The 57,671-nt window shown below is 58.0% G+C and carries 41 protein-coding genes, 16 pseudogenes and 1 other annotated feature (1 of these 58 running past the window's edge); of the genes and pseudogenes, 31 read left to right on the top strand and 26 right to left on the bottom strand.

Annotated elements, in window-relative coordinates; translation table 11 throughout:
- Window positions 1-280 carry the beginning of an IS21 family transposase gene (istA, locus tag QEN71_RS44340; protein WP_201662907.1) on the bottom strand. Its footprint begins 1,172 nt before the window's first position, so the window shows 280 of its 1,452 coding nt (coding positions 1-280); its start codon is at window positions 278-280; its stop codon lies beyond the left edge, outside the window.
- A gap of 258 nt (window positions 281-538) precedes the next feature.
- Between istA (QEN71_RS44340) and QEN71_RS44335 the strand changes: the two genes are divergently transcribed.
- A complete protein-coding gene (locus QEN71_RS44335; RefSeq protein WP_201663004.1) occupies window positions 539-1,870 on the top strand; it encodes an IS110 family RNA-guided transposase in 1,332 nt (443 codons plus the stop codon).
- 500 nt (window positions 1,871-2,370) lie between these two features.
- On the opposite strand, the pseudogene QEN71_RS44330 reads toward QEN71_RS44335, so the two are convergent.
- The 3 genes and pseudogenes from QEN71_RS44330 to QEN71_RS44320 all read right to left on the bottom strand — a co-directional run.
- A pseudogene (locus tag QEN71_RS44330) lies at window positions 2,371-2,634 on the bottom strand (IS110 family transposase); the annotation flags it as partial.
- Window positions 2,635-2,672: 38 nt separating this feature from the next.
- Window positions 2,673-3,913, bottom strand: a protein-coding gene (locus QEN71_RS44325; protein WP_233472253.1) for an IS3 family transposase whose coding sequence is annotated in 2 segments (ribosomal slippage) — window positions 2,673-3,598 and window positions 3,598-3,913 — 1,242 coding nt in all. Because the reading frame shifts where the segments join, the coding sequence is not laid out codon by codon here.
- Window positions 3,495-3,611 (bottom strand) — a sequence feature (AL1L pseudoknot). Its footprint overlaps the gene before it by 117 nt.
- A 25-nt stretch (window positions 3,914-3,938) precedes the next feature.
- Window positions 3,939-4,733 (bottom strand): annotated as a pseudogene (locus QEN71_RS44320) (IS110 family RNA-guided transposase); the annotation flags it as partial.
- A gap of 137 nt (window positions 4,734-4,870) precedes the next feature.
- Between QEN71_RS44320 and QEN71_RS44315 the strand changes: the two are divergent.
- A pseudogene (locus QEN71_RS44315) lies at window positions 4,871-5,392 on the top strand (IS3 family transposase); the annotation flags it as partial.
- Window positions 5,393-5,425: 33 nt separating this feature from the next.
- On the opposite strand, the pseudogene QEN71_RS44310 reads toward QEN71_RS44315, so the two are convergent.
- Window positions 5,426-5,554: pseudogene (locus QEN71_RS44310) on the bottom strand (IS5/IS1182 family transposase); the annotation flags it as partial.
- An 874-nt stretch (window positions 5,555-6,428) separates the two neighbouring features.
- On the opposite strand from QEN71_RS44310, the pseudogene QEN71_RS44305 reads away from it, so the two are divergent.
- Window positions 6,429-7,190, top strand: a pseudogene (locus tag QEN71_RS44305) (IS5 family transposase).
- A gap of 138 nt (window positions 7,191-7,328) precedes the next feature.
- Here the strand turns inward: QEN71_RS44305 and QEN71_RS44300 are convergent.
- Window positions 7,329-7,530 (bottom strand): annotated as a pseudogene (locus QEN71_RS44300) (transposase); the annotation flags it as partial.
- A 48-nt stretch (window positions 7,531-7,578) separates the two neighbouring features.
- A pseudogene (locus QEN71_RS44295) lies at window positions 7,579-7,788 on the bottom strand (integrase core domain-containing protein); the annotation flags it as partial.
- A 114-nt stretch (window positions 7,789-7,902) separates the two neighbouring features.
- Between QEN71_RS44295 and QEN71_RS44290 the strand changes: the two are divergent.
- A pseudogene (locus QEN71_RS44290) lies at window positions 7,903-8,166 on the top strand (IS110 family transposase); the annotation flags it as partial.
- 258 nt (window positions 8,167-8,424) lie between these two features.
- Here the strand turns inward: QEN71_RS44290 and QEN71_RS44285 are convergent.
- A pseudogene (locus tag QEN71_RS44285) lies at window positions 8,425-9,446 on the bottom strand (IS110 family RNA-guided transposase).
- 70 nt (window positions 9,447-9,516) lie between these two features.
- On the opposite strand from QEN71_RS44285, the pseudogene QEN71_RS44280 reads away from it, so the two are divergent.
- Window positions 9,517-10,056, top strand: a pseudogene (locus QEN71_RS44280) (IS110 family RNA-guided transposase); the annotation flags it as partial.
- Here QEN71_RS44280 and QEN71_RS44275 read toward each other — a convergent pair.
- Window positions 10,056-10,358: pseudogene (locus tag QEN71_RS44275) on the bottom strand (transposase); the annotation flags it as partial. The pseudogenes QEN71_RS44280 and QEN71_RS44275 overlap by 1 nt on opposite strands.
- Before the next feature lie 1,096 nt (window positions 10,359-11,454).
- On the opposite strand from QEN71_RS44275, the gene QEN71_RS44270 reads away from it, so the two are divergent.
- The 5 genes and pseudogenes from QEN71_RS44270 to QEN71_RS44250 all read left to right on the top strand — a co-directional run.
- Window positions 11,455-12,462 carry a caspase family protein gene (locus tag QEN71_RS44270; RefSeq protein WP_201662496.1) on the top strand — a complete coding sequence of 336 codons (1,008 nt, stop codon included), beginning with the start codon at window positions 11,455-11,457 and terminating at the stop codon, window positions 12,460-12,462.
- 82 nt (window positions 12,463-12,544) lie between these two features.
- Entirely contained in the window at window positions 12,545-13,282 is a 738-nt protein-coding gene (locus QEN71_RS44265) for a hypothetical protein (RefSeq protein WP_201662499.1), read from the top strand.
- 90 nt (window positions 13,283-13,372) lie between these two features.
- A protein-coding gene (locus tag QEN71_RS44260; protein ID WP_201662501.1) for an IS3 family transposase occupies window positions 13,373-14,538 on the top strand; the annotation gives its coding sequence in 2 pieces (ribosomal slippage) (window positions 13,373-13,625 and window positions 13,625-14,538; 1,167 coding nt in all).
- Window positions 14,539-14,674: 136 nt separating this feature from the next.
- Complete coding sequence (locus QEN71_RS44255; RefSeq protein WP_201662504.1) at window positions 14,675-15,466, top strand: N-acetylmuramidase domain-containing protein; 792 nt, start codon at window positions 14,675-14,677, stop codon at window positions 15,464-15,466.
- A gap of 106 nt (window positions 15,467-15,572) precedes the next feature.
- Window positions 15,573-15,683, top strand: a pseudogene (locus QEN71_RS44250) (transposase); the annotation flags it as partial.
- Between the two features lie 163 nt (window positions 15,684-15,846).
- On the opposite strand, the gene QEN71_RS44245 reads toward QEN71_RS44250, so the two are convergent.
- On the bottom strand, window positions 15,847-17,169 hold the full coding sequence (locus QEN71_RS44245) for an IS5 family transposase (protein ID WP_201662510.1): 1,323 nt from the start codon (window positions 17,167-17,169) through the stop codon (window positions 15,847-15,849).
- Between the two features lie 148 nt (window positions 17,170-17,317).
- On the opposite strand from QEN71_RS44245, the pseudogene QEN71_RS44240 reads away from it, so the two are divergent.
- Window positions 17,318-17,719: pseudogene (locus tag QEN71_RS44240) on the top strand (IS110 family transposase); the annotation flags it as partial.
- A 139-nt stretch (window positions 17,720-17,858) separates the two neighbouring features.
- Window positions 17,859-18,974, top strand: coding sequence for an IS5 family transposase (locus QEN71_RS44235; protein WP_290468319.1), 1,116 nt, complete (start codon window positions 17,859-17,861; stop codon window positions 18,972-18,974).
- Between the two features lie 307 nt (window positions 18,975-19,281).
- Here QEN71_RS44235 and QEN71_RS44230 read toward each other — a convergent pair whose 3' ends face one another.
- Both QEN71_RS44230 and QEN71_RS44225 read right to left on the bottom strand, forming a co-directional pair.
- Window positions 19,282-20,343: an IS110 family RNA-guided transposase gene (locus QEN71_RS44230; RefSeq protein ID WP_201663007.1), complete on the bottom strand. Its 1,062-nt coding sequence runs from the start codon at window positions 20,341-20,343 to the stop codon at window positions 19,282-19,284.
- A 79-nt stretch (window positions 20,344-20,422) separates the two neighbouring features.
- Window positions 20,423-20,785, bottom strand: a complete 363-nt coding sequence (locus QEN71_RS44225; RefSeq protein ID WP_290468318.1) for a hypothetical protein — start codon at window positions 20,783-20,785, stop codon at window positions 20,423-20,425.
- A 571-nt stretch (window positions 20,786-21,356) separates the two neighbouring features.
- On the opposite strand from QEN71_RS44225, the gene QEN71_RS44220 reads away from it, so the two are divergent.
- Together QEN71_RS44220 and QEN71_RS44945 are read left to right on the top strand one after the other, a co-directional pair.
- Window positions 21,357-22,004 carry a RolB family protein gene (locus QEN71_RS44220; protein WP_201662809.1) on the top strand — a complete coding sequence of 216 codons (648 nt, stop codon included), beginning with the start codon at window positions 21,357-21,359 and terminating at the stop codon, window positions 22,002-22,004.
- 875 nt (window positions 22,005-22,879) lie between these two features.
- Window positions 22,880-23,113, top strand: coding sequence for a transposase (locus tag QEN71_RS44945; protein WP_377792194.1), 234 nt, complete (start codon window positions 22,880-22,882; stop codon window positions 23,111-23,113).
- 120 nt (window positions 23,114-23,233) lie between these two features.
- Here the strand turns inward: QEN71_RS44945 and istB are convergent, their stop codons facing one another.
- The 8 genes and pseudogenes from istB to QEN71_RS44170 form a co-directional block, all read right to left on the bottom strand.
- Window positions 23,234-24,022 carry an IS21-like element helper ATPase IstB gene (gene istB / locus QEN71_RS44205; RefSeq protein WP_201662812.1) on the bottom strand — a complete coding sequence of 263 codons (789 nt, stop codon included), beginning with the start codon at window positions 24,020-24,022 and terminating at the stop codon, window positions 23,234-23,236.
- Between the two features lie 6 nt (window positions 24,023-24,028).
- Window positions 24,029-25,152 (bottom strand): annotated as a pseudogene (gene istA / locus QEN71_RS44200) (IS21 family transposase); the annotation flags it as partial.
- Window positions 25,153-25,259: 107 nt separating this feature from the next.
- Window positions 25,260-26,240, bottom strand: coding sequence for a tyrosine-type recombinase/integrase (locus QEN71_RS44195; RefSeq protein WP_322791197.1), 981 nt, complete (start codon window positions 26,238-26,240; stop codon window positions 25,260-25,262).
- The gene (locus QEN71_RS44190; protein ID WP_201662723.1) at window positions 26,237-26,992 is read right to left on the bottom strand and encodes a tyrosine-type recombinase/integrase; all 756 of its coding nucleotides are present in this window, start codon (window positions 26,990-26,992) and stop codon (window positions 26,237-26,239) included. The genes QEN71_RS44195 and QEN71_RS44190 overlap by 4 nt, the downstream gene beginning before the upstream one ends.
- Window positions 26,926-27,603 (bottom strand): hypothetical protein, encoded by a 678-nt coding sequence (locus QEN71_RS44185; RefSeq protein ID WP_290468317.1) that lies wholly within the window; start codon window positions 27,601-27,603, stop codon window positions 26,926-26,928. Before QEN71_RS44185 ends, QEN71_RS44190 begins: the two co-directional genes overlap by 67 nt.
- Window positions 27,600-27,818: pseudogene (locus tag QEN71_RS44180) on the bottom strand (tyrosine-type recombinase/integrase); the annotation flags it as partial. The pseudogene QEN71_RS44180 and the gene QEN71_RS44185, both read right to left, overlap by 4 nt.
- Window positions 27,746-28,303 carry a hypothetical protein gene (locus QEN71_RS44175; protein ID WP_233472255.1) on the bottom strand — a complete coding sequence of 186 codons (558 nt, stop codon included), beginning with the start codon at window positions 28,301-28,303 and terminating at the stop codon, window positions 27,746-27,748. The gene QEN71_RS44175 and the pseudogene QEN71_RS44180, both read right to left, overlap by 73 nt.
- 151 nt (window positions 28,304-28,454) lie before the next feature.
- A complete protein-coding gene (locus QEN71_RS44170) occupies window positions 28,455-28,886 on the bottom strand; it encodes a hypothetical protein (RefSeq protein WP_377791660.1) in 432 nt (143 codons plus the stop codon).
- 203 nt (window positions 28,887-29,089) lie between these two features.
- Between QEN71_RS44170 and QEN71_RS44165 the strand changes: the two are divergent.
- A pseudogene (locus tag QEN71_RS44165) lies at window positions 29,090-29,272 on the top strand (ATP-binding protein); the annotation flags it as partial.
- A gap of 42 nt (window positions 29,273-29,314) precedes the next feature.
- Here QEN71_RS44165 and QEN71_RS44160 read toward each other — a convergent pair.
- The 3 genes from QEN71_RS44160 to QEN71_RS44150 are packed head-to-tail and all read right to left on the bottom strand — an operon-like array spanning window position 29,315 to window position 32,324.
- A complete protein-coding gene (locus QEN71_RS44160) occupies window positions 29,315-29,845 on the bottom strand; it encodes a TniQ family protein (RefSeq protein ID WP_201657532.1) in 531 nt (176 codons plus the stop codon).
- A complete protein-coding gene (locus QEN71_RS44155) occupies window positions 29,820-30,692 on the bottom strand; it encodes a TniB family NTP-binding protein (RefSeq protein ID WP_201657535.1) in 873 nt (290 codons plus the stop codon). The genes QEN71_RS44160 and QEN71_RS44155 overlap by 26 nt, the downstream gene beginning before the upstream one ends.
- Before the next feature lie 6 nt (window positions 30,693-30,698).
- Complete coding sequence (locus QEN71_RS44150) at window positions 30,699-32,324, bottom strand: Mu transposase C-terminal domain-containing protein (protein WP_201657538.1); 1,626 nt, start codon at window positions 32,322-32,324, stop codon at window positions 30,699-30,701.
- Window positions 32,325-33,767: 1,443 nt separating this feature from the next.
- Here QEN71_RS44150 and QEN71_RS44145 point away from each other — a divergent pair.
- Window positions 33,768-33,998 (top strand): hypothetical protein, encoded by a 231-nt coding sequence (locus QEN71_RS44145; RefSeq protein WP_201657541.1) that lies wholly within the window; start codon window positions 33,768-33,770, stop codon window positions 33,996-33,998.
- 1,807 nt (window positions 33,999-35,805) lie between these two features.
- Here QEN71_RS44145 and QEN71_RS44140 read toward each other — a convergent pair.
- The 3 genes from QEN71_RS44140 to QEN71_RS44130 all read right to left on the bottom strand — a co-directional run bounded on the left by QEN71_RS44140 (window position 35,806) and on the right by QEN71_RS44130 (window position 39,554).
- Window positions 35,806-36,678, bottom strand: a complete 873-nt coding sequence (locus tag QEN71_RS44140; RefSeq protein ID WP_201657543.1) for a hypothetical protein — start codon at window positions 36,676-36,678, stop codon at window positions 35,806-35,808.
- 684 nt (window positions 36,679-37,362) lie between these two features.
- Window positions 37,363-38,352: a ParB/RepB/Spo0J family partition protein gene (locus QEN71_RS44135; RefSeq protein WP_201657546.1), complete on the bottom strand. Its 990-nt coding sequence runs from the start codon at window positions 38,350-38,352 to the stop codon at window positions 37,363-37,365.
- Window positions 38,349-39,554, bottom strand: coding sequence for a ParA family protein (locus QEN71_RS44130; protein ID WP_201657865.1), 1,206 nt, complete (start codon window positions 39,552-39,554; stop codon window positions 38,349-38,351). Before QEN71_RS44130 ends, QEN71_RS44135 begins: the two co-directional genes overlap by 4 nt.
- A gap of 1,058 nt (window positions 39,555-40,612) precedes the next feature.
- On the opposite strand from QEN71_RS44130, the gene QEN71_RS44125 reads away from it, so the two are divergent.
- From QEN71_RS44125 to QEN71_RS44055, 15 genes are all read left to right on the top strand, one after another.
- Complete coding sequence (locus QEN71_RS44125; RefSeq protein ID WP_201657549.1) at window positions 40,613-42,007, top strand: replication initiation protein; 1,395 nt, start codon at window positions 40,613-40,615, stop codon at window positions 42,005-42,007.
- A 622-nt stretch (window positions 42,008-42,629) separates the two neighbouring features.
- Window positions 42,630-43,340 (top strand): type IV secretion system protein, encoded by a 711-nt coding sequence (locus tag QEN71_RS44120; protein ID WP_201657552.1) that lies wholly within the window; start codon window positions 42,630-42,632, stop codon window positions 43,338-43,340.
- A gap of 5 nt (window positions 43,341-43,345) precedes the next feature.
- Window positions 43,346-44,221: a TrbG/VirB9 family P-type conjugative transfer protein gene (locus QEN71_RS44115; protein ID WP_201657555.1), complete on the top strand. Its 876-nt coding sequence runs from the start codon at window positions 43,346-43,348 to the stop codon at window positions 44,219-44,221.
- 2 nt (window positions 44,222-44,223) lie between these two features.
- Complete coding sequence (locus tag QEN71_RS44110) at window positions 44,224-45,486, top strand: TrbI/VirB10 family protein (RefSeq protein ID WP_201657558.1); 1,263 nt, start codon at window positions 44,224-44,226, stop codon at window positions 45,484-45,486.
- Window positions 45,479-46,285 (top strand): transglycosylase SLT domain-containing protein, encoded by an 807-nt coding sequence (locus QEN71_RS44105; protein WP_201657561.1) that lies wholly within the window; start codon window positions 45,479-45,481, stop codon window positions 46,283-46,285. Before QEN71_RS44110 ends, QEN71_RS44105 begins: the two co-directional genes overlap by 8 nt.
- Window positions 46,282-47,559, top strand: a complete 1,278-nt coding sequence (locus QEN71_RS44100; protein ID WP_201657563.1) for a TrbG/VirB9 family P-type conjugative transfer protein — start codon at window positions 46,282-46,284, stop codon at window positions 47,557-47,559. The genes QEN71_RS44105 and QEN71_RS44100 overlap by 4 nt, the downstream gene beginning before the upstream one ends.
- Complete coding sequence (locus QEN71_RS44095; protein WP_201657566.1) at window positions 47,556-47,984, top strand: lytic transglycosylase domain-containing protein; 429 nt, start codon at window positions 47,556-47,558, stop codon at window positions 47,982-47,984. Before QEN71_RS44100 ends, QEN71_RS44095 begins: the two co-directional genes overlap by 4 nt.
- Before the next feature lie 2 nt (window positions 47,985-47,986).
- Complete coding sequence (locus QEN71_RS44090) at window positions 47,987-48,607, top strand: toxin co-regulated pilus biosynthesis Q family protein (protein WP_201657569.1); 621 nt, start codon at window positions 47,987-47,989, stop codon at window positions 48,605-48,607.
- Window positions 48,608-48,611: 4 nt separating this feature from the next.
- Complete coding sequence (locus QEN71_RS44085; protein ID WP_201657572.1) at window positions 48,612-50,243, top strand: type II secretory pathway protein; 1,632 nt, start codon at window positions 48,612-48,614, stop codon at window positions 50,241-50,243.
- A gap of 8 nt (window positions 50,244-50,251) precedes the next feature.
- Window positions 50,252-51,529: a hypothetical protein gene (locus tag QEN71_RS44080; RefSeq protein WP_201657575.1), complete on the top strand. Its 1,278-nt coding sequence runs from the start codon at window positions 50,252-50,254 to the stop codon at window positions 51,527-51,529.
- Window positions 51,516-52,100 carry a hypothetical protein gene (locus tag QEN71_RS44075; protein WP_201657578.1) on the top strand — a complete coding sequence of 195 codons (585 nt, stop codon included), beginning with the start codon at window positions 51,516-51,518 and terminating at the stop codon, window positions 52,098-52,100. Before QEN71_RS44080 ends, QEN71_RS44075 begins: the two co-directional genes overlap by 14 nt.
- A 4-nt stretch (window positions 52,101-52,104) precedes the next feature.
- Window positions 52,105-54,516: an ATPase, T2SS/T4P/T4SS family gene (locus QEN71_RS44070; protein WP_201657581.1), complete on the top strand. Its 2,412-nt coding sequence runs from the start codon at window positions 52,105-52,107 to the stop codon at window positions 54,514-54,516.
- Window positions 54,517-54,524: 8 nt separating this feature from the next.
- Window positions 54,525-55,643 (top strand): type II secretion system F family protein, encoded by a 1,119-nt coding sequence (locus QEN71_RS44065; protein ID WP_201657584.1) that lies wholly within the window; start codon window positions 54,525-54,527, stop codon window positions 55,641-55,643.
- Between the two features lie 56 nt (window positions 55,644-55,699).
- Window positions 55,700-56,293 (top strand): type 4 pilus major pilin, encoded by a 594-nt coding sequence (locus tag QEN71_RS44060; RefSeq protein WP_201657587.1) that lies wholly within the window; start codon window positions 55,700-55,702, stop codon window positions 56,291-56,293.
- 12 nt (window positions 56,294-56,305) lie between these two features.
- Window positions 56,306-57,526 (top strand): hypothetical protein, encoded by a 1,221-nt coding sequence (locus QEN71_RS44055; RefSeq protein WP_201657590.1) that lies wholly within the window; start codon window positions 56,306-56,308, stop codon window positions 57,524-57,526.
- Window positions 57,527-57,671: the final 145 nt, after the last annotated feature.

Here is a 57,671-nt window from a genome sequence, read left to right as displayed (position 1 = left end):
GTCGCTCAAGCGTGCGGCGTGTGCTGTCGGGAAACTCCCCGGGATGATCGTCCTGCAGCTTGCGCAGGATCGTGACCGCCTGAAGTTGCGGCGCGTTCGCGAGCATCTGAACGACTTCAGTATCCCAGACGTCAGCGAAGGGATCGGGACGGGAACGCCAGTAACGACGAGGTTTCTGGGATGGCAGTAAGGCGTCTCGTTCTATGCGACGCGCGCTGCGCACGCTGATGCCGGCCTTGGCGGCGGCGATCTCCTGAGAGTGATGTTTGCGTTTGGACATGTAGAGCGAGGTAATCGGCGCGGTGGCCGCAAGGCGTTTGCAAGAAACATACGGTGAACGCTATTGCGGTAAGGTGGAATCCCGCGCGGGAGAAGACCGATTCGCCAATGGTGCGTTTCTGCCCGCTGTAGAGCGTGGTCCTGGGTCACGTCGGCGACATTGGTGAGACCGTGATGAACGGCCATCCCGTTTGAGAGAGTGAGTACAACGACGTACCCGAACCTGTGCGGCACACCTCGAACCGAAAGGACGATCATCATGGCAACGCGCACAAGAAGAACGCTAGATATAGCCTACCCGAACGCTGCGGGCATCGATATCGGCTCGGCAAGTCATTATGTGGCGGTGCCAGCTGATCGTGACGATGAACCTGTGCGCGAGTTCAAGAGTTTCACGTGTGAGTTGGATAACCTGGTCACTTGGCTCACGGCCTGCAACGTCGATATTGTCGCGATGGAGTCGACGGGCGTCTACTGGATACCCGTATACGAGTTGCTGGAATCGCGGGGTTTCACGGTCCATCTGGTCAATGCCCGGCATGTGAAGAACGTTTCGGGCCGGAAGAGCGATGTGCTCGACTGCCAATGGTTGCAGCAACTGATGAGTTACGGCTTGCTGTCCGGCGCGTTTCGCCCAACAGACGAAATTTGCGCCTTGCGGGCGGTGTCCCGACAACGCGATATGCTGCTGCGCTACCAGGCACGGCACGTCCAGCATATACAGAAAGCCTTATCGCAAATGAACGTTCAACTCGCCAATGTGATCTCTGACATCATGGGCGAGACGGGACAGAAGATCGTGCGCGCCATCATCGCCGGCGAACGCAATGCCACAACCTTGGCCAAGCTGAAGCACGCTCGAATCCGCGCCAGTGAAGAGGAAATCGTCAAGTCGTTGCAGGGCAATTGGCGCAGCGAGCATCTCTTCACACTAAAGCAGGCCATGTCGCTGTATGACGCATACGGCGTGGAATTAATGGCGTGTGACCAACAGCTTGAGGCCATGCTCGCCGTGCTGCAAAAGCACGCTGGAGCTCAGGATAAGCCCCAGCGTCCTTCTCGCGGGAAGAACGCTCCACGCTTCGATTTGCGTACATACCTGATCGGCCTGTGCGGTGTTGATCTGACACGTATCAACGGCATCGACACGGCAACCGCACTGAAGGTCATTTCCGAAACCGGCCCGGACCTCTCCCGCTTCAGGAGCGCCAAGCAATTCGTAGCATGGCTTGGTTTGTGTCCTGGAACGAAGATCTCGGGAGGCAAGATACTATCCAGCGCGAGCAAGCGGACTACCAACCGTGCTGCACAGGCCTTACGTCTCGCTGCGGCAGCACTACGCACGAGCCAGTCCGCACTGGGCGCCTACTACCGGCGTATGTGTGCCAGACTCGACCGGCCCAAAGCAATCACGGCAACCGCGCACAAGCTGGCGCGTCTCATTTATGCGATGTTGACCAAGGGCGGCGAGTATATCGATCAAGGACAAGACTACTACGAAGAACGTTACCGTCAACGTGTCATGCATCATCTTGCCCGTCGAGCAGAAAAACTGGGGTTCAAGCTCACCCCTGTTTCGGAGGCTGCATAAAACCACTCACAAAATCAAGACCTTGGGGTATGTTTCTTGAGAGGCGAACCTGTTGGTCGGTAATACGGGTTCCGGACATGCGGCTGATCGCTTCTTCTTGATTTGATCAGCCATCGTAGAACCCGGCCGACTCGGCGCCGCCGTTGGGGAGAGCTCTCCGGCGGCTACGCCGCCTCCGACCTCTCCCCAACGGCCAAAACCTCTGTCGCTATACCGGCCAAGATGATTTATATGAACGCCCCCGATGCGCCAGGTTTTCTTGCGCTTTGCATCGACAGGATAGGTTGCAGCTTTATATGCGGCCTCATTGCAGCCTCATACGCTGCGGGCCTCGATGAAATCCGCTGACTCGCTCCTCATTTGTCGCACGAGCTACGCGCTCAAATTATCTTTCAGGCTTAGCGAGTTCAGGTCCGACCTGTCTTGTCATCACGCTCGATTGCCAACGCAACCTTTCGACGTCATCCTGCAAGCTTCAATCTTCCATACGGTTCAACTGATCAAGCCGGTTGTGCACTGACGTGCCCCTGGTTGTATGGCGTGCCATGTGCGAGAACCGCCCAGATTGTTCGGGCCATCTTGTTGGCAAGTGCTACAGTCACCACGTTGGATGGTCGCCGTTTCTGCAACTGCTCAGCCCACGACCCGGCGTGCTTGCCATGGAAGAGCACGCTGCGTGCTCCGTGGATCAATAACGTCCGTACATACGTGTCGCCGCGCCGGCTGATACCCAATAGCTGGATCTTCCCGCCAGTGCCGATCTGAACCGCCCCGACTTTGTCGGAGACCGCCGAGTTTGGCGCTACGCCGCTCGAGCGGAGCGCACCAGATTCCGATTGTAGACTTCCTCTGCTTCCGCAGGCGATACGTACCCGAGCGGGCCGAGCAACCGATGGTGGTTATACCAGTGAACCCATTCGAGCGTGGCGAGCTCGACGTCTTGGAGCGTACGCCATGAACGCCGATGCACAACTTCGGCCTTGTACAAGCCGTTGATCGTTTCGGCCAGAGCGTTGTCGTACGAGTCGCCGACGGTTCCGACTGATGGCTCAACGCCAACATCCACCAAACGTTCGGTGTACCGAATGCTGAGATATTGCGACCCGTGATCGCTATGATGAATGAGCCCGGGCGGTGGCTGGCGATCGTGTAACGCCTGGTTCAGCGCATCCAGCACGAAGTCAGTCTTCATCGATGCCGACACTCGCCAGCCGACGATACGGCGCGCAAACACATCGGTCACGAAGGCCACATAGACGAAGCCCGACCATGTCCAGCAATACGTAAAATCCGCAACCCACAGCGCGTTCGGCCGCTCGGCCCGAAACTGACGTTTGACCCGGTCCAGCGGGCACGGCACCGCATCGTCGCGCTGCGTCGTCTTGATCCGGCGCCCACGCCGCACACCTTCGAGGCCCATCACCTTCATCAGGCGCGCAACCGTGCAGCGCGCGACCTTTACGCCATCGCGCAACAACTGGCGCCAGACCTTGCGCACACCATACACGCCGAAGTTCTCCTCCCAGATCGCCCGGATGAGGGCCTTCAGTTCAGCGTCGCGACGCGCTCGTGCTGGCCATTGCTCCGGATCGCTGCGCCGCCCGGCGTGCCGGTAATACGTCGACGGCGCGATCGGCAGCAGGCGGCAGATCGGCTCGATACCGTAGACGTCGCGATGCTCATCGATGAACGCGATCATGGCTTCGATCGGCGGTCGAGCTCCGCCTGCGCGAAATATGCGGAGGCCTTGCGCAGGATCTCGTTGGCCGTCCGCAGCTCACGATTCTCGCGCTCCAGTTCCTTCAGACGCGCCAGCTCCGAAGTTGTCGCGCCCGCTCGTTGGCCACGGTCGCGCTCAGCCTGAATGATCCAGTTGCGAAGCGTCTCGCGCGACATCCCCATCTTCGAGGCGATCGAGCGGATCGCCGCCCCCTGCGTTTGATACTCGTGTTGGTGCTCAAACACCATCCGGATCGCTCGCTCACGGACCTCATCCGAATATCGCGTCCCGGTGGGCTTCCTTGTCTTGCCTTCGCTTTCCATGCTTCAAATCTCCCGTTACAGCCAAGATCCGAAGTCTCCTACATTTCCGGGGCGGTTCAATCTGCTTTGGTACGAGACCGAGCCACGCGGCAAACTCCGGTCCGGACCTGAACGCCTTGGCGTCACCCATCGTGGCGACAGTGGCCGTCGCCGTCAGCAGGCCAACGCCGGGGATCGCGGCAATCGCCTTGCATGCCTTGTCCTCTTTCATCCATGTGTGCAAACGTCGCTCAATGTCAGCGATCTGTTTGTCGAGTCGATCAAGGTCATTCCAAAGTTCGCGTAACGAGTCAATCAGCATCGCCGGTAGACGCTCGGCCAGCCTCGCCAGCACCCCGGGAATCGCTTTATCCAGCGCGGCGCGACTCTTGGCCATCACCTCGCCGTACTCTGTTAGCAAGCCTCGCAGACTGTTCATCTGCATCGTGCGGAACTTGATCTTTTGTTGCCGCAACCGATGCAGCGCCAATACAGCCTGCTGGGCTTCGGTCTTGACAGCGACGGGCTTGCTCGGCATCTGCGTGGCCATCCAGATCGCACGAGCATCTGCAGGATCGTTCTTGTTGCCGATATTGAAAGCCTTGACGAACTTCGCCGGCATCAGCTTGACCTGATGGCCCATCTCCATCAATCGTCGTGCCCAATGCTGGGCACCGCCGCAGGCCTCCATTCCGATGAGGCAAGGCTCGCGATTCGCAAAATGCTCGAGGAATGCGGCGCGCTTCAGTTGCTTGTTCACAATCTCGCCCGTGCCGGCATCCACCCAGTGAAGCTGGAAGACGTTCTTCGCGATGTCCACCCCGACCGTCGTATACTTCATTTCGGACCCTCCGGTTAGCCTGTGAAGACCTCAATGATCTTCCATTTGGGCACTTTGATGCCGTCGGCCCGTGAGGGTCCGCCTCTTCGGCGTCACCCACCTGGTAGGTGGGGGCGTTCATTCCATTTGTCGCTGCGCACCAGCTCTGGGTTTCGGATTTCACCTACGTTTCGACGTGGCAGGGCTGGCTGTACGTGGCCTTCGGGATCGACGTGTTCGCTCGCCGTATTGTCGGCTGGCGCGTCAGTACCTCGATGACCACGGACTTCGTTCTGGATGCACTTGAACAGGCGCTTTACGCGCGACGCCCGGGCGACGACGGGACCTTGATACACCATTCGGACAGAGGGTCCCAATACGTCAGCATTCGTTATAGCGAACGGCTGGCCGAAGCGGGCATCGAACCGTCGGTCGGCAGCCGGGGCGACAGCTATGACAACGCCTTGGCCGAAACGATCAACGGCTTGTATAAGGCTGAACTGATTCATCGCCGCACCTGGAAAACGCGAGAATCCGTTGAACTGGCAACGCTGGAATGGGTGGCCTGGTTCAATCATCATCGACTGATGGAACTCCTCGGCTATATCCCGCCCGCTGAAGCTGAGGCAAACTACTATCGGCAACTTGAAACAGCTGCCGTTGAACCCGCATCAACTTAAACCAACCAGCCTCCACGATTCCCGGGGCGGTTCACCACGCCGGGCGATGCTAGTGGGAATACTGCGTTCCTGAAGAGCGCGTCGGTATTTGTCGTGGTCGTAACCCCGGTCGGCGTAGACACGGCGAGGACCACTCAAAGGCCGCCCGCGCCTGCCGCGTATTTCGGCGAAGGGTCACGCTGACATTCACGAAGCGTTCATCAAGCTCGGCTGTTGCCTGATCTGATGGAACACTCTTCAACGCGTTCAGCAGTCTTTATGAAACCGTCTCTTACGCTCCTGTGTCTAGTACGGATCGGCTCGCGTAGTACAGCCGTCTCGAAGCGAGGAAACAGGTGCGGACAGCAGTTCGCTTCGGCACTGATCATTTCGCTGTACTCCGGGCAAGTCCTGTAACAATGGGGCACCATGTTCTACAACAATCTGGTTATCACCGGCGCTGCATTCTTACAATCGCTGTGGGTTGCCCCCCCACAAAAGCGACATGGATGTGGTCCGATAGTATTTGAACCGTGGGGGCAATGAGAGATAAAGGTGCCGCCTTATAATCAAGACGTCAAGGACCAGATAACAAGCCGAATAATCTCGTCGAATGAAACGTTGGAAACGGTTTCAACGCAAACGGGTGTGCCAGTGCACACACTTGAGATGTGGCGCGCGCAAGCGATGGCCAAGAGCGCGCGTGCGCTGGGATGGACACCGCGGCAAATGCTTGAGGTGGTGTCTGGGGGGATGCTGTACAGCGACATAAAGGAGAGGACCGCGTGGTTGGCGAAACAAAATGCGAGTTTGATGGACTTCGATTGTTGGACTACTGCTGCCAGGGACGGGCTGCGAGCCTTTGGACAGGTCAAACGAGGTGAGGCAAAGGCTACTCGGCTCCGCATCAAGGTGCTCGAGCGTGATCTACGCAAAAAAGATAAAGCCATGGCCGCCGCTGCCGCGCAGTTTTGGAATGGATACGAGAACCCTGATTAGGGTCTATTTACATTTGCTGAAATGTGCTTACATCCTGTCTTTTGTACAGCGAGACAGGATGGCGCGAACGTTACTGAGCGATGAAGTATGGAAGAAGATCCGGGACATCCTGCCTGGCAAGGAAGGCGATCGCGGCCGAACGGCATCCAACAATCGCTGGTTTCTCGAAGCGGTGCTGTGGATAGGCCGCACCGGCAGCCCATGGCGCGACTTGGCTGCAGAGTTCGGTAGATGGCATACGGTGTACATCCGCTTCTCACGCTGGCGAAGCAAGGGCGTATGACAACGGGTGGTGAATGCACTGGCAGGCCACACGGAAATCGAGCACGTCATGGTCGATTCGACGATCGTTCGCGCACACCAGCATTCAGCCGGAGCTACAAAAAAAGTGGGCCGCAAGCTCTCGGTCGTTCCCGAGGTGGACTGGGCACCAAGCTGCATCTGGCGATCGATTCGACGGGGCGTCCGTTGCGCCTGATCGTCACTGAAGGGCAGGTCGCCGACATCTCGTGTGCGCTACAACTGGTTGAGCATTTGCGCACGGGAGCGGTTATCGCAGACAAGGGCTATGACCCGGACGCCTTCGTGCAAGCCATTCGGGCTACCCACGCGAAGGTTGTCATCCCGCCACGTTCGAATCGCAAGACAAAGCGCCGCTACGACTGGGCTGTACCGTACGCGCAATCTGGTCGAGCGTTTCTTCAATCGCATCAAACATTTTCGCCGTGTATCCACTCGATATGACAAGCTCGCCGACAGCTATTTCGTGTTTGCGTCACTTGCCTGCATATTTGGACCGGTCGTAAATGTGAACGTCTAACAGGCTGTTGAAAAACACCTCGCCGGCGTTGAGCACTCTGTTTAATTGAGTCGCTGGCCGGTTTGGTTGATGCCGATTTAATGCTCGAAGCCTCTCATTCAGGTGGACACAATGCCATTTCCTCGCTGCCTGTCGCTCCTATGCCGCTTTCGCGGCGAGCGTGCGCATGCGAGTCAGGTTGTAGGCCGCCTGAGTCAACAGGAAGAGCTGGTCAACTCGTTGCAGGCCCCGAAACATCGCCTGCCGAATGCTGCCAACCGTCTTGCTCCAGCCCAAAGACCTGCTCAATGCATTTGCGCTTGCGCTGACTGACGGCATAGCCGGCCCACAAACTCGCACGTACGGTTCTTCGGGGGCTCCGTGGCCGAAAGAGCACGGAGCTACCCAATTCCAGGAACCAGAAGATGCGCTGCCAGGCCTGTTCGTGGGTCGCAAGGTGTTCTCTGGAGAGTAGCTCCGCTTCAAGCGTGCCGAAGAACGATTCGCACATCGCGTTGTCGTACGCGTCGCCGGCCGTGCCCATCGACGGCTGCACGCCGGTTTCGCGGCAGCGCCGTCCGAATGCAATGGACGTGTATTGACATCCCTGAATGAAATGAACGCGTCCCGCCCGCGGACATGAGAGCAAAGGAAGGTGGATCCTCACGGGCCAACGGCATCGATGTGCCCAGGTGGAAAATGCATGCATTTCACGGCAACCGGTGGATCCACGATGAACAGTATGGCAGTGGGCGTAGACATCGCCAAGTCGGTTTTACAGGTGCATTACGTTGATCCGGAAACTGCAGAGATCGTGAACAAGCCGATCAAACGTGCGAAGTTCCTTGAGCACTTCGCAAACCGTGCGCCGTGCCTCATCGGGATGGAGGCGTGCAGCGGTGCGCATCATTGGGCTAGGCAGCTTGAAAAGATGGGGCACGAGGTAAAACTGATACCAGCGGAATTTGCCAAGGCGTTCAACATTCGCAACAAGAATCTATGGTCCTCCCCGTTTTTGCAACACTGATTTCTGATGCTGTGGTTGGCTTGCGTGAGTCTATTCGGCGTCTCGGTGGGGATTATTCCCCGCGCCACGATGAGAGTCGCGCCCGACGAACCTCAGAACGATGGCGGCTTTGTATAAGCCCATTCTTGTTTCAGGTTCCTCGTCGGGCCACTGTGCCGTTCACGTCATCAGGTGTCAGCGGTCGCAAAACCAGTTGGGATTATTGGGTGCGTCTCTATCGAGACCTCGTTACAGCGGTGTGCCCAGGACTCCAGCGTTGAAGCTGGTTTTGCGCGCGGCAATCGCCCACGCGATCCGCGCGAATTTGTTAGCCAATGCGCAGGCCACCACATTGGAGTGTCGTCGCGTGAGCATTTGTCTTGTCCAGGTGACCAATGGTCCCGAATTTTTATCGAGTCGCTGCATGAACACTCGTGCGCATTGGACCAGCAGCCGGCGAAGATTCTTGTCTCCCCGCTTACTGATGCCCAGGAGGTTTGCCCGCCCCCCTGTGCTGTATTGGCGCGGGACCAGCCCAATCGAAGCGGCAAAATCACGGCTGCGGGCGTATTGTTTGCCATCGCCCATCTCCGCTGTCAAAACGCTGGCAGTAATCGGGCCGACCCCAGGGATCGTCAACAGGCGTCGACCGAGTTCATCGTCGGCGAGTTGCTGTGCGATTTCTTTGTCGAGTTCCGCGATCTGCTGCGCAAGATACTCGTAGTGGGCATGCAAGCGTTCGAGAATGGTAACCAGACGCGGTGGCAATGAGTGTTCAGCAAGCAGGGCCGGCAGCCGCCTGATGACGGCATTGCCAATCGGCAGGGTGATACCGAACTCAAGCAGGAAGGCATGTAACTGGTTCGTTGTGCATACGCGATCGCGAAGCAGTGCATCGCGTACCCGGTGTAGCGCGGACAGCGTCCGTTGCGATTCGGTCTTTGGCGTCACAAATCGCATGGCTGGCCGCGAGGCAGCTTCGCAGGCCTCGGCGTCAACAAAGTCGTTCTTGTTTGATTTTACGAACGGGCGGACGAATGCGGAGAGATGAGCTTGATTTGATGCCCGAAGATTGCAAGCTTGCGTGCCATGAAGTGGGCACCGGCACACGCTTCCATGACTACCGTGCAGGCGTGAAAGTTACTTAGAAACTCGATCAGCTGCTGTCGCGACACCTTCTTGCGAAACACCGCCCTGCCAGATTTGTCCTGGCCGTGCAGATGAAACGAACGCTTGCCGAGATCGATTCCGATGACTGTCACGTCTTGCATGGCATTGCCTCCGGTTGATGGTGCCGATACAGCGTAACCCACTGTTAGGTGGGGAGGACCATCCCATTGAGATGCGGCCGATGCACACGCGATCTGGCTGGCCGTGCAGCAACCAGGCAAGCCGGTAGCGGTGAAGACGGAGACGCAGCAGGCGATGTTGGCGCTGCACTGGATGCGCCGGCAACTCATCAAGTTTCGCACAATGCAGATCAACAACTTGCGTGGACTGCTGACGGAGTACGGCGAAGTTATAGGCAAGAGTCGTGTAGCCCTCGACAAGGCGATTCCGGAAGTGCTGGAACGGGTTGCCGAGCGACTGCCCGCAGTCGTGATCGACACGTTGCGTGAACAATGGACTTTAACGAAACTCGACGAACAGGTAGCGCAGATCGAGCGCCGGATGCGGGAGTGGAAGAAAGAAGACAAAGCGGTTAAGGCCATCGGCGAAATCCCAGGCGTGGGCTTGCTAACAGCAACAGCGGCAGTCGCGATGATGGTGGATCCGAAGGCATTCCGTTCAGGCCGAGAGTTCGCTGCGTGGGCCGGGCTCGTGCCCGCACAGACGGGCTCAGGTGAAAAGATTATTTTGCATGGCATATCGAAGCGCGGCATCGCCAGTCCGACGAACCAGCGAAACAGCATGTTGTAGGAGATTTGCTCCATCAGCATGCGTTCGCTGCCAATCGAATACAGCACTTGCAACAGCAGTGCGCGAATCAGCTTCTCCGGCGCGATACTTGGGCGTCCGCCCTTCGCGTCGCTCTCGTACATGCGCGAAAAGACCGAGTCCATGTGAGTGAGCGCTTCGTTCGACCACAGCCGAATCGGTCGCAACGGGTGATTGGCCGGAACGCAGTCATCGAGCCTGGACATCGTGAACATCGACTCTGTATAGCCGTCCGCTCCGCGCATCGCTTCAGTCTCAGTGTTGTTCGATTCTTCATTTCAACGTTTACCCCTTCCGCGCGGATGACGTGCGCGCGAGGTATTTCAACAGCCTGCTAGAAGTGGGGCATGTCGCTGCCAAATGATGGCACGTCGATATTCGTCAAGCGCAAATTTATTTCGCTGCCCTCTGGGCGAGTCCTGCAGTAGTGAGGCAGCATGTTGTTCAAAGAGCTGGTTGACACTGGGTCTGCACACAGTCGCTGTGACTTGCCCCTCACCAAAGCAGCATAGATGTGTGCTGCTCGTACCGATACAAAGGCTGCCCGGGAGCGCATAAAACGACTTGAGCCCAGCTACACAGAAGAAACGGCCTTGGCTTCAGCCGCTGCGCTATTGATTGATGATGACTAGGACGAGGACGCATGAACGGCCGGGAAGAATGCCAACAATGGACCGCCATATCGAAACTGTTGGCGCGCCGATGCACCGGTGCCCGAGCTCCGCAAGGCAGCAGCGGCAACCATGTGCAGGCTACGATGCTGGAAGGCCCGCGAGAGTGTGACTGTCTGCGGCGTCCAACATGGAGACGAGCGCGCCATGCTGGCGAATCTGTTAGGCATCGCGGAGCGCGAACGCATGCTAGACCATCGCAAACGAGTCGCGTTCCGCTGAGATACCTCGGCCGCGCTTCGTCCCCATCCGGGCCGAGATGTGGGTTACCTGACCAGCGAATCAAGGTTTGTCGCCCGCCCTTCCCAACCATGTGTAACCTCGGCGTCAAGGAAACCGACATTCATCATGAGGCAGATGCCGGGACGTGCCAATCCGGCTGTCGGCGAGTTCGTGTCACCGAAGACGTCACTGAGAAGCTGAACTATACGCCGAGAGTGTTCATGGCCGAACTGCATATCCACAGAGAGTGGGCCTCCAAGGCGCACAAGATGCTTATTCCTGCGCCGCTGCCGCCGCACGTCTCGTCCCACCGCCGACCAGCTGGCCCTTAAGGCAGTTCTCCAAAGATGGAAAGCACCTGCAACGTTGCCGGCCGGACGCAATCTGCAGGCCCCCCTGTCTGGCGATCTCGCGACCGACCCTCCGGGTCTGCGTATCCGCCGTGCGGTTGCAGCCGCTGGTCAATGCGCGGGAGGACATCTCGCGGCACGAAGTGCTGCATGCCGATGCGATCCCGCTACAAATGCTCGATCCCGAAAAGGAAAAGAGATCCTTTCCATTGGAGGTATGCATGGCTAACCGCGCGTTAGTGGTAGGAATAAGTAACTATCCATCTCCCAATCAGTTGCCAAGCTGCGATCGAGATGCAGAAGAGTTCGCTAAGATGCTTGAGAACGGATATGGGTTCACAGAAATTCAAGTATTGAAGGATGACGGAGCCACAAAGAAGAATCTCATCGACAACATCAATGCACTAGTGTCGAGTGTCTCACTTGGCGACCGTCTCGTCTTGTTTTTTTCGGGACATGGATACAGACTGGCAGTCGACAATACTCATAGGGAGGTACTTGTTTCTCATGATGGGGAATTCTTTTTTGACTATGAACTAGCAGAATTGACCAGGGATGTTCCGGCAGGCATGCTTACTATTGTGTTGGACTCGTGCTTCTCGGGTGGAATGTTGAAATCCTGGGTCGACCTAGAAGGCAATATGCAGACACTTCGAACCAAATGTTGGCATCCGCACGACACCGCAATCGTTCCGGCTTCGGTTGCTCACATTCCGTTCGGCAATATTACGCCGCCTCCCATTCAAGTTACCGAGGATACTGTCACAAACGGACTCTGGGGCAACGCGGAAGTTGGTAATTTTGAGAAAGTCACGTTGGAAAGTTCGGATTCGAAAGCCCTCCTTATCTCGGCATGCCTTTCAGATCAACAAGCGGTGTCGTCCCTCCCGTCAACCAATGGTCTGTCAGCTTTCACTTTCTCGTTGCTCGATTCGGTCCGCTTGCTGGGCACCGATTGCACGTCTGCACAGTTGATCGAGGCGACCGGTGAGAAGCTGCGTCAGGCCGGGATCGAACAGACCCCCATCGTCAAGGAGCCGGTGGCCCCGCCTAACCTTGCAGATAGGGGCTTTCTCACTTTCAAAGCGGCAAGCACTGTGCTGTAGCACACGCACGGTGCGTTAAAAGCAATATGGGACCTGTTGAAAAACGGGCTTATCTTGAACAGATCACACACCGGACCGAATCATGTTCCCAACGTCAAAACCATCGATCGAGTTGTCGCCCACCGAAACTGACGCCATATCAGCGGCGGCGATGCCGCATACCGGCTATTGGCAGTCTGCCCCAGGAGTCGGCGGTAGCAGTGCTCCCCTTTCGGGGATGCAGACCACGAACGCAGAGGATAGGTTGTCGCACACCGACATTGGCGCCATAGCGGCGGCGATGCCGCATCCGGGGTATTGGCAATCGGCCCCACAAGTCGGTAACGGCACTCCCCTCTCGGGGATGCAGGCCGTGAACGCGGAAGATCATTGGAGTCGACAGCACTCAGCCGAACCTACGGGGTTACCCATCGACAACGACTGGTTGCGCTTGGGGATGAGCGTGGCCATTCCCACGGTGATATCGTTACTGAACAAGGATAACCAGTTCAACCAGGCGTCGGCCACGTACAGGAAGAACAGTATCAGCGATGCAATCTCTACCGCCGGCGAGGTAGCGCATGCATTCATAGCAAGCAAGGGGTATCAAACTCCCAGCACGATATCGGTCGGCGCCAAGGGCTGGCTTGGCGATGTTTTTCATTTGGCCATTTCCGTTGCATTGAGCTTCCTTCAAGGTAAAGGCTTTCAAGCCAGCCAGATGTCATCTGCGATTGGAAAAAGCTGCCTCAGCGACGCCATCAACATTGCCGCGCAGGTTGGACTGAGCTATCTGCAAAGCAACGGTTATCCGCCGCAGACTATGACTTTCACGCAGTGAGTTCGTGCCGGTATCACTTATGGCCCCTCCTCCGACACGGTGAGTCAGGGCCAGCCGTCGTCCAGTTCAGTTTCGGATAGCATGACGAACATGAAGAAGCACTTTACGGAACAGCAAATCATCGGGTTTCTGAAAAAAGCCCGAGCAGGTAAAAAGGTTAAAGATTTATGCAAACAGCATGGTTTCAGCGACGCATCGTTCTACGCGTGGCGTGCAAAGTTCGGAGGCATGGCGATACCGGCCGCCAGTCGACTCAAGGCGTTGCACGCCGAGAATGCTAGGCTTAATAAGTTGCTAGCCAACGCTACGCTCAAAGTAGAGGCGTTGAAGGTCGCCCTCAATGCAAAGCCCTGAGCCCGCAAGCCAAGCGCGAGGCAGTGTTGTCGATTCGGATAAACGTCGACATCTCGGAGCGACACGCTTGCCGGCTTGTGGGGCTTTCTCGCAGCTCGTTGCATTACAAAGCGACTCCGGACTGCAAGAACAACGAGCTGACGGCGCGCCTCATGGAACTGGCGCATGAGCGCCCCCGATTCGGCTATCGGCGGCTGCATGCACTGATTGAACGCGAAGGCATCCACGTCAACCATAAGCGGGTGTATCGCCTTTATCAGCAGGCTGGCTTGCCTTTGCGTCGGCGTAGGCAGCGCCGCGGCGTCATGGTTGAGCGTAAGAAGCTCGCTTTGCCGAGCGGCCCCAATGAAATCTGGTCGATTGATTTTGTAATGGACACCATCTCAAATGGGCGACGTCTGAAGTGCTTGACCATCGTGGATGTTTTCACCAGAGAGGCTCTTGACATTGTCGTCGACCGCCGGATTTTGGGCTCGCATGTGGCTCGAGCGTTGGACTGCGTAGCTCGTTTTAAGGGCTATCCTGGAGCGCTGAGAACGGACAACGGGCCAGAATTTACGAGCCTGGAGTTGGACCAATGGGCGTACCGAAATGGAGTTGCGTTGAAATTTATTCAGCCTGGCAAGCCAACGCAGAATGCGTACATCGAATCGTTCAACGGAAAATTTCGTGATGAATGCCTTAATTTGCACTGCTTCGTTGATCTCTCTCACGCTCGGTCGATCATCTCGGCGTGGCGTCGGCAATATAATGAGGACCGACCTCACAGCGCTCTTAATTATCTCTCGCCAGCGGAGTTCGCCACTAAGTATCGTGCAAGGGCGGACGTGCCTGCCTGTGTAGAGGAACCGTTTCTTTCAAGCATCCTGAATATTACCGACGGACTCTCGCTTAAAGAATGAAAAGCGCAGGTTGCGCATCCATTTGTGAAGGTGGCTCGCACCGTATTCGCATTAGGCCATAACCAGCCCTCAGACCGGCGTGTGTATTTGCCATGCGCGACAGTGTCAGCGCTGTTTTTTGCTGGGGTAACCATTTATGAAAGCGTATCGTCTCGGCGACTGTGGGTACGACGTCGGCCTGTTGCAACAATGCCTCATGGGCTGCGGCTATCAGCTAGAGCCTACGAGCGTTTACGATGACGCGACAGCCGCGACCATTAAGACCGTGCAGGCGAAGGTTGGCCTTGTCATCGACGGGATCGCGGGCCCGGAGACGCTCGCAGCGATCGCAAACGGCCGGCGAGACCCTAAGCAGTTGCGCGATGCTGATATTGAAATGGCCGCCGAAAGGCTCGCAGTGCCGATCGCCTGTGTACGGGCCGTCAATGAAGTGGAATCGACAGGGTCGGGTTTCCTAATTGATGGCCGGCCGAAAATCCTGTTCGAGCGTCATATCTTCTGGCAACGGCTAGATTCACGCGGCATCCATCCGGCACCGATCGCCGCCACTAATCCGAACATCTGCTCCCAGATGCGCGGCGGTTATCGCGGTGGCGCGGCCGAGTATGAACGCCTAGCCGATGCCGCGCTGGTCGATGCCCGTGCCGCATACGAGTCAGCGAGTTGGGGGGCGTTTCAGGTGATGGGCTATCATTGGAAGCGCTTGGGTTATTCGGGCATCGGCGAGTTCGTCGCACGAATGGAAAGAAGCGAAGCCGATCAGTTCGACGCTTTTGTGCGATTCGTCGCAGCAGATGCCAGCTTGCTAGCTGCGCTGAAACGTGGGAATTGGGCTGCGTTCGCAAAGGGATACAACGGGTCAAATTACACACGCAACTTATATGACGCGAGGCTGACACTGGCATATCGGCGATACGCCGGCCAGTAAAGGTCTTACTGTGCCACAAAGGAGGTCGAACAGCGGGGCTGACCTGCCCCTGCAAACAGGGCCAGCCGGAGTCTAGTAAAGTTCGTTTTCCGCGAGGAGGACGAACATGAAGAAGCGCTTTACGGAACAGCAAATCATCGGGTTTTTGAAGGAAGCCGAGGCCCGGATGCCGGTCACGGAACTGTGCAGGAAGCACTGGTTCAGTGAAGGGTCGTTCGGCTCTGTCAGGTTGACGCTGTAGCGGGGTGGAACGGCCCCCCGAAGCCCCCGACACAGTCTCCTATCATACGACTGTGTTAATGGGATGGTCGCCCCCGCTTCCACGGCAAGAGTACGCTACGAAGTCGGCCCTGAATAAAGCGCTTTGTCCGTCGTCGGGTTCAGACGACGGGCGTTGTCTGATCGACAGGAACGAAGAACGCGACAAGAACGAGGGCGCAAAAAAGCCGCAACTTCCTGAGGATCATCCGCAGATTGTGACCGGCGCCGCACAGCACCGCGTGCATTGCATCGCCGATTGTGCCTTTAAGCCAGTTCCGGTCGAGCTTCCCGTCTGTCTTCATGTGGCCGATAGCTGGCTCGATTGCACTGCGCCGTCTGATCATCGCGCGTAATCCGCGTGTGATGCCTCGTCGCAAGCCGGGGTGGTAGATCTTCACGCCGTCCACCGCAACACCCTTGTAGCCACGGTCGACGACGGCGATTTCCGGCGTGACGTCGCTCAGGATCGCCGCCTGTTCCAGCGCCTCAGCGAGCGTGTGTCCGTCGTAGGGATTGCCCGGCATCGAACGCATGCCAACGATCAGGCCTTCCTTGTGCGTCGTCGTGATCGACACCTTCACCCCAAACTCATACGGCGTGCGTGCCTTGCCTTTGGCCAGGCACTCCACCTCTGGCGCATGGAGTGCGTAGAGCTTGTTTTTGTCCTTTGCCTTTTGCAACAGGATGCGCTTCGTGCGCCCAATCAGTTCCTGCAGGGCCGCGCGGCTACCATCGGCGACTGTGCCAAGCTGCCGCTCCACGTCACGCATCACCCGACCCACCCGCGAGCGCAGCGTACGCAACACTTTCTTCATGCGCTTGTACTGCTTCGCATGTGCGTAACGGCCAATCTGACGCGCCAGGTGGGGCGCCTCGCGGTTGTAGTTCTGCCGCAGTTTCAGGCCGTGCCGAGCCGCAGCCTTCACCAGATGTTCGCGACACCGTTCGAGCAAGCGAGAATCGGTGGGATGCGCGATCGCCTTTTGCATGACGGTCGTGTCAACGATCACGCGCTTCACGCTCGCAGCCTTGATTACGCCGGCACGCCTGGCGGCGTCAATCGTCTCGGCCAGCAGTTCTTCGACGCCGGCTTCGCCCAGCCGCTTGCGCCAGCGTGTCAGGCTCGACGGATCGATCGGTGGCTCGGTCTGCAGGTACGTCTCACCCGTGAAGACTTGCCAGTACGGATTTTCAACCCACTGCCAGACAACTTCCTCGTCCGACAGGTCAAATGTGTGCTGCAGATACAGCAGCCCCGCAATCAGACGCGGCGAACTCGCCGGTCGACCTTTGCCGGACGCGAAGCTCTCGCTCATCGATACGCCTAGCCGATCCCAGTGAATCAGGTCGGCCAACCGTACCAACGGATGCTTCAGATTGATCTGTTCGCGCAGCGGATGTCGGAAGAAATCTTGCTCCGGCATAGGCGTCTTCGGACCCATCTGCACCTCGTCGAAAAATGCAGGATTCTCGCGTTAATGTGCCAGGTTCCTGCAAATCTCACAACACCATTTCGGCCTCAAGGGTCCGTCTCAAGAGGCGCTCCGGGTTTATTCAGAGCGAACTACGAAGGCAATCACCAAGGGAAACCTGGAACAGGTGACGATCGTAGGAATCGATCTTGGCAAGCATTCGTTTCACTTGCACGCTCAGGACCGAAAGGGTGAAGAGGTTTTTCGCCGGAAGGTGACGCGCCGGCAGCTCGTTGAGATGTTCGCAAATTTTCCCGCCTGTACGATTGCAATGGAGGCGTGCGCTGGCGCGCATTTCATGGCGCGCACGCTAGGTGGCTTCGGCCATCGAGTCCGTCTGATTGCCCCACACCTCGTTCGACCGTTCGTCAAAAGCAATAAAAACGACTTTGCTGATGCTGAGGCGATCTGCGAAGCGGCATCGCGCCCGTCCATGCGGTTCGTCACACCTCGGACAGAACCACAGCAGATCCTGTCAGCACTGCATCGAGTTAGCAGGTTGCTGAAGTACCGGCGGCTGACGTCATCGCGGAAGTCCCCTGATGCGTTTGGGCGGCGACAATTAGCTTGGCCGGCCAAAATAGTTGTCGCTGACCGGCCACGCTGCTTGACGCTCTCTATGCGTTGATATTAGGACCCTCACTTGCCCACTGGAGATCATGCGCGGCGCCGACACGTTCACCGGGAGTTTGTTTTCCCTGCGGAAGCTGGACGACTTCGTCCCGAAGTCGCATCCGTTGCGATCGATCCGCGTGATGGCGAACGAAGCGCTGGCGAAGATGGATCGACTGTTCGCCGGGATGTACGAAGCGAACATAAAGGACGGGCGGCCGAGCATCGCGCCAGAGAAGCTGCTGCGAGCCATGCTGATCCAGGTTCTCTACAACATCCGCTCGGAGCGGCAACTGATGGAGCAGGTTCAATATAACCGGCTTTTTCGTTGGTTTATCGGCCTGGCAATGGATGACGAGGTGTGGGTGCCCACGGTCTTCACGAAGAATCGCGAGCGATTGATCAAGCACGATGCGATCATCGAATTCTTCAACGAAGTAGTGGCCATAGCTGAGAAGAAGGATCTGCTCTCGGGCGAACACTTCAGCGTCGACGGCACGCTGATCCAGGCGTGGGCGGGACACAAGAGCTTCGTGCGCAAGGACGGTGACGATCAGGACAACGACGGCGGCAGCGCGGACGACTTCAAAGGTAGCAAGCGCAGCAACGAGACGCATCAGTCGAGGACCGATCCCGATGCGCGGCTCTATCGCAAAGGCAAGACGGCCAGCGAATTGCGGTACATGGGCCATACGTTGACCGATAACCGGCACGGCTTGGTGATCAACGCGCGTGTGACCCACGCCGACGGGCATGCCGAGCGTGAAGCGGCCAAGATCATGATCAACGACGTGCGGCAAGCGGTAAAGGATGCGAGCGCAGAAATCACGCTGGGTGCGGACAAGGGTTACGACGCACAGGAATTCATCGAGGCCTGCCACGAAATGAAGGTGACACCGCACGTAGCGCAAAATACCTCGGGGCGGCGTTCGGCGGTGGCCGACACGATTGCCTCGAGCGTGGGCTACGCCATTTCTCAGCAAAAGCGCAAGCTGATCGAACAAGGCTTCGGCTGGGCGAAGACCGTGGGGCGCATGCGCCAGACGATGGTGCGCGGGTTGAAGAAGGTGGATCAGATGTTCGTGTTAAACATGGTCGCCTATAACCTCGTGCGCCTGCGATCCTTGGCACAAGTCCGTCCTATAAGGAGCCTCGCCTTTTAGCAAGTTGGTCTTGGGAAGTAAGGATCACATATCATGTGGTGTTTCCTGCGTTTGAGAAATCTGTGCGTGAAGCGACGGGAGAGACTGCACACCTATAAACGGCCTTGTTGGGCGCAGTCGTCGCGCGCCGGGGCCCGGATAGTAACCGCGCAGCAGGACTCCATCCATAGTGCGGCGACACGAAGTGGCACGTGCGCCTGACGGACTTCCGAGTTCGCCTGCTGCCGGTCTGACCTGTCGCTATCACTGCCTGTTGCGTCCTGAAGGAAGATGAGCAAAGCGAGTACTGCGTGGGGTTGAACGTCGGTCACGCGTCGCTCGCGGGATTGGGACGGGCGGGCGCGTGAGCGGGGTTGAACTTCTCGCCTTTTGCGAGGATGGCCCAGAGGATGCGAGCGTTCTTATTAGCTACAGCGACCAGTGTCCGGTAATAGCCCACCCGGGTCTGCAGCTGAACGATCCAGCGCGAGACCCGGTCGTCACGCCGGTGCGCGGTGAAGACCGCAGAGCGCGCGCCCTGAAACAGCAGCATGCGCAGATAATCGTTTCCCTGTTTGGTAATGCGGCCAAGGCGCTGCTTGCCGCCGCTGCTGTTCTGGCGGGGCACGAGACCAAGCCAGGCCGCCATCTGGCGGCCGTTCTTGAACTGGTTGGCATTGACGATGGTGGCGACGGCGGCCGATGCGGTAAGCGGGCCGACGCCGCACATGTCCATGCAGCGCTTGGCGGCGCCATCGTGACAAGCGTGGGCAGCGATCTGGCGGTCGTACCAGGCGATTTCCTGATCGAGCGTCTGCCACTGTGTCCAGGCGCGCATTAACGCTTCACGCGCCGTGCCGGGAAGCTCGCTGGCGCCGTCCTCGACTTGTGCGACGAAGTGCCTGCGCAACCGGTCGATGCCTTGCGGGATGAAAATGCCGAATTCGGCAAGGAGTGCGCGCAGCCGGTTGACCAGCGCAGTGCGCTCCTCGACGTAGCCAGTGCGCATGCGGTGGAGCGTTAGCACGCCCTGTTGGGCTGGCGACTTCACGGGGACGAAACGCATCTGGGGACGGCTGTCAGCTTCGCAAACGGCTTCAGCGTCGAGCGCGTCGTTCTTCACGTGGGCGCCGCCCTTGCGGTAGGGTGCGGCGAATTGCGGGGGTATCAGCCGGACCTCGTGCCCAAGTTCGCTCAGCCGGCGTGCCCAGTAGTGGGCGGTGCTGCACGCTTCCATGGCAACGCGGCACCGCGGAAGGTTCGCGAACCAGCTAAGGAACTTCTCGCGGGTAATGGTTTTGCGGAGCACAACGTGACCGGCCTGGTCGACCGCATGAATCTGCATAACGTTCTTGGCGAGATCAATGCCGACTCGGGTAATCGCGTTCATGATGTCCTCCGTGACGGACGGTTGCGGGAGTACAGCAATGGTGGCATGGAGCGTCGCCGACCACCGGCTGCGAGGCTCCTTACCAATTCATCGTGAAAGTCAACACGGAAATGAGGCCATGAATTGACCTCAAATCGCTTAACAGGACGTTGAATTCGCACAATGCGAAAATCTTGCGGCGAGAGCCGCGTAATTGGAGCGAGGCCGCTTTAGCTCGGGTGTATTTCAGCAGTCTGCTAACGCCCTCGACGTACTCGAGGACGAGCGTGCCGCTTAGGTACGGCATGGCGAAGCATTCGGTCCAGGCGGTCGCGATATCGGTCATCACGAAGCTGTGCACGACGTCGCCGTCGATCTCGGTGCCACCGCAATGCTCAGCGAAATCAACCTCAAGATAGCCGGACAGAGGATTGCTCCAGTCAGAGAAGGTCCGGATCGGCACGGCGAATTGCGTTGCCTACTCCGCCCGCGCACCGGCGTTGACCCGCTTCGGGCCGACTCGGTGTGAGTTTGCACGCAACAACTTTGGTCCTGGCGAAGGGGGGCGCTATAGTGGGTTCACGTAACGATTGGAAAGCGATCTCTGAGAGCGGTGCTTCCGGCCTTTGAATAAAAATTATAATAAACCGCCCGCGTTCTGGAGGTTTGAATGCGACGACGCGAATCGCCGTCACATCTATGATCATGTGCCGCTTCCCCAAGGAAAAAAGCCATAATTTTACGTTTCCCGGGTCGCCATCAATCATGGTCGCTTTAACCTTTCGCGATTTTCAAAGATCAGGGCTCACGTTATCTTTTCGTGATTTTCAAAGGATGGATGTTCCTGTCACCAGAGATTCTTAACCTTTTAAATTAAAGAAAAGCGTTAAAGAGATTTCTTATTGATATTTGCATGTGTTTATGGACACGACTCGTACCACTATATATAGGTAGGCAGGTACTTTCCGTTTCCAAAACAGCAAGGTGCTTCTTTCTTATCAGCTCTCGTCACCCTACTCACATATCCTCTCACCATGTCCAGCCCACCTGACTTCGATGATCGCCCAGTTTTCGACTGTGCCGATCTTACCCAGGAGAGAAACAAGGATGAGCTCAGGCGCTCAGTCAGAGCTGCGATTGCGCGCTATGACACTTTTCTCGATGACGCGCTTCTCCCGGCGCAACACGAGTATGCCGATATCCTGGATTCGTTTGAGGGCTGGCAATTGCGGTTTGACTCCGATCGTGTCGACGAGCTTATGGCGGAATTTCGCCAATACCCATGCATGAATGACCCTACCGAGGGTATCATGGAGCAGATTTCGCGCAGAGAAGGCTATTATCCGAAATTCCTCTCCGTCGTAGCTGACACCGAGTCATGCTGCACGATGGCGGAGAAAAGCAACCTCAGCTATCTAGGCGAAGATTTTTGCTTTGTAGATGAAAATGGACATCAACGGATGCTGGCATACGACGCCATGCCGTACGAAGAGGATTTCAGCACATATGAAGTGTTATTCAAATATCGGGAATTGGGATGCGGCGTAGACTCTGTGAATAACCTTAGGAAATGCATCATCATTCCAAAAACCGACTTGTTCCGCCACGAAGGGGGCGACTTCTGGAGCCGCCGATATTTCGGAAAATTCGACGTGGTGGCTTCCACTCGTTCGACCTTATAGTCGACCTTGCCCGTTGCGTATGGGCTGCTCGGCGCATGCGACCTTGCATCTGAGTCTGGAGTTGTACTTTTGTTTTGTCCAGTGCTTCGTCGTTTGTCTTGTTTGTTGGCTCTGTGAGCTGAAATAAGGCTGCTGGAAACTGATATTCCTGTTGCCGTGTCTTTTTTAAGTATCCACGTCTTGTGTTGTACGTGCGCGGTTAGCGCACTGTTAATAAACAGACTCATATTATCTATTATTGTTTGCCATTAATTTTCCTGAACTCTGAAAATCTTTCCGTTTTTTCTGTGCGACTCGGTCATCTCGAGTTCGACTGCGTTACGAATTTCTTTGAAATTATCGTGGGAGTTTGCCATACAATTGCATGCCTTTTCATTTCTTTTTAGTTTCGTTCAAATGCCCTTGGTTTTATGTGGAAAACTGTGGCGCGTTCCTAAAGTGCATTACACTAGCTTCTGACTGCTGGCTCTCCTTGAAGGGGGCAGGTCACTTTCGAAGATCGTAAGCGTGAGCTTTAGCATACCGAATGGAAAATCATTCGCAAGTCACGGCCGAGCGTAGCCGCACCGATCAACCGGCGATGTCTGCATCGGGGGATGGAAGGCGCGCAGTCATGCTACCGACCCGCGGCCAGTACGCGTAGAGCGTAATGATTCTGTCACCACCCTTCCCTAGCAACCGCGGGCCAAAGAGCGGTCGTGTTGTAACTTTTATTCCCCTTCGAATCGGAATAAAGCGTCAACTCACGTAAGTCCGTATTAATTTTGTCAACTGGCCTCCTACCCTTAGAGGGTGTTAGGAACTTTGAGCTAGACCTGGTACCCTGGCGGAATGAAAAAACGCAGGCCCTACCCAACGGATGTATCGGATGAAGAGTGGTACTTCGCCGCTCCGTACCTGACCTTGATGAACAAGGACGCACCGCAGCGCCGCTACGAACTGCGCGAGATGTTCAACGCGCTTCGCTGGATTCAGGCGGGCGCAGCTTCGGCTGGCTCAACCGCTTCCGCCGACTGGCAAGAGACTACGAGCGATTGCCCGAAACTCTGGCCGGCTTGCACTTCGTCGTATTCTCCGTGCTTATGCTTGTCCACCTTTGCAACCCTTAGCAGAAGTGCCTAACACCCTCTAAGCCAACGTTACATGTCACGGATCGGCGTAATGACGCCGGGGATGATCGCCGTAATGGCGCCAGTTTGAAGTGGAGTAAAACGCGGATTCGAACGGACTCAAGGATGCGTTTTTTTAGCCGATTTCGCAAGCCGCGTCTGGTCGGGTTCGGGCATTGGTCTGGGCGCCCGGAAACTGTCACCGTCGAGCACGATGCGATAGGCGCCGTGTCGTAGGCGATCGAGTGTCGCGGCGCCGAGGATGCGGTTGCCGGCGAACGCATCGCCCCATTCGCTGAAGTCGAGGTTACTCGTCAGGATCGTCGCGGCGGTCTCGTACCGTTCGGCGATCAGGTCGTGGAAGTCTTCATCCTGCGGCGAGCGCAGCGGCTTGAGCGCGAAGTCGTCGATGATCAGGACCGGTACACCTGCAAGCTGCTTCAGTTTGCGCTCATAGCTACCGGTCGCGCGCGCTGCCTGCAGACTGTTCAATAGCCTGGTCTGCGTGGCGAACACGACATCACGCCCCTGCCGGGCGGCGCAATTGCCGAGTGCCTGGGCTAAGTGCGACTTGCCGGTACCGGTTGGCCCGGCAATGAGAATCGCGACCTTCTCATCGATATAGCGACCGGTAGCGAGGTCGTGGATATGGGTTCGATTCAGGTTCGGCAGCCGGTCGAAGTCGAACGTTTCGAGGGTCTTGCCCATTGCGAAGCCAGCACGGGCCAGGCGGGTGCGCAGCTTCTTCTGGTCACGTCGGGCGACTTCGTCGTGCAGCAGCATGGCGAGGAACTCCGTGTAGGCGAGCTGGCCGTCTATGGCCTGCCGGTTGCGCTGTTCAAGGGAATCGAGCACGCCAGACAGGCGCAACTGCTTGAGGGTCGTGTTCAGTTCAGGACTGGGATTCATGGGCGTTTAGTGGATCAGCAGGGATTGGAGATTGCGACCGAAGCGGCCGCCGTTGACGTAGGTATCGGTGAGCGTTTGCGGGGACTCTGCGATGGGCTCGCTCTCCAGACCTTTATCCAGAATCGTCTTGACGGTTCGCCACCTCGGGCTGGCATGCGCTAGTGCCCGTTCGCATGCAGCATCCAGCCAGGTGTCACCAACCTTGCCGCGAAGCCGGACGATGCCCTGCGCGCCGCGCAGGTTGACGAGCACCTCATCGTTGAAGAGCGCCAGAATCAGCGCGTGGCAGGACGGACCGATTTCTTTGGCCTGCGCCAGACACCATTGCGGATCGTGTTCGAGCCACGCCTGTGCTGCCGGCGGCTGATGATCGCGAACGGTTGAGCGCGCACCGGGTTTGCGCAGCCGGGGATGGGTGGCGACGAGTTCGTGCTGATGGAACAACTGCACAACCGTGTCTGTCGCCTTCACCCACAGCGTCTTGCCGACCAGAGCGAACGGCGCTGAGTAGAGCGCCTTGTGATGCTGGATGTGAGCGTCACGATGAACGGTGACCGTGGACCATGCTGCGAGCACCGGCGGCACATCGGGCAACGCCGTCAACAGCGGCTTCTCGATGGCGAAGCGCACCAGCGGCTGTTCGCGTGTCGTGCCGTGTTCACGAACGCTGGCTTCCTGCATGATCCATTCGCGCAGCTGCCGGTTGGCATCCGGCAGATCACGAAACGCGCGCAGCGGCATGAAGGACTTCTTGACGTATTTGACGCCCGATTCAACGACGCCCTTCTTCTGCGGGTCGTGCGGGGGACAGGCATCGATCCTGAAGCCATATCCTTCAGCGAGGCCCGCGTAGGAGCGCTGAACCTCGGGGTCGTACGTGCATGCCCTGATGATCGCGCACTTCGCGTTGTCGGGATGATCCGCCCGGGGCAGCCGCCGAACCACTCGAAGGCGCGCCGGTGGCAGGCCAGCCACGTCTCGACGGTCTGATCGAACACCAGTTCGACCTACTGATGACGCGACCAGCATAGCGTCATGACGAAGAACCACGTCTTGAGCGTGTGACCTGATTCGTGGATGAGCGCGGGACCGGCGCCGAAATCAACCTGTGCGGCATCGGCTAATGGGAAGCACCTCGTAATAAGAAGGAAGGGCCTGCCGCCCGATATCTACTGGCTGGTAGGCCACACGACCCTCTCATTATGAGCGCGTGCTCTTCACAGCGATTCGAGCCAGGTCAGCAGCTCTGGATTCCGCTTCCAACGCGGCGGCCGACCGGCTTTGTTGATGGGTCGACCTGCTCGAGCGCTTTTCGCTTGGTCTCTAAATTGGCGCGAGCGTAGTGATTGGTCGTATCCAGTCGAACGTGGCCGAGGTAGCTGCGGATCACCGTCACGTCGACACCGGCAGCGACGAGCTGAACTCCGACGCTGTGACGCCACGTGTGCGGCGTGATCCGCTTTGTCGCGAGCGATGGAACCTGCTCCGAAGCTGACTGAACGTACTGCTTGAGCTTGAAGCGAACCCCGGCTGCACTGAGCGGCTGGCCATATCGATTGACGAAGATAGGCTCGTTATCCTTACGCGGCTGTCGCCTGAGCAGCGCCTTGATTATGGCCACCGTTTCCGGCCACAAAGGACAAATACGACGCTTTCGTCCTTTGCCGAATAGCTCTACTTGAGAAGGAGATTCAAAACGGATGGCTCGTGGACACACATCCAGCGCCTCCTGGATTCGTGGTGCCGTGTTGTACAACAACGCCAGCAACGCATGATCTCGCTGCCCTTCCAGGATCGATTGGTCCGGCTCTCGAAGGACCGCCGCAATCTCCTCGGCATCCATGTAACACATGGCGGGCCGGGACGTCTTCTTGACCGGGATGTGTGCGATCTCTGTGCACTGCGCGATCGCCAGTGGCTCGCGATGGGCGACGAAGGCAAAGAAGCTGTGGATGGCGGCGAGTCGACAGTTGCGCGTGCCGATGGACACCTTCCTGTCTTTCTCCAAATAGTCGAGGAACGCGAGCACCTCACTGGCCTGCAGGTCCGCTAGAGACAGCTGCGTGATCTGCCGTCGCCCACGACTGGCGGTAAATTGAAGGAACATCTTCCACGTGTCGCGATAGGAGCATACCGTGTGCTGGGAAAGATTCCTCTGCTTGCCCATCCATTCATGGAAGAATGCGTGCAGCAAAGAGGCGAATGAACTCTGTTTCATGGCAGGCTCTCCCTCGTCTGTGGCGCCGCTGCGCCATTCTTGCGGAAGCGTTCACAGGCGTCCTGCAGCAACCCCGGCGTGATGTTCAGATAAACCAGTGTTGAGCGGATGTCTTTGTGCCCGAGGTATGTTGCGAGATAGGGAAGCTTGGATTGCGGATTGATTCCCGCCTTGTACCAGTCGCGCATCCGATGGCCAACCATCGTGTGTCGCAGATCATGAACTCGCGGCCCAACTGCGCCGCGCGCGGGTTTGATGTCCGCACGTCGCAGGACGTCGGTCAGAATGAGCCGTATGCCACCTACGGTGTACCCGCAATTGCGCTGTGGACTCCAGAACAAAGGGCTCTCAGGATTCGTTGGAGCGCCGGCTTGCTCACGCACAACAAGATAGTGCTTGAGGGAGGTCATGACTCCAGGAGCCAGAGGCAGCCGACGGTTCTTGAAAAACTTCGTCTCCCGGATCTCGAGAGTTTGCTCACGCAGATCGACATCGCCCAGCATCAAACGCGCGACCTCGCCTCCCCGAAGCCCTGCACAGTATGCAAGCACGAGCATTGTGAAGAGGGTGACAGGACGCCACGAAGCCTTCGGTGAGGGATACAACAGCGCTGCGTGCAAAATCCGCTGTATCTCATCGTCCGTATAGAGATAGGGGGACCGCTGCTGTTGCCGGGCAGAACGAGCTACTCCATCGCCAATTGGCAAGACCGGCACCTGCTGGTCGATCCGGTGCATCGCTTTCGACACCATGCGGCCAGCTCTGCGAGCTTCGAACAAGTGGTACGGCGACGGTTCTTCCTGGCTCCAATGCTCGACGAGTTCAGCCAGCGTAAGCCCAGCCAGCTCAGGATGGCACTGCAGGAACCGATCGAAGCGCAATAGTCTCTGCTCTTCAGTCGATAGCGATAACCGAGCACGCGCATGTGTGCAATATGCTGATCCATCACAACTCCAAGGAAACTTCCGAAGCGAGGAAGCCGGCGTTGATTCTGAAGGTCCGCGTCGCTGTCTTGACTGACGAGGGCTCGCACAATCGGTGTAGTGCGCGGTCCATACTGTCGATGCAGTTCTGCAAATGGGTTCGACGCGATCATCCCCTGGTCATGCAGCCACCGGACATATCGCTCGATCAGGAAGGTCCGGTGATAGAGGATGTGCGCCTGCCACTTGAGACTATGTTCCTTCAGCCATTGCTTTAGGATTGAGATGTCCGGTGATGTAATCGCGCCGTGGTCCGTGAGAAAGCTATTGAAGTTGCACAGAATGCCCGCATAGTTCTTGTGCGTGGCCGGATGGCGAAAACCTTGCGCCCGCAAAAATCGCTCGATGAGTGCTGCATCGATGAACGGTAAATGAGTCATGGCAAACTTCCTCCTGGCAGATCCAAACCGATGGATCGCAGGTCCTCGGTCGCGAGCTTCAGATAGGTTACGGTCGCCCCCGCAGACGTGTGACCCAACACGTCGCCGATGATCTTTAGCGGCACACCAGATCGCAGCAAGCTCACGGCGCGAGCGTGGCGAAAGGCGTGAGGGCCCTTCCTTCCTTGCGGAGTGACTCCGGCTGCTCGCAGACGAGCACTCGTAATGCAGTTGAGGCGCGCTGCCCGAGTGAAGCCAGGAATTCCAACGCATGCTTGGTGCGCTTGGCTCGAGTCAGTGGGTGCAGTCCGCGTAGTTCGCGCAACCATGTGTCGTAGTCCATAACGATGTCTCGATGAAACCCTTCGAGCGCGGTGCTTGGTGGGTTCGGGACCGGCCATGCACCGCGCACAAGACGCAGCATCATATTGATGGCACCGGTGTATCGATGTCGCCACTGCTGAAACGGTGGCAGCTTGCTGTACCGTTGCCGCGATAGTCGATATTGCCCCCGTAAGAACCGTGTCAAATGTTCCGAGCGAACGGTTTCGATAGACAGTCCATTGCGGTTGCAGTAATCCAGTAACTGACGCACGCGAGCCGGATACCACTGCTGGATCCGTAGGGAGTATCCCTCGGCCCTCAGGTGTGCCAGCAGTTTCTCGATCAACAACTCATCAGTTGATAGCGGAGCGGACATAGGAACCTCCTCGGACAAGACCAAGCCTGAGGATGCCACGTGCCCGTAATGGTAAGCAGAATCGCGAAAAAATAAGGCCCGTCGGCGGACCCGACAGTTTCCTTCCGATTATGGCTTCCTTGAGATTAGCGGACTAATCGCAAGCTTACGATTAGTCCGCCGGAGGGAAGTCCAGAATCGTCGTCGCGGTGACATTGCGTTCGGCCTCCAGATGCTTGAGGAAGCGGCGCACAGCCGAGTAGCTGCCGGTGTAACCATGATTACGTTTGAGCGCAATGTGAATCGTCGTGCCCTGCACGTCAGCCTCGAACCAGTTGCTGATCTGCTCGCGAAAGGGCTCGAGGGTCGACACGCAGGTGCTGGGCAGGTGCGGCGTGCGGCCGAACTGACCGGCGATCACGGTGTCTTGCGGCAGCGGCCGCGCCGGATCGAGCCAGCCGAGATCCTGCGCCGTGCGCCTTACGGCAGTGAGCTTCTTGCGGCCCATGAGCCCTGCGCGCGCTATGTCGCGGTCGGAATCGCCTTGCCGCATGCGGACAAGGACTTGGCGGTACTCAAACAATTCGAACCTCCGGTTGGCCATGGGCGCTCCGCTCAGAAAAGAGCGAAGCGTACCCAGTTGGGAAAGTTCGAACCGCGTTCTACTGCACGACGCAGGTGGCGCCAATACGCCGATCATCAGGTGGCGCCATTACGGCGATCATCGACTGGCGCCTTTACGCCGATCCTGCGCTGGCGCCTATGCGCCGATCATCAATTGGCTCCTATACGGCGATCCGTGACAGTCACAACGAGAATGAGTATGAATGGCTGCGTGATGTGCATGACGCGCTCGATCGTCGGCCGATCAAGCTCTTCACGTTCCTCGTCGGCCAGCAGGAACTGCTCGCGCAGAAGACAGCCTTGGAGGTCGCAGGCAAAACGCAGATCGTTGCGCGTCTGATGGTCGAGGACCTCGCGTTCTACGGCTGTTGCGGTCGACTATTCTTGCTAGCAGGACGATCAACATCGCTAGCGGCCTCTTCTAGCTTGTCGTTTTTCCATTCTTCTGCGATATTTGCCGACGTTTGATATCAACTGCTCCGTGTTGCCCGCGCGGCGCAACACCGACGGCGGGGCCGTTTCGAGTTGCTCGCCATGCTCGCAGCAATCGGTGATGTCCGGATTCAGCCAAGCTCGCTTCCAGTAGGGCGCGCTCACGTCCATCGGGTTGAGTACGAGGCATCGAAAGCAGAAAGGCAATCGCCTTCTCGCCACCATCCATGAGACCGGCGTCTGAATGCTTCCAATGGTTTTAGCCTCTACGCGCGCAAGCGCAGCCAGCTTATCGAGCGCAGTATTGTCTAACGGGGCGAATAATATCCATCCCACATTGGTTAAAGCTGGCAACTGACCAAGTCCATTGATTTCCCAGGCCATTTCGACAGTCATCCGGTATCGACTCGCTACGCGGCCGAACCAACTGCCAAACGCTTCATCCTGAAAAGGACGCGGTGCATAAGGCCAAGGACGATAGTTAGCCTGCGCTTGTAGATGTGACATCTTTTAGATGCTCGAGTCTGATTGCCTCGTGGCCGCTCCGTATCGCGAGTTCTGCTGCTGCGTTGATGATCCTTGATATTTCACCCGTTAGGCCACCACTTGTGGCAAGTACGTACTGCGCGATATCTCGCTGTGCAAGCTCCGATGGAAGGCGCAACGGCAGGACACGCTCGAACGCCGCCAACAAGCGCCGAAATCCATCGCTCTCTTGCCAACGCGGCACTTCGAAAGGCTTAAAGCGGCTGACCATCTGTGCGTCGGTCTGCAGGGCAATCACCGCGTCGTGAGTGCCGACCAACACCATGCTGGCTTGCAGATCGTTTGCAAGGAATTTGAGCAGATTTAGCGAAGCGCGCTGTTCACGATATGAGCCCGCCAAAAGGTGGTGCACCTCATCAATGATGAACATGCGCGGGGCCATTCGACGCAGAAGATCCCGCGCAAGTCGTTCAAGAACAGTGACGCTTGCCGCGGGATTATGCGGCGCGCCAACCTCGAATAGCAGTCCAGAATAGAAGCGATGCTGATCTGGCGTCGGTGGCATCTGCATCGCGATCGTGGGACGGATTTCCACTCCCCGTTTGGCGTCGAACGTATCTGGATGATGCCGGCGGAATTTGGCGATGATCTGAGTCTTGCCAATATTTGAGTCACCATGCAGCAGCATGCATGGCATGCGCTCACGGCGGGGAAGGGCAAATAGCCTATCAAGCTCCTGCAACGCCTGGTTCGCACGTGGATAGTCGATCCAGCGGTTTCCCCAAAGGCAGTTGATGCGGGCTTCGACGTCGAGTTCCGCTTGAGCGCGCACGGCAGGAAGCAGATGCGAAAAGGGCGCTGGCTTCATTATTTGTCACCATTGCTCGACGTCGTACGCAGATATGGGTTGGCTATAATCAATCGGCGTGGCTTGGGACGCGCGTTTATCATCCAGCTGTGCTGGAAGAAGCTCTGATCGAGGCCGGCCGCGCGTCTTCGGCAAGCGTCGCCGTAATACGCTTCGTGTCGCTCTCTGTGCGCGATCCACGAGGCTGCGTTGTTCTTCGATTGTGCGGAACATCATGACCTCCGAAACGGTTCGTTGGCCTTGCTCCCGCAGATGCTTTACCGCTGCTCTTTGTTCCCAAAGTGAAATGGCAGGGCGCCTCAGATCTGCATATCGCACTTCGATAAAATCATGCCGCGCAACCTTTACATAAATCCGGGAGAGATCCTCGGGGTGATAGCGAACAATGACGTCGTGGTCGGTCTCGCGCCAAGCTGTAAATATGGGGTGCCAGTACCGAATGTGAAATAGCGTGAGGCCATCGCGTTGGATCGTCCGGCGAGCTGCGGGAAGAAAATGCAACAGAAATCGCAGCGCGGCATCGGGAGCAGCTGAGAGCCCGTTCACGGGTGAGGTCGCACATAGGGTCGTCCATCTGCCTGCTGGTGTATCGCCACGCAGGCCTCGATGCGCGCTGTAGTGATATCGCTGGCCAACTTCGAGGGCCAACCATTGTTCAAACTCCCCGAGGGTCAATGCGGCCTGCTGTTCAGAACGTCGCTCCTTGCGCCCTTTTGGTGATGAGCCAGTTGATCCCGGCAAATCGTGCACACGCTCCATAAGCGTCCGGTTCAGCCGTTCAATGTGCCCACCGAAGTGCGGCTTGCCGACTGGCCGATACATCAACTCGACGCCATATTCGGCACACCCCAGTTGCAACGCCCTACTTTTGAATTCCGCTGCATTGTCCAGATGCAGCATTCGGGGCATGCCATGCATCGGCCAGTCCGTTCGCACGCCAAGCTTGCTGAGCCATTCTGTTTTCGGCAGAACGATTCGCGTGAGGAGCAATGCGACAGTTGCGGCATTTGGGCGGTCAATGCCGACAAAGAAGCCCACCACACATCGCGTGGCCACGTCGATCGCTAGCGACAACCAAGGCCGGCCCAATGGGCGCCTCGTCAGGTCGTCGACTACAATAAGATCGGCTTGGGTATGGTCGATTTGAACGACGTCAAGGGGTTTTCCGACGATGAAATTCCCGGGCGCAATCGCCGATTTGGGGCTTTTTGCCCGCTCCAATGCTTCTTCGCGCTTATGGGATGACCATCGCCGAGCAACAGTGTCGCGGCTTGGAGAACTGACACCGGCCTCCATGCATCGTCGACGCACCTCCGCTACAAGGCTCGTAAGCGGGTGCGCGAGCTGACGTTGTGCGGGCAGCCAGACGGTCAATACGTCGTCGATGACGACTTCAGTATGTCGCCCTATGCGACGACTACCAGTCCTCGGTCCGGGCGGATGCGGTTTCAGTGAACTGGCAACCGGGTCGGCAAGAAACCGTCTCCGCAAGCGGTAAATTGTTGTCCAGTGGACATCGAGCAAAATCGCTGCTTGCTTGGCCTGCCCTCGCGTCATCGGGTCTTTGCCAAGCGTTCGCAAAATGCGGGCGATGGTTGTCTCGCGATCGGAAAGGTTGCCTTTCTTTAGCATCTTGCTCCCCGTGCCCAACATGCTCTACCCTCACGCTAGCGGAATTAGTCGTCGGGTGAAATGCAATAGCGCCATCATTCGTCCGCTAGCACACACAATGTCGCATTGTCACGACATCGTAAAATTTGAGAAGTTTTGAGCTTTTCTCGAGAAATATAGGGCTCCGACGTCTCGGGTCATTCGCAGAATTAGTCGGCGCGGCTAGCAGGATTAAGCGACGTCAACACTTGTCAACCGTTCGGAGTACGACGCGTCTGGCGCGACAGCTTCCAGAGCCTTGCCACATGCTCCGAAAGCGGCTCACCGGGTTGTGCGGCTCAGCGTGCGTCGCATGTTCGCCTGACCAACAGGTGGACGTACGACTTGTGCCCGAGACATGCGTGCTGGGCACCCCGGCGCCAGGCCACGGCACGAGGCGTTCGCCGTTAGGCATGACTGTGCGCATGCGTTCGGTCTTCGCACGTGTTTGGGCTAGAGGGCGGTCTTTCGAGCCGCAGAAAGCATACGCGATCGATGTGCGCGTATCTCGCGTATCCGTCAGTCACGCCATGTCATTCAGCGGCGTATGACGCCGATACCCCGTCACGTGGTCGATCTATTTTTGGGGGATGCGGTCGCTCCGATCGCCAGTTTCCCCGAGCGGCTCGACTTTGTTCCCCATGACCGGCGTCCGATTATGGCAAACAAGCCCGGGCCTTTATCAACTCCGCTCTGCCGTTCAAATCGGAATGACCGAAACCCTCGACAGCGTGCGTTGCTGCGATGCCCTTCGGACGCTACCCCATCCGCGATCATCGATGGCGCGGTCCCCAATGGTCTGATGCCCTATCGGTAACAGGACCGAGTCGCATCCGCCACGCACTTTTGGTATGCCTCTTGGCAATCCCGGGTGCATCGTCTCTGCTGCTCCGCCACGCCATTGGGGTCGTTCGTCCGACCGGCCGACGTGCATTGACATTGCGCGAATGTGTAATTGCAGATACTCGCCTGCACGGATGCGCAGCGTTGGTCAACCTCCGCATGTGCATCAAAAGCGGACACCTCCACGAAAAGAAGCAACAGGCCGACGACGAGAGTGCGCACAATGGTCTCCAGCGGAAGTTCGCCCGGACTGTTCGAGCGTCAACGCGGACGTGGAACCCACAACGTCTTAATCATGCTCCGGCGGCCGGTCCGGACGCAACCGCGGCGCACCGATCTGTTGGGCAGTTGGTTCGCGCCAGGGGCCCTGCCCCACATCGGTGCCGACGCTCCCCGATGCTCGACGACGTCGGCGCGCTTCTCTGCCGGTTCCGCGTCGCATGGCCGATTCGTCAGCCGCCTGACTCTATCGATCAACGGACTTACGTTCCACAACGCCATAGGCGTTCGTCCTTCGCGCATCAGCCCACGGAGAAATTGGCCTACAATCGCCGCGTGGACACCACCCGACGGGAGGCGTAAATGTATTTCGTTCACCACGGCGTCGCCATCCAGCCGTCTGTATCAAGAGCCGGCAACACGTTCGTCGCCCGGGTTTCGATCCTCGAAGAGGATGGCGAGACGACCTCTCTTGGCGACCTGGGACAGTTTGCCAACCGGGAGTCGGCTTTCGCATTTGCCGTGCGTTGCGGCACCGCGTTCGCGGACGCCGAGCCGCTGCCCAAACCGCCCTGCACTGTCGGCCGTCGCTGACCGCCAACAAGGCGGGCCGTCTCGCCAAGAGACCGAACTATCAGCGCGACGGAGTCGTTTTTAAAACTGTCTACTCCGACCGGAGGCGTTTCCCGACCCTTGTATTCCGTGCGTCTACGTCCAGTCAGGACAAGCGGCCCGCCAAGATCGCCTCCCCCGTTTCACCCGCTCCCTATATTGGCCTGCCAGAATTACAGAATACGTAATGTTCACTACGCTGGAGGCTCAATGCGAGGACAAGACTCGCAGAGACGCTTCCTTCGGCGTTTTCAGCATCTGAACTCCTCTTAAACCGTGAAACAACTTCAGGAAAAAGCCGCGTCCGTTCTCTGGAACGCCCGCTGCGCCGTGATTTCGCGCGGCCGGCAGTGTGCTAAAGATTGTTTCACGGAGCCCTCACCTTCTCCATCGCGTTCCGTCGAATTTTTTTAGTTATACTAAGCGATCACTTGCTGGCCCGCAATGCTAGGACACTGAGTCGCCGACTACACAAGGATGTTGCAGTTGACGGACGTCATCTTACAAAGGCACTTGGTAAGGTCTTTTCCCCTCAGCCATGCCTAGAAGCAGGCGAACCGAGACTGTGGGAGTCACTGTTTTTGTTAGCGGGATTGGCGACGGTGGTTCGCGCGTTCAAGCCTGGCGTTATTTCTACCGCTATGACTTCGCCCCAGTCGTACCCGCGCCGCCCGCCCTCGCACGCTCGCTCGCAGCCATGGCGACCGGACGCGGGCGACTCGCGGCGACCACGCCTACGCAGTACCCGATACGACCGAGCGATTATTCAAGGGCGCTGGGTACCGTGTGATGCAATCGCCATCTCACTGCGAGGCGGAGCGCCTATTCTGGTACGCACGCAGGATCGGCAGGCCGATCTCGGACTGGACGCGCGACGAGTTTTCTGCGTACATCGCATTCCTCCGCGCCCCAGCGCCTTGGGGCGTGCCCGCGCCATAGGCGTAGGGTGGGGCTACCCCGGCGTGGCGACCATTTCTCGGCCCGCTGTCGGACCGGTCGGCGGGCGGACCAAGAAGATCATCACGGAGCTGTTCGAGCGGCTCTGCGACGTCGACTACCTGCAACTTAGTCGCGCGTCCGGCCTGCCGACCGTCGGTCGGGCTACTCCTGAAAAGCAAGCACGGTTTCTCTCGACGGACGAGACGGCGTTGATGCGGGAGGCGCTTGGCGCCCATCCCGAGCCCGAGCCCTCGCGAAGGCGCGCGACAATGTTCGCAATCGACGCAGCCAGTGGCGGCTCACGGCGCAGAAAGCCCGCGCATGCGGCGAGTCTTCGCTGAGGGCTGCGGCGGTCGCTTTCGCGAAAAACCGCTTCACCGCCTTGTACTACCAAGTCGCCGGTATCGCCTTGCTCGCCTCCAAGGCTAGCTCGATCATTTTTCGCGCGCACACGACTCCGATCGCGCAGGCTCTTCCATTCGCCCCACTGTTTGTCCACCGAGCCGACGGCAACTGCAGCAGCGCTTCGTCCGGCGCCGGGAACCGGCGACAGCCCAAACGCGAGCCGGTAAGGCTGCACCCCACCCTCTCGGTGGATGCCCGTTGCGACACACATTGGTGCCGGATGCGGTCGCGAACGGCATGAGTCTTAAGAGCGCTCGAAATTTGGCCGGGCATGACTCGCTAGGCACAACATCGGTCTGCGCAACTTCCGGGACCGCCCGCAAATCTGGGTAGGCAGAATCCGTTCTTAGGAATGCAACCGTCGAAGACTGACCCCCTCCGTAGTGGCCAATGACGCGAATGAGCGCGCCATCCGATGCCTCTCGCTTAAATTCAGTAGATAGGTTTATCTAGGTTTGACGACGCCACCTGCATTCAGAAACGCAGCCATCATGGCAAGTCTCATTTCGGCATCTTCGTCAACGGGGCCTAGGTCGTAGGTCAGGATCAGGTTGCCACCGGATCTGTCCAGCTTCACAGAAGCCGAGTTGCGGGCCAGTCCAACGAGGTGGCTAACCAGTTCATCCTGAGAAAGCCGGGGAATTATGCCCCCTGCCTCGATGGCGAGCGCTCTCATTTTCTTCATTCCCCTGATCTTGGCCAAGCCAACGAGTCGCTCTCCCATCTTGACAGTCATCGCGGGGAAAAGGGCCAGCAATTCGCTGGGCAGAGAGGCGATCGCGGTAGCCTTTGCAATCGCCTGTCTCTGCACGCCGAGATGTGCGGCGGCGCCTGTCATAGAGACCCATCTGCCCTTTGCGAGCCCTTCGCTATATGTTTCGGCCAGCGACAGAGGGTTGGAATACTGCTGCGTCGAACGCAAAAGAACATCTTTACCGCAGACATGCGCAGACAGCTGAGCGCGTGACTTCCCCTGAGGATCAAGTGTTCTCGCGCGATCGACCAACGAAGAGACGCCGCGTGCCTTTGCGGCTTTCAACAGTTCCCGCGCGGTTTTGTTGACGATTCCCACTTCGCTAAATATTGCGAGGATCTCTGCAGGAAGTTCGGATACCGCTACCGCTTCGCGGATCCTGGCGAATCCTACCTTTACCTTGAGTTTCTCGGTCAGCACCGCTGCCGCTTGCCTGTAGGAGGACCAGTGAACACCGTTGCCGGCGTGATAGAGCGCGGCCAACCGAAGAGGGTCTGCCGCCATATGAGTAAGTTCTGTTTGCATATCGTTGTACGCGAGGTGCGACGACGAAGTATCGAACAAGGCCGGTCGATGCGATCGCCAAAAGGGCCACTAAATAGGGGCCGTTTCCGGGCATTTGAAGCCGTCGAATCATTAGATACTACCGGCCGACCCAGTCAAGGGTCGAGTCACCACACGGTTCAACCTCTCGGCAGCGAGATCTAAACGCACCTCGAAGACTTGCGACCATGCGGGACGCAGCGAGCATCGTGCGACTTCTCTCGTCACCCGTTGGCGCGTCGCACCGCTTTTGGCCCATCTTTGGCCTGACTAGGGGCCGAGCCAATTTCTTTCGCTTGCTTGGCCCGTATTTGGGACATCGTCGGCACAAGCTTGGCCCCTTAAAAATTTCGGGCCAAACACGGGCCAAAGAAATCTCCAGCACTTTGCCGGCTCTGGCGGAGCGGGTATGCCGATCACTCGCTCGGTCGTGAGTGTCGGTATTACTGACACTCGTTTATAAGATTGAAGAGGGTGCGGAAAACAAAACTGACACTCGGCAGGCCGTAGGCGTTCCCGACCCGAAACTGTAGGCCAAAGTGTCGGTACTACTGACACCGCGCGTCGCTCTCCATCCGCAGCAGAGTCGCCGAGCCAACACTTTGCGTCGATCTCTGACCGCGTTCGATCTTCACGGTTCACAGCGCCGACCGCCTTTGAGATAGGCATAAAAAAGCCCGCGGTCGCGGGCTTCCGGTGGCTGCATTACTGCTGCGCGCTTGGTTCTTCTCGGTACAGCTCGCTGATCAGTTGCCGGATACGAGTCTCTTGAGCCTCGCTAAGCGAGCCAGTCTTGATCTTGACGGTGAAGGAGTTGACGTCCTTCGTTATGCTCCCAGCCTGTTCCTTGCCCGAAAAGAACTTCGCGATGCTCCGCTCGCGCGCCTCTGCTCGTGAACCCTGACGTGTGGCCTGCGCTACGATTGCCGCAGCATATCGGCCTTGAAGAATTTCGCCCTTAACGACGTCCGGCCACAAATCCTTCGCCGCAGCCAAGCCGGCAGCACCATGTTTCTTGATAGCGGATACTATTTCTTCTGCGGCGTTGCACCCAAGCAACCCCGGTTGCAAGTCCAAATGTTCCTTGATGAAATCAGGCAGCTTGTCGAACGCCAAAAATTGATACAGCCCAGCGCGCGACATACCGAGGGACTCAGCAAGTCGTTTTCGATTCGGGAACTCTGCTTCCGCCCGCCGGAGCGAAATCGCAACCTCATAGTCGGTCAGGTTCGCGCGCCCGATGTTCTCTACCAACGCGAGAACTACCATGTCCTCATCGGAGCATTCGACTATTACCGCCTTGATCTGCTCCATGCCCAAGATCTTGTGCGCACGCAATCGCCGCTCGCCAGCGATCAGCTGGTAGCCAGACTCAACGCGACGCACCGCCACCGGCTGAACTAATCCCTTTTCGCGAATTGACTCGGCAAGGTCCGAAAGTTCGGCCTCGACAAAAATCCGCCGAGGTTGCCACGGGTTCGGCGATACCTCCGCAACTGGAATCGTTGCCTGGCCGCCACTTGCCTCCAACTCTTGAATTTTGAGTTGTGCGGCAGCCAACGCCCCCGCCATTCCGGGCCCCGTCTTCGGCTTCTCGACCACGGGCTTGTTCGTTTCCATCTCCTCGTCAGAGATTGAGGACGTCTTCCGGAGGTTGGCAGTTTGCTGAGCCATACGGTCACGAATGCTGCTCATTGCGCAAGGCTCCATTCATCGACATACATGTTGTCAATCCACTTGCAGTATTCGACCAGCGGTTGGCGTACGCGCTGCACCGTCTTTGAAACGCCGTCGGATTTGCTGAGGTCAAATACTGTCGAGAGCGCTAACGCCCCATTGCTCATCACCGAACTCGCGGGAATCTCCGTCGTGGTCAGCCAGTCTTCGTAAGCGCGTTGCGTCCAAGAACGAACGATGGGTGCGGATGAGGTCGGGCTTGTATCCACCTTCGACAGAATGACGGAGATAAAATCGTAGACTTTGTCCGACTCCTTCTCCATGAAGTTCGCGGCAATATCCGAAAACAGCCCCCAGAACGACACCGAGCTGATGAAGTCAAGGCTCTCCGGCACCAAGGGCATCACCATCGAATCAGCTGCCATCAACGCGTTTAAAGTCAAATAGGAAAGGGAGGGCGCAGTGTCCAAGATGATGTAATCGTATTTCTTGCGCAGCGGCTCCAAGCCTTTCCGCAGGATTGCCCAAAACTGATAGCTTGGCCGAGTCTTAAGCATCGAGGGGATAAAGAACTCAGCACTGAACAGCGATGGATGCGCTGGAATCACATCCAAGCCGTCCCAGTAAGTTTCCTTGATCGCATATTCCAACCCTCCTTCCATCTCTTCGTTGTAGATAAAAGGGAGCACAGTCGAATCCTCGTCGACCTCGTTCTCAGCATAAAGTCCGCAGAGTTCGGACAGTGAGGCCTGCGGGTCCAGGTCAACCACGAGTACCTTCCGCCCGCGCAACGACAACCCCTGAGAAATGCACATGGTCGTCGTAGTCTTCGTCGACCCACCCTTGAAATTTGCAACTAGGACAATCTTGCCGTCGGCTTCGCGACCAGTCACGAGCGGCGATTGATAGATTTCCGACAGTTGTTGTACGTAGGTCCTTGCCTCGGCCAAGCTGAACAGCCGACTACGGCCCGTGCCGTGCGCAACGCCCGGCGGCAATATGCTACCTTCACGCGTTGCTTGGTAATGGAGTTTGGTTCGGTCCAGCCCGCACAAATCTGCTACTTCGGCGGTCGTAAAGTTTGGTGGCGCCTTTCGCGGCCTCGGCGTGAGGATCTGCTCGCGCAGTTCGGCTGTCAGTCCATCCAACTTTTTCGCAAATTTAGCGATCTTCGCGAGAGGCACCTTGCGCGTGATAGCGGGGAATTCGGCCTTGGGCATCATTTTTACACTTTCACCGGAAATCAGGACAAAGTGTAGAATACGCGAAAACTTCGATAAAATCGCTTCCACTTTGGCTGATTTCTGAAATTCCCCGCCTAAACCGCTGAAATACAACATAAAAATGTTGACGGGCAGCCGGGTCGAGCCCAATGTTCGACCTACTCGAAGCATGCTCTCAAGTGCACCTCATGGTGAGAGGAATTGTTGAGATACGCGGAAGCGATTGAGAAAGGTAGGGGTCGGAATTGGCCAGCTGACGGTGCCTGCCGTTTTTTCCAACAATTCTACTCACCAACGACTTGCCGTCCCCGCCCGGAGACGCTCCCGACGGCAGCGAACTGCATCGACTCCATTAGCGGGCAGCTTCGCTTCTCAACGCCAACAACCGCGCGGCGGACTTGCATTGGGGAAGGCCGCGCCTGCCCACAAAATCACTCACCATCATCCCCGCCGAACGCGTTATCCACAGACGCCGGCGACTAACAGCACCGTCTGGGCCGCCCTCGCGCGTATCGAGCCGAAAAAGCGAGCAGCCAAACTCCGGCCCTACACAAAATCACTCACCATCGTTTCAACAATACTATTCACCCGACGACGGTCATTTTGCCCAGAGTTCCCTGTCAGATAAGGGACTCCGCGATCGGCAACGCATTTCAACAAAAATGCTCACCATCCCTACATGCGATACAAAGTCACTCACCCGAGGCTGGAAAACTTCTCACGCTCACCAAGGATTTTCACTCACCTTCGGCCAACAAAAGTTCTCACCTCAAGCACAAAACCGCTCACCTACATGCCCCTAAGCGCTTGTTTTTACGAAGATTGTTGATTCTCTGTAGTTCGTCTGTCAGTTTTCGATCTTAAAGAATTAAAAAAACAAACAACCTGTGTCCGTCACCCGTTCAAGGTCCAGCCTGCGCGAATCTTTAAGTTCCCGTGTGCCACTGCCCAGCGCAACTTTTAAAAGCGCAATTCATGGTGAGTCTTTTTGTTTTTGACATCTCACCTACACGTGTTAGATTCTCTGCGACCGGTAACTAGGGACACGATCCCCGATGGCAAACAACATCGCGACACGCGCAACCTCGCGCCAGCTGTCGTTTGAGCTGTTCGAGGAGATGCTCGCCACAGATACGCCAATCAACGAATCGACGAAGGAAATTGGCTATCAACGGAACAATGTTTTTATCGACATCACCGATGTGGGTATTACAGCCAGGCGATTCCTGGACGCGGCGCATTTCATCGTGGCGCAGGAACCGACCACCCCGAAGGTTTACGATGTTGAGCTGAGTTATTTCCGATGGCTCATGCGTTATGACAGTTACAACTATAAGCACCTGCGAACGGTAGTGTCTGAGGCTCAAAAGGCTTTGATCCAGGTTTCGTCATCGCCCACGGGCAGCATGTCCGGAGAGGATGAAAAGTGGGTGTCCGTGCAGCTTATCGGTATCGTCGGTATCGACAAAGGGCGGATCACGTTTGCTGTACCCGAGCCGCTCATTCCGCACATCAAGGATCCGGTGAAGTCGCACTGGCTGAGCCTGCGAATCACCTCCGCCTTCACGCTTACGTATGCTAGAGCTATCTACGACCACGTCATCGGTTACATAGCCGAAGGCATAACCGAATGGTTCGAAGTCGATGTGGTACGTGGCTGGCCCGGGAAAGCCGCGTCGCCCGCAGCCGAATTCAAGTATTTCAAACGCGACAACCTCGACAAGGCGGTTAAGCAGATTAACGCAGTCTCAGACATTGAGTTGAGCTACGAGACTCGCACCGTGAACCCGAAGTCGAAGAAGATCGACCGGATTCGTTTCAGGCTAACGCGCAAGGAAACTGCTGGGGCCATTCGAGCGAGCCTCCTTGGCGCGCAGGAGATCTACACGACGCTGAAGAACGAATTCGGCTTCACTGAAAAGCAGTTCAACACCATCTCGCAAAACCGCGCTGTCTGGTCAGATGAGCGTATTCTTCAGGCAATCGAATACACGCGCGCGAAGGTCGAATCTGGCCAAATCAATAAGAGTCCAGGCGCCTACCTACTAAAGGCTATTGCCGAAGGCTACAAGCTATCGGACGCTGACCGCAAAATGCTAACGGTCCAGCAACAGCGGCAGGAACAGGGGAGGGCGGAGTCCAGCGCTCGGCAACTGGCTACAGCAGCCGTCGCCGCAAGCACTGCAGCAGCAGAGGAGCGCAGCCAAACTAGGACGGTCGAGACTGCCGACCTAGGACGTGAGGCGTACCACAAGGCGGACAGTAGGGCGCAAAAGGACTTCATGCGCGCATTTATCGCCTCAGCGGCTGGTAAGCTGGCCATCAAGCGGGTAAAGCACAACCCTGCGACGATCCAAGAGTCAGAAGTGCTGGCGCATAAGGACCTATCCTTTGCGCTCTACTCCTTCGTATACCTGCGCACGAAAACGAAAGCCGCCCCCAAGGCTTAAACCGACACGCGAACACGCGCCTTCACAGACAGCACGAGCCTCTCCGATCAGATCGTCGCTTAATCTAGACCGTTCGCAACAGCTGCGGCCGCTGAAGTGCCACGCGGACCGGCTTAGAGGTAGCGGGAAATCAAGCACGCCGTTCGCAGGTCCATCCGTGAAAGTCTCAAACTGTGGGTGGCGACTGGGATCCCGTCGGTAGAAGGGCCCGGGGAGCTAAGAATGCCGCACAATTTCGAGCCAAGCCCTGGCGGGCCTGTGAGATTAAGCGCGTTGGGGTTTTACGTGTAATGGCTTGCCCGAACTGCGGGTCCTTCCAAGTATATGAATTTAAATAAGTTCGGGTGCGACGCAACTGTAGCCACACTTGCACGTTCCTGTTTTTGTGGCTACAGCGATACGGCATGCAAGCACAAATCGTTGGTCAATAGAGGTGTAAAAGAGATACGAAATAAGCGCTCATTCCGCCGGAGTAGCCTTAACACGTAATAGAAACGCCCCGCCCCCGAGAGCGGACAACACCTGAGGACCGTAAGCTTAAAGGCGCTCAATTCTCTGCGCCTTTCGCCTTAAATTACGCATTAGAAGTTGCTTCAATGGTAGCCATTCATCAAGGGTTGCCATGCGTATTTTCAGGAACAAGCGTCAGGCCGCGCTCTCTACGGCCCCAGGCTCCTTCGCCGAGGAAGATCCCGCACAGGTGATCTTCGAGACCAGCACCAAGCTGAAGGTTGAGGCCAATCGCTGGATGCTTATGGCCTTCGCAGCTATTGCGGTTGCCGGCGGCGCAGTGTGGACACGCCAGCCTCCGCCGTCAGTCACGAAGGTAGTCGGTGTGTCCGCCAACGTGAGCGGTCATCCGGTCGTGACAGAGCTCGTCGCATACAAGCCGGACTCGCAGGCGATCCGCACGAGCATGAACGAGATGGCTGTACGGTGGTTCACGATTGAGCCGGTTCTTACCGACAGTCTCAACACGTCCCGTATGTCAGCCAACATCAACTCGGTAAAGGCGCAGATGATCGGGGCGGCGACGGACCAGTTCAAAAGCTGGCTGCGAGACGACGCCCCTTTCCAGCAGATCACCGCCAACCCGAAACTGATTCGCGAAGTGAACGTGCGGAACATTGCACTGCTTGAGGATCAGACGGTTCTCGTTGAATTCACGACGACGACTTCCCAGGCCGGTGCGACGGGCAAGCCTGACGTGAAGTCCTACGCGCTGACTCTGCGCTATCAGATCGTTGCACCCACAGCGGACGCGGCGCTCACCAAAAACCCTTTCGGTATTTTCATCCCGTTTTTCCGTCTTGAGCGGACGGGCGGAGCTTGAGCCTCATGATCACGAAACCTCTACGGCCCGCGATGGGCATCGCCCTCACGCTTGCCGCGATCGTGTTACCGATGGCGGCCGCAAAGGCCAAGCGACCGGCAGATGCAGGGGCGATCAACACCGCAATGATCGCGAGTGATCCGATGAGCCCGGTGAATCCGTTTAACAGTGGCGCGGATCCCCTCACGATGCCTGGCGACGCTCGTATTGGCGTGTTCTCGTACAGCCGGGACCAGATATTTCGCATCCTTACTGCGCCGCTGAAGCTGACGACGATCGAGCTGGAGCCGGGCGAGAAGCTGATTGCGGACCCGGCAATGGGCGACAGCATCCAGTGGGAAATCGATGACGACAAGATGAACCATGTGTTCATCAAGCCGCATAAGCCGGATCTCGTGAATACGCTGCACCTGACGACAAACCGGCGCGAGTACGACTTCACTCTGATCGCGTCGCCGGCGGGCGGATTCTTTTACCAGACCGTGCGATTCCAGTATCCGCGCGCGCCGATGACGCGAGTGGCAGCTCGTGACGACTCGGCTGGCGCTGGCGCAGCGGGGGGTGAGCGCACGACCGACTCGGGCAACATCAGCGTGTCCCCCGACAAGCTGAACTGGGATTACTCGGTCGACGGAAGCGCTGAGTTCAAGCCTGAAGTGGTTTTCGATGATGGTCACTCCATCTGGATGCGAATGCCGGTAAAAGCGCAGACGTGGCCGGTTCCCATGTACAAGGATCACGGAGATCGGGTAGTGGGCAACTTCATCCGGCGCGGCGATTTTCTCGTTTTCCAGCGCCTTGCCGACGAGATCGTGCTCGTGTCCGGAAAGGATGAAGTGACGGTTACGCGCGGTCGGCGCCGCGTCTTTGGAGTGTTCTGATCGTGGCGAAGAAGAGCGACCAGAATGCGCCGACGCCCGAACAGGCGGCGCTCGTCAAAGGCAAGACGCCCCGCAACGCGATCCTGAGTATAGGTTTGGTGGCGGGAATCATCATTGGCGTATTGGGTTTCTTCTACGAATTGAAGGCGAGCAATCAGGCGCAGGAAGAAGCACGGCTGAAGAAGGCGAGTGCGCTTAAGAGCAGCACTGAAGCTCCAACGGGGAAGGGTTCGGACATCGATCAGATGATCCGCCAGCAACAGGAAGCCGCGGCGTCAGAAGCGGCGGCCGCGCGCGCTGCGTCCGACGCGGCTGCGACCCAGAAGCCGTCCGCCAAACCGATGCTGACGGGTAGCGACTTCCAGAAGGAGGTCGCACAGGACGGCGGCGACACCCGCGCTCTCGCAGAAACCAACAAGCAGGACGCGATCTACACGTCGTCGATATTCAAGACGACGGGCTCGGGTCGCAACTCCACTCAGCAGGCCTCCACTACGCCGGCTGGCGTTCCGTCGCTCGATGACTTTCGGGCTGCGCGTGCTTCGGCAACCGCGAACGCGCAGAATCCGGCCGATGCGATGGCACTTGCGCTCAGCAAACAGGGCCAGGCACCCGAAGACCGTGATCGCGCTTTCCTAAAGGACGCGGCGGCACAGGGCGGAATCGAGAGGACGACGTTCAACGGCCAGTCACGCGGTTGCACGCTGACTCCGCCTCACAACATCCACGTAAAGACGGTTGAAGGTCTGAATTCAGACAAGCCGGGTCGGGTCGCGCTCATGGTCGACCAAGATGTCTACGACAGTATCCGGGGTGACTGCCTGATGATTCCGAAAGGATCGTTCATCAACGGCGCGTACAGCGCGGACATCAAGGTTGGTCAGGAACGTCTCCTCGTTGCATCCACCAGCCTGCGTTTGCCGAACGGCAAGAGCGTGCCGATGAACGGCATGCAGGGCGCTGACGAGAACGGGTACGCAGGGTTCTCGGGCGACGTTAACAACCACTTCCTGGCGATCTTCGGTGCTGGCTTCATTACCGCAGTCCTGCTGAAAAGCTTCGACAACGGCTCGACTACCTCGACCACGGCCAGCCCAATCGGCATAACGACAACCGGCAGCACTGCAGGGCAGGTGGCTGCGACGACTGCACAGGCCGTGCTTCAACGCAATCAAAACATTCCACCGACGATCACAGCGCCGCCCGGCCAGAACTTCCTGGTGCAGGTGACGCAGGACATCGTCATGGAGCCGTACCATGACTAACCGTTTCGCCGCTGCGCTCGTGCTCGCCCTCGTGTGTGCCTCGTCGCATGCAGCGGTGATTGAGACGGTCATCAGCCCGAACAGCTTCGTCGTTGAAGAGGGCGGTCAGCGCTCAATGCTCGCGCTCACGGGTACGCCCGTCTATGCCTGTGGGCTGCAGCGCTTTGTTGAATGGGCGCAGCCTCTGATCGGCCAGCGTGTTGAACCGGCGAAGAGCGGCGCCGCGACGGTCGTGGTCGATGGCGCAACCGAGAGTCTGCAAAGCCTGCTTGTCCGGAGTGGCTGGCTTCAACCCGCTGTTCTGGGCGATGAGGCGCAAGCCGCACTCACCGAGCGGCGCGGTGGCTGGGCCTGTGCGTCTGCGCAGGCACCGTTCGATGTAATGCACACGAGCGTTGACGCCAAGATTCTCGCTGGCATCGCGCTGAATGAATCGGCGTACAACGGCCGCGCATGGCCTTGGACACTGAACGTCGCGGGTCGCGGCTTCTATTTTCGTACGCGCGAGGACGCGTACAAGGCTGTGCGATTTCTTCTCGCTGGCGGTCGCTGCGATTTCGACGTAGGCCTGATGCAGGTGAACTGGTGCTATCACCGGCAGCGATTCGCATCGCCATGGGACGCGCTTGCCCCTGCCACGAACGTCCACGTCGCCGAAGACATTCTCAACGAGAACTATCGCAAGACTAACTCCGCTGTGAAGGCAGTCGCGTACTACCACAGCGCCAATCCCCAGCCTGGCCGTGAATATCTCGCGCGCTTTATCCGGCATCTCTCCCAAATCGATCGCGGCTTATGAAGCACACGCTAACTCTCTTTGCGCTGACGGTGTTTTCACTGTCCGCGTCGGCTGCGAGCACCGATCCGCTCGACTTCGATTATCAGATCAACGGCAACCTAGCCGAACGCCCTGCGCTCGTATTCAACGATGGGACTGACACCTTTGTGCAGCCGCGCGCTGGCCAGCTGCTCAAGGTCGATGGTGGGCATCCTGAAGGCCCTTATATCGTTGTGCCAGGTACGCCCGATGTCGTGAGCTATTCGGTCGGTGGCGCCAGCGCTACGGCGCGCTGGAAGAAGGCGAACAGCTTCGCGGCGGATCGCGGCAACGGAAGCGGCGACATGCCTGCTGGATTTGCCGGATTCTCGAACCGCCTCGCGATCATCGGAAGCCGTTCGCGCCTTGAGAGCACCCGACCGATGAGCGCGACGCTGCCGCTCGCGCAACTGGTCAAGGCGCTTGTTCCGCAGGGATGGACGGGTTCGGCCCTGAAGGATGTCGATCTGACGACTGCGCAAAGCTACGCGACTCGCGATGGCGAGAACTGGATGCAATCTCTGGATCGGCTTCTCGGCGCGGATGACCTGTACGCGGATGTAGATTTCAACGCGCACCACGTCACACTGCGGCGGGGCGCGGCCAAATCCATGGCCGTGAACTATGTTGCGAGCGCGGCACCTGCTGTCGCGTCCGTGCCGCCGTCGGCGAGTCCGGCAGAACCGATTGAGGCCCCTGAAAAGTCGCCCCAGAGTGATGGCCTCGCTGGGTCCTTTGGCGCGGTCGCAATCCGCGACGGTGACGATACCCATATCCAGATCCGTTTCGCACAAAGGCCTGCAAAAGAACTCGTCTTTCGGGACATGGAGGGGCACTCCCTCAAGCCAAAATGGGATGAATCGAGCAATGTCGTGACGCTGAACCGCACTGACCGCTTTGTCGTGTCGAACGGTACCGACAGCGTCGAGGTGGCCCGGGTCGCAGGTCTCGTCTATTCGTTCGACGCGAAGAATAGCGCAGGACTCGAAGCGGTGTTCGACAAGGACGGGTCGACGTACTTCAAGTTTGCCGACACCATTGGCAACGTGAAGGTCTCTGACGCCCGACATCTTGGGTCTGGCGAACAGAAGGGGCGGTACTACAAGTTCAACGGTACAGCAGATCAGTTCATTGTGAATGCTGACGGCAACATGGTGAATGTGACGCGCAGTCACGACGTGAAGTTCTTCGACCGCCCTGCCGCCGTCAAGCCTGCGACGGCGCAAGCACCAACGGCGGCGGTGGAGAAATCGTGAAGAAGCTGATCCGTGTCGTAGTTGGCGTCGTTGCGTCGTTGTGTCTGTCGATCGCACAGGCGGATTGTCTCGATGATGCTGCGGCGTTTCAGCACATCAACAGCCAGCTCGTTCACGCGATAGCACAGAACGAGTCCAGTATGCGGGCGAATGCCGTTCACGTGAACACCGATGGCTCCGAGGACATCGGGTTGATGCAGGTGAACTCCGGCGAACTTCCCGGTCTCGCCCGTTACGGAATACGCCGCGAACACCTGTTCGATGCATGTGTGAACGCCTATGTAGGAACCTGGATTCTCGCGAGAAAGATCAGGCGGTATGGCCCAACCTGGAAAGCAGTCGGTGCCTACAACGCGTCGACGCCGTGGAAGCAACTGAATTACGCCAACGCTATTAATCGCCGCCTGCAGCGGCAGGGGCAATAAAAATGAACGTAACCATCGAACGCAACGACAGCGTGCGCGTCCTCGCACGTGTGCTCGCAGCTTTGACGCTCGCCGCAGTGCCCCTCTGGACTTATGCGGCCATCGACCCGGATCAGTCGCGTGTCGCCCCGCCGGCGGGCGATGGCTGGCAGATGCTATCTGCGCCCGCTGCCGTCCCTAAAGCGACATTGGGTTCGGTAAGTCCATCAACTCCAGCGGCGTCAGTCAGCGGGAAGCCCTCAATGGCTCCGACTGTTGCTTCGGTGCCCCCTGTTGCAGCCGTACCCACATCGCTGGTTGCATCGACAGCCGTCACCCCAGTAATTCTTCCGGGCACAACGGGTCCGGCACCCGGTGGTGTCCTGACTCTCGCTATCACACCGCAGGACATCAATCTGCGCAATGCACTGGATCGCTGGTTACAGCAACAGGGCTGGCAACTCGCATGGAAGATCGACGACGACCTACCGCTCGAATTCAACGCGACTTTTAGCGGCGATTTCGATTCCGTGCTCACGCAGGTTATGAAAGCCACCAATCACATGCGCACACCGACCCGAGTTTGCGAGCACACCAACAACGTAATTCGCGTGGTCGCCCGCGCGGCCAACTGCCAGGATTGAACCGATGCGAGCAAACCGATTTAAGGCTGCTGTTTCCCTTTTCGTCGCGTCCACGCTTACCGGTTGCGTGGTTTCGCAATCCGACGTGAACAACGCGTATGACTCGGCAACACACGACGCAACGCATGCAATGGCGGGCATGGGTGAGTCGATGCCTCTCGTCGAACATGTACCGACCGCCTTTCTCGGCGACCGGCCTGTCCCGGTCGCATACGAAGCGACTCTGCCAGCAGTGTTCCGCGAGAAGTCCGTCACCCTACCGGCGAATCTGCCACTGTCGAAGATCGCAACAATGCTTTCTGATGCGGCAGGCTACCCCGTGCACTTGAGCCCGGACGTCTTCATTCCGCGCGATGCCTTGATCGAAACTACCTCGGGCAGTGCAAACGGAGGCAATGGAGCTGCAAGGCTTTCGGTCCCGGGACTCGGACAGGCTGCGACGAACGTAGACCCCATCTACAGGCAGCCCGGCAACGCGAAGCTTGGCCAATACCTGCACAGCGTGACTGAGGACCTCGGTCTGGCGTGGAGTTTTGACGGCGCGACGATCAATATCTCACGCTTCGTGACCCGTACATTTCAGATCGCAGCTATTCCCGGCACCGTCAACGTCAAATCATTGATGTCGAAGGGGACCGATACGTCTACGGGTTCGCAGTCGACCGCGAACGGTACAACTAGTGCTAACACCGGTTCATTCTCCGCGGTTACGTCGACTGGCCGCGACGGCAAGTTTGATCAGATCGACCTGATCACAAAAGAGCTGGAAAGCCTGAAATCGCCGCTCGGCAAGATCACGGTTAATCCGCAAAGCCGGCTGGTTATGGTGCGAGACACGAAGGAAGCGGTTGATCGCATGAGCGAAGTTCTCACGCGTGAGAACGCGATATCGACGCGTCAGGTGTCTGTGCGTGTTCGTACGCTTCAAATCGCCCTAAACAATGGTTCGCAGGCGGGCGCAAGTGCCGACATCATCTTCAACAAGATCTCTAATGGTCTCGTGCAGTACTCGATCAGCGTCGTGTCGCCCACATCGCTTGCAACCTCGGCGGGTTCGGTTGGATTGTCGATCCTGAAGCCAAATGCGCCGCTCACGGGCACGAACGCGGTGATCAACGCGCTCAACACATATGGCAAGACGATCTCGGACAACACCCAGACGAAGATGACCCTCAATGGCCTCCCGATGTCGATCGGTTCATTCGAGACCAAGGGCTATCTGGCAGCAACTACCCCAGCGACGGGCTCGCTCAGCGGCGGCGCGGGTCTGCCAGGTCTTACACCTGGATCGGTCACCGTCGGTGACTTCGTGAACATCCTGCCGTCCGTGAATGATCACAACCAGATCATTCTGTCCTACTGGAGCGACAGTTCGAAACTGAACGGGCCATTTACGACGATTGGCACGGGCTCTGGTGCATCGGCACAACAGATCCAGTTGCCGGATATCGTGGGCAGCAAAGATGACCAGACGATTGCGTTGTCTGATGGTCAAACGGTCGTCATGTATGGTGCGGTGACCAACAACTACGATGCCTCCAGCAACAACGGTATCCTGGGCTTCAGCGGAGCGTCGAACAAGGCGAAGACGTTCCAGGTGATCATGCTGACCGCGAACGTCGTGCCCTCGATGTGAGCGGCGAAATGCATTTCGAAAACATTCCGACCGGAAAGAAGGCGCGGCTCGTCTTCGGCCTCGAATGGCGCGCATATGCAACGAAGGGCGGGGCTGGTGAACGCCGACGCTATGCGAAGGAACTCGACGCGACGCATTTCGTCGAGATCAAGGGAAAGGAAGAAACGGTAGCTGGCTTCTGCGCGCCGGAAGCGGCTGATCGCAAGGGTGTGAAGCTCTATTCCGCTGCAGCGCGCGTTGCCGATCTCGAACGCGTGCGGACAAAGCCAGCCGTTCTGGTACTGATCCAGGACGCACAGCGTGTCCACGCGATCCTCGTTGTGCGCGGAGCAGTCCGGACAGATGAAACCATCCCGCTCAATGCGCTAGGCGCGCGTCGCAATGCGCTTGAGGACGAATGTGAGCGCGATCGCGTCGAGCTGGTGACAATCGGCTACGGTGCGGATCTTGTCGATCTCGATGAGCCTTTTGCCGCAGCCGAACTGCTGCGAAGCAAGAGCGTCGGCCTCATCAAAAAGCTGCCCGTGAAGTTGCCAAAGGCGGTTCCGCTGGCAATTATCGCGGTCGCGCTGATCTACGGGGGAAGCGAAGCGATCAGCTATATCAGTCCGCCGCCGCCGGCCGCTCCACCGCCGACCTACATGCAGGAATATCAGAGCGCGGTCGCGCGCATGTTCGCTGGCTCCGTGCCGCTTGCATCTCAACTTGCCCCCGCTCTGCTGGACACATTTGGCCGCCAGGAAACGAACGTGGACGGATGGCAGTTTGAGAAGGCTACGTGCGGCGTCGCTGGTTCGTGCGCAATCACTTTCAAGCGCGAAGGGGGCACGTTCAAGGAATTCGACGCTCGCGCATCGGCGGAAATGCGCCCCGTCGTATTCGATGCTGACGGTCTGCATCTGACAATCAAAGGACCAGCCGTTCCTCAAATGCAGAGAGTTTCTCTCGCGCAGGCGCGGCAGTGGCCTACGGCGCAGATGCTCATCAAACAGCTGCAGACTGATCCGCAGCGTCTTTCGACCAAGCCAGACCTGCTGACGAGTCATGGGTATGTCGTGACACTGAGGCCACCACAACGCCTTCTCGCACGTCAGCCGAACGCGGGGGACGTGGCCGGGCCCATCGTCCTTGTAGGTGAGTGGACGATTGATGGCTATATGTGGCAAAGCCGGCTGCTTGGAAACCTGCCGGAAAACATGTCGCTCGACGCCCTTGAGCTCGAATTGAAAGAAGACGGCACTGGCGTTCACTTCACGGCGAAGGGTAAATACTATGTACTCCAATAACACCGCGCGCATCGTGGCGGCATCGCTTTTTGCACTCTGTCTCGCGAGCACCGCGCATGCCGATGAGAAGCACTTGACGCTGGACGACATTGACGGTTTGGCACGTCAAAATCTTGTCAACTCGATGCGCAAGACGGACGGGGCACAGGCACCCGCCCAGGGAGTGAATCTAAATGGATCGCTGGCGACACCATTGGCGAATCCTGTAGCCGCCCCAGTGGTGATTCCGAAAGCAACCAAGCCATCAAGCCCACCCGCACCGCGCGCTGTCCCTGTCACTTTCGTTGGGGCATACAGTGATATGACCGGGGCGCACGTCCTTTACGACTACCAGGGTGGCGTCTACTCCGCTGCGCGCGGAGAAAGGCTGATCAACGGCTGGGTCGTTACGCGCGTCGACGGCTACCACATCTCCGTTTCCGAAGGAAAGCGGACATGGACAGAAGTCATATCCACAACGTCGGCGTCGCCGCCGATGTTAGACGCCCCGGCTGTGCGGGCCATCACCGACCTCGGCGGGCCGCTCCCTGTGGCTACGAGCGTGGGTTCGTTCGGTTCCAACGGGAGATAAGACGATGAGTCTCTTTTCAGGTATCGAGACGGACGAGGATCAGGCAAGCGGTGGTTTTCTGAAGCGGTTACGCGGCATAAGGCCGACAGCATTTGTGGCGACGGGTCAGGGCGCAACTCGCGCCGCGCAAGAGCCGCGCTTTAGCGAGCCGACGAAGGCGATCAATCCAACGGTGTCATTTCTCGGTCGCAAGCTGTCCGGTGACGACATCACGGATGTGGAGGAATTCAAGGAATCAGATGGCAAGATAGCCGAGGTGCGCATTGCCGCGGCGGCTCCTGAGGCTCCTGCGTTGGTAGAGGAGCACGTCGCAATGCCATCAGTCCGCGAGCCCGCTGTGGCTCCCGCAGACAATTTGGCCGCGACACTGGGCAATGCGTATGCAGAGGGCGAAAAGGCCCTGCGCGAGCTGGACGAGATGATCGCAGCGCAGTCAAACCCTGTGGAGCGGCGTGCCACGGTTGCGACGGTCGCTGAGGCTGCTCGTCCTGCCGATGCCGCTGAACCAGTAGCGGTATCCAATGAAACCACCCAATCGTTGTCGCACGCATCAGCAGCATCAGCAGCATCAGCAGCATCAGCAGCATCAGCAGCATCAGCAGCATCAGCACGAGCATCGGCGCAGTCTTCCGCTCGCGTGCCTATCTCCGCAACAGCGCATCCTCAGGGAAGACCGAATCACGTGTCGACGACCCGGGACCACGAAGAAGACGATGACCAGGAGAATGATTCCATCAGCACGATGAGCGGCAGACCTGCGCTCGTGTCGGCGGAAGCGCTGCCGGACTTCAAGCGCGTCATTACGGGCATCGAAGCCGATTCGACGCTGCGCATATCGGCGGCAGTGCGCAAGGAATTCGTCGCAGTCGAAATACAACCGGGCATTGCCATCGTTGCGGCGACGGCACGCTTCAGTGAGCGCGCGCAGTTCGCCACGTTCCTTAAGGACCTCGCTGCCCACGATCTTCTCGTGCAGGAAGAGATGATCGCGACCGAGCAGGTTATCGCGGCGATCTATGAAGGAAAGCAGGGAAATCGGGATGCGCTTGTCAGTGGCGAGCGTGAAGCATCGCGCGCAATCGGCAACTTCCGGGACATCATCGAGGCGGCCCATGCGTACGGCGCGAGCGATGTGCATATTGAGCCGCGCGATTTCCTGGGGGAAGTCGAGGTGCGCTTCCGGGTGAATGGCGACCTCTACACATACCGGCGCCTGCCGAAGAACATCGTGCGTCGGGCGCTCTCCGCGGCATATTCGGATCTGGTCCAAAAGAATACGAACTCGGGCAACTCCTTCCAGCCGAGCGCGCCGCAATCGGCAATGATCCCGCTGGTTCTTGGGCGAGATACCGTCAACCTGCGATGGCAATCCGCATCGATGGTTGGAGGCTATGACGTCGGGTTGCGTCTGCTCGATGGCAACTTCAAGAACTACTCGGTGCTCATGCCCGAGCAGATGGGACTCTCGCCAAGCCAACTTGCCTTGATCGACACGCTCAACTATGTCAGTGGCGGTATTACGGTTCTGACGGGTGAAACTGGTTCGGGGAAGACGACGCTGCTGCGCGCATTGAGTTACATGCTGCCGGATCGCGAGCTCAAAAAGCAGTTCGCTGTCAGCGAGCCGTCGGAATATCCGTTGCCTTGGCTGTCGGAAATATCGATCATCCGACGCCCGGACGAGTCCGACGAGGAAGCGAACCGAAAATACGCGGAGGTCATCCGCACGCTCATGCGTATGGACCCCGACGACGTCACGATCTCGGAAGTTCGCGATCGCGTCGTGATGGGGCTCGTGTCGGAACTTGCGTTGACAGGCCATCCAGTGCGCTTCTCGTTACACGCAGGCGACATTATCTCGGCCGTCATGCGTATGGCGGGCGGCCGACTCCAACTTCCGATCGACGAACTGGCGGCGGAGGGATTTATCAATGCCGTTGGCAACCAGAAGCTGGTGCCGACCCTGTGCCCGCGTTGCAAGCTGTCTGCCGAAAAGGTGATGCCTACCGCTGACCTCGAGTTGCTACGCTCGAAGTTCGGCCTCGACACTTCGCAGATGGCTTGCCGCAATCATGCTGGTTGCGACCACTGCCGCCTCGACGGACTTTTCTCACGCGACGGCAAGGTTGCCGGCGGCACGATGCGACCGACGCTCGTGGCCGAACTGTACCGACCGACGCCGGAATTTCTAGAGCGGATTGCGGCGCGGGACTGGAGCGGCGCGCGCACTGTGTGGCGTGGCGAACGTACAACCGGGTTCGACAACGAGGATATGACCGGAAAGACGCTATATGAACACGCTCTTTTCAAGGCTTCGCGCGGCGAAATCGACCCACAATTCATCAACCGTTCCATGCAGTCCTTCGCGCAATACCGCGTGATGCCGGGTGCAGACGGGAAACTCCAACAAGGTTGATATCCGTCATGCTTAGTTCGTTGATCGCCATGCTTCCCGAAGCAGCGCAGATGCGTATTGCCCGTTGGAGGTTTCAGGGTGTGCGTGAGACTTTCTACAAGGAAACACGGCTTGATATTGAGAAGAAGGGGCTACGGGACGTGGAAACTCTGCGCGAACGTCTCGAGACCTACGAGAACCGTAACCGGAAACGCGACCGCATCGAGTGGAAGGTCTTTGCGCAAGTCCGCGAGCGTCTCGTAAAGGGTGATTCCTTTTCCGCCGCCATCAAGCCGTTCATTCCCGGCGACGAGTACACGCTTTTCGATATCGCGGACGAGTCGACTCAGAAAGACGCAGTGGCCAGAGGGTTCGAGCTTGCAGAGATGGCCGCGTTCGCCAAGCGCACGCTCTCATCGCAAACCGCATTGCAGGTTGCCTATCCGACATTTCTGCTGGTCTACCTCTACGGCTTCTGCATGATGTTCGGCGGAGTGATTTATCCGCAGATTGTCGAGATCAAGCCGCTGGACCAATGGCCTGATGCGGGTCGTCTGCTGTTTCATATCGATACCTTCGCCTACGAGTACTGGTGGATATCTGCCTCGCTGGTGATCGCAACGATCGCGCTGTACTTCCACACATTGAAGCGCTGGATCGGTCCGCTGCGTAACCGCTTCGACAGGTTTCCACTCATGTGGCGAAATCGTCGCGACATGCGCGCAGCGCTCCTGATCGTTTCGCTGGCAGGTCTGTTCGATTCAAACCTGACGCTGCGAGCGGCCATCAACCGGGTAGCGCAATCGTCGGACCCGTGGATGCGCTGGCATCTGACAACGATGAGCAAACGCCTAACGCAGCGTCCCGATCAACCGATGCGCGCCCTTGACACGGGCATCTTCTCGGAAATGATCGTAGACACGATTACCGATGCGGCGGGCCGGGATCAGTTCGAAGCGGCGATCAAGTCGCTTGGTCGCGATTCGCTCGCTCGCGTGGTCGAGGCTGTGAAGCGAAATGCACGGCTAACGCATTACGTTCTGCTGGGCTTGGCGGTCATTCTCTTTCTAAGCATCGGCGTCGGTTCATACGTCGTCACCGGGGCGGTGAACATGAGCGGCGGCATTCCCGTCGCAGGCTCGCAGTAAGTCGTCGATCGTAGACATTTTTTCCACGCTTTCAGGCGTGAACATAGGGAGATTTTATGCAGCAGAAAAAGATTGACGGCGCCCGTCGTTTGCGTCTGATCCAGATGGGCCGTCGCAGAAAGCAGTCGGGCGAACTGTCGCTGATCGAGGCCGGTGCATACATGGCGGGCGCAGCGCTACTTGCGATCGCGGTGATCAAGGGCGGGAACTACGTCTACACCCTGATCAGGTCGTCGCAATTCACGAGCGAGGCGCAGATGTTCCATACTGGCATGCTGAATGCCACGCAGAACGACGCCGACTTCTCCAGCGAGACGCTGACGACGCTTGCCACGAACCGCGCATTCGACTCGGCAGGAGCGCGCCTTGCGTCGGACAATTCATCGTTGAAAGGGATCTTCAACCAGCCAGTAACGATCTCCGTCGGCACGCTAAGCACTGCAAACGACTCACTCATCATGTCGTATGAGGTTCCTGCGGCGATATGCTCGATGAGCGTGGCCGCGTTGACGAACACGTACTCGCAGGTTGCAGCGAACGGCACGACGCTCTCGGGTCCCAATACGACCTTCAGCAGCACTACCGCTGGCACGGCATGTCGGGCGGGCGGTGCATACGCGACTCTTCAGCTTTACACGTCGCGCACGTGATCCGGGGCAGCCATGGCAAGCTTGCTGGAGATGATGTTCGTCCTGCTCGGTTCAGCCATTCTGACGGTGCAGGCGATCAAGGCAGATGTCGCGAATACTCGTGCGACGATGCTGTCGCTCGAAGGCCAGAACCAGGCAACACTGGTGATGGCCTTCGACGCGTGGATCTCTGACAACTTCGGAACGGTCCTCTCGCAGTACACCGCGTCGGGTAACGTGTCAACGTTGACACCGCCAACCATTGCGCAACTTGTGACGGCCGGCAATCTTAAACAGGCGCACAAGGCCGGCCCGTTTTGGGGCGGCTCATACGCAACGACTATGACCATGGTGCCAGCCGGGTGCACGCAGGCGGCTGGAAATTGTAGCGTCGCTTTTACGATGTACTCGACGAATCCGCTACTGAAGGGAGGCAAGCCTGACGTAGGCGGTGCCGCTCAGGTAGCGCAGGCGGGCGCCAAGCTGGCGGGGACGAGTCAGTTCGGCTATTCAAACTCCCAGAACCCCAGCGTGATTGGAGGCATCAATGGATCGTTCACTGCTCCCAACCCGCTGGGTGCGAAGGCAGCGACTGTCCTCGCGACGAACGGTCCTGGCACCGACGGTGGTTCGGTATACATCCGACGCGACGGGAGCCTCACATGGACGGGCGACCAGAATGTCAATGGGGTGAGCCTTCACAACGTTCAGAACATCGACGCGACGGGAACGATTGCAGCACCAACACTGGCTGCATCGAACGTCGCTGTGAGCACTGCAATTCGAACACCGTCGACACTCTACGTTCAGAATGCGGCTGGCACGGCACCGGGGCCGCTGGACGCCGGCGCGGCCGCGGTCCACGGTAATGCAACGGTCGACGGATTCGTAAAGGTCGGCAATCTCGCTGTGCCGGGGAGCGCGTGCTTTGGCACCGCTATGTCCGCCAACAGCGATGGATCGGGTCAATTGCTTCAATGCCTGTATGGGACATGGTTGCCGATTGGCGGTCGTATTCTGCGCATGGCCTATTGGCAAGTCGTACATGGCACTGTTGTTCCTGCGCCGACGTGTCCCAACGGCGGACTCCCGCAGATAGAACTGACGCCGCAAAACTTTTCCGTCGACCCGACAACGGGCGTGAACTTCGGACCGGTGGCCGGCACCGGTCCGTGGACGATCCTCATATACGACGGTGCTGGTGCGCCGATTCCGGGCGCGAGGGGCGTCGTATCGACCTATTGCGCGTACTAAATCCCCGAAAACAGAAGGGTAATGAGATGAAACGCTGGAAGAATATTTTGGCTATGTTGTTGATGGCAACCCTGCTGGTCGTGGGGAAGAGCGCGACGGCCACGCCCGTACTGTGCTCGGCAGGCTATCAGGATTCGACGTGCGG

Origin of the sequence: Paraburkholderia sabiae (genome assembly GCF_030412785.1) — a bacterium.
Lineage (GTDB): Bacteria > Pseudomonadota > Gammaproteobacteria > Burkholderiales > Burkholderiaceae > Paraburkholderia > Paraburkholderia sabiae.
This window is presented reverse-complemented; position numbering and strand designations above follow the sequence as displayed.

What these genes read in the sequence shown, in the direction of transcription:
- QEN71_RS44335 (WP_201663004.1), top strand. Translation starts at nt 539, where the DNA reads ATGGCAACGCGCACAAGAAGAACGCTAGATATAGCCTACCCGAACGCT.
- QEN71_RS44265 (WP_201662499.1), top strand. Translation starts at nt 12,545, where the DNA reads ATGTTCCCAACGTCAAAACCATCGATCGAGTTGTCGCCCACCGAAACT.
- QEN71_RS44255 (WP_201662504.1), top strand. Translation starts at nt 14,675, where the DNA reads ATGAAAGCGTATCGTCTCGGCGACTGTGGGTACGACGTCGGCCTGTTG.
- QEN71_RS44245 (WP_201662510.1), bottom strand. Translation starts at nt 17,169, where the DNA reads ATGGGTCCGAAGACGCCTATGCCGGAGCAAGATTTCTTCCGACATCCG.
- QEN71_RS44235 (WP_290468319.1), top strand. Translation starts at nt 17,859, where the DNA reads ATGCGCGGCGCCGACACGTTCACCGGGAGTTTGTTTTCCCTGCGGAAG.
- QEN71_RS44230 (WP_201663007.1), bottom strand. Translation starts at nt 20,343, where the DNA reads ATGAACGCGATTACCCGAGTCGGCATTGATCTCGCCAAGAACGTTATG.
- QEN71_RS44220 (WP_201662809.1), top strand. Translation starts at nt 21,357, where the DNA reads ATGTCCAGCCCACCTGACTTCGATGATCGCCCAGTTTTCGACTGTGCC.
- istB (WP_201662812.1), bottom strand. Translation starts at nt 24,022, where the DNA reads ATGAATCCCAGTCCTGAACTGAACACGACCCTCAAGCAGTTGCGCCTG.
- QEN71_RS44195 (WP_322791197.1), bottom strand. Translation starts at nt 26,240, where the DNA reads ATGAAACAGAGTTCATTCGCCTCTTTGCTGCACGCATTCTTCCATGAA.
- QEN71_RS44190 (WP_201662723.1), bottom strand. Translation starts at nt 26,992, where the DNA reads ATGGTGTCGAAAGCGATGCACCGGATCGACCAGCAGGTGCCGGTCTTG.
- QEN71_RS44185 (WP_290468317.1), bottom strand. Translation starts at nt 27,603, where the DNA reads ATGACTCATTTACCGTTCATCGATGCAGCACTCATCGAGCGATTTTTG.
- QEN71_RS44175 (WP_233472255.1), bottom strand. Translation starts at nt 28,303, where the DNA reads ATGTCCGCTCCGCTATCAACTGATGAGTTGTTGATCGAGAAACTGCTG.
- QEN71_RS44170 (WP_377791660.1), bottom strand. Translation starts at nt 28,886, where the DNA reads ATGGCCAACCGGAGGTTCGAATTGTTTGAGTACCGCCAAGTCCTTGTC.
- QEN71_RS44160 (WP_201657532.1), bottom strand. Translation starts at nt 29,845, where the DNA reads ATGTCACATCTACAAGCGCAGGCTAACTATCGTCCTTGGCCTTATGCA.
- QEN71_RS44155 (WP_201657535.1), bottom strand. Translation starts at nt 30,692, where the DNA reads ATGAAGCCAGCGCCCTTTTCGCATCTGCTTCCTGCCGTGCGCGCTCAA.
- QEN71_RS44150 (WP_201657538.1), bottom strand. Translation starts at nt 32,324, where the DNA reads ATGCTAAAGAAAGGCAACCTTTCCGATCGCGAGACAACCATCGCCCGC.
- QEN71_RS44145 (WP_201657541.1), top strand. Translation starts at nt 33,768, where the DNA reads ATGTATTTCGTTCACCACGGCGTCGCCATCCAGCCGTCTGTATCAAGA.
- QEN71_RS44135 (WP_201657546.1), bottom strand. Translation starts at nt 38,352, where the DNA reads ATGAGCAGCATTCGTGACCGTATGGCTCAGCAAACTGCCAACCTCCGG.
- QEN71_RS44130 (WP_201657865.1), bottom strand. Translation starts at nt 39,554, where the DNA reads ATGCCCAAGGCCGAATTCCCCGCTATCACGCGCAAGGTGCCTCTCGCG.
- QEN71_RS44125 (WP_201657549.1), top strand. Translation starts at nt 40,613, where the DNA reads ATGGCAAACAACATCGCGACACGCGCAACCTCGCGCCAGCTGTCGTTT.
- QEN71_RS44120 (WP_201657552.1), top strand. Translation starts at nt 42,630, where the DNA reads ATGCGTATTTTCAGGAACAAGCGTCAGGCCGCGCTCTCTACGGCCCCA.
- QEN71_RS44115 (WP_201657555.1), top strand. Translation starts at nt 43,346, where the DNA reads ATGATCACGAAACCTCTACGGCCCGCGATGGGCATCGCCCTCACGCTT.
- QEN71_RS44105 (WP_201657561.1), top strand. Translation starts at nt 45,479, where the DNA reads ATGACTAACCGTTTCGCCGCTGCGCTCGTGCTCGCCCTCGTGTGTGCC.
- QEN71_RS44100 (WP_201657563.1), top strand. Translation starts at nt 46,282, where the DNA reads ATGAAGCACACGCTAACTCTCTTTGCGCTGACGGTGTTTTCACTGTCC.
- QEN71_RS44090 (WP_201657569.1), top strand. Translation starts at nt 47,987, where the DNA reads ATGAACGTAACCATCGAACGCAACGACAGCGTGCGCGTCCTCGCACGT.
- QEN71_RS44085 (WP_201657572.1), top strand. Translation starts at nt 48,612, where the DNA reads ATGCGAGCAAACCGATTTAAGGCTGCTGTTTCCCTTTTCGTCGCGTCC.
- QEN71_RS44080 (WP_201657575.1), top strand. Translation starts at nt 50,252, where the DNA reads ATGCATTTCGAAAACATTCCGACCGGAAAGAAGGCGCGGCTCGTCTTC.
- QEN71_RS44075 (WP_201657578.1), top strand. Translation starts at nt 51,516, where the DNA reads ATGTACTCCAATAACACCGCGCGCATCGTGGCGGCATCGCTTTTTGCA.
- QEN71_RS44070 (WP_201657581.1), top strand. Translation starts at nt 52,105, where the DNA reads ATGAGTCTCTTTTCAGGTATCGAGACGGACGAGGATCAGGCAAGCGGT.
- QEN71_RS44065 (WP_201657584.1), top strand. Translation starts at nt 54,525, where the DNA reads ATGCTTAGTTCGTTGATCGCCATGCTTCCCGAAGCAGCGCAGATGCGT.
- QEN71_RS44060 (WP_201657587.1), top strand. Translation starts at nt 55,700, where the DNA reads ATGCAGCAGAAAAAGATTGACGGCGCCCGTCGTTTGCGTCTGATCCAG.
- QEN71_RS44055 (WP_201657590.1), top strand. Translation starts at nt 56,306, where the DNA reads ATGGCAAGCTTGCTGGAGATGATGTTCGTCCTGCTCGGTTCAGCCATT.